The sequence below is a fragment of the Pantoea stewartii subsp. stewartii genome (assembly GCF_008801695.1).
GTDB classification, from domain to species: domain Bacteria; phylum Pseudomonadota; class Gammaproteobacteria; order Enterobacterales; family Enterobacteriaceae; genus Pantoea; species Pantoea stewartii.
Window position 1 is genome coordinate 1 of sequence record NZ_VZPF01000046.1, and the last position, 41,626, is coordinate 41,626.

A 41,626-nucleotide genomic window follows, 5' to 3' on the forward strand; every position below is an offset into this window, starting at 1 on the left:
ATGTCGAACGGTTGTGGCAGGCGCTTCATGAGACAATAACCCGAAATCACCAGTGCAGTTCAATGTGGCAACTGTTGAAAAAGGTCCATCACTTTATGAATACCGTCAGCCCATTCCCCGGGGGAAAACATGGGCTGGCTAAAGTGTAGCGGTATTAGGATCAGTTATTTAGTCTTCAGGCCAGCCTTAGCTGGCCCTGTTCGTGTTACAGCTGTGTCAACTTCGCCAGCATTTGATCGGAGGTGCTGATCGCTTTGCTGTTAATTTCGTAAGCACGCTGCGTCTGGATCATCGTAACCAGTTCTTCCGCGACGTTTACGTTAGAGGTTTCGGTATAACCCTGATACAGCAAACCGGCACCGTTCTGCCCAGGCGTACTGTCCGTCGGCGCACCCGATGCCTGCGTTTCCTTGTAGAGGTTTTCACCCACGCTATCGAGACCCGCATTGTTCATGAAGGTGCTCAGCGTTAACTGTCCGACCTGGGCGGCCTGCGTCTGCCCCTGCTGGGTTACGCTCACCACACCATCACGCGACACGGTGATACTTGTGGCGTTGGCTGGAATGGTAATACCAGGCTGCACAGGGAAACCCGCGTTGGTCACCAGTTGGCCGTTCTGGTCAACCTGAAATGAACCATCACGTGTATACGCAGAAGTTCCATCTGGCATCTGGATTTGGAAAAAACCCTGGCCGTTAATGGCGATATCTTTTGAGTTGTTGGTTTGCGACAGGTTGCCCTGCGTATGCAAACGCTCGGTCGTCACCGGACGTACACCAGTACCGATTTGCAAACCTGACGGCAGCGTCGTCTGCTCAGATGACTGCGTGCCCGGCTGACGCATGGTCTGGTACATCAGATCTTCAAACACGGCACGTGAGCGCTTAAACCCGTTAGTACTGACGTTGGCCAGGTTGTTGGCGATCACGTCCATGTTCATCTGCTGTGCATCAAGACCGGTTTTGGCGATCCATAAAGAACGAATCATGTATTTATCCTCGCGCCTTAGCTGCCGATGCTGAGCAACTGGTTGGCTTTCTGTTCGTTTTGGTCAACGTTGTTAATGACCTTCATCTGCATCTCGAAACGGCGGGCATTGGCGATCATATCGACCATCGTTTCCACCGGCTTCACGTTACTGCCCTCAAGCACACCCGGCATGACCTGCATAGTCGGATCGGCCTGCAGGGCTGCGCCACGTGTCGCCTGCGTCGCGGCGGTGGGACGGAACATGCCATCGTCCCCACGCTCTAACTCTTTACCGGTTGCCTGGACGAGCTTCAGACGGCCCAGTTGTACAGTCGCATTAGGTGAGTCGCCAGCGTTCAGCCCGGTAATAGAGCCATCAGCCGCGATGGTGATCTCAGAACCTTGAGGGATCACAATCGGACCACCTTCGCCCATTACGGGATTGCCCTGCACCGTCAGCGTACCGTCCGAACGAATTTGCATGTTGCCGTTGCAGGTATAGGCTTCGCTGCCGTCGGCGGTGCGTACAGCCAGCCAGCCATCCTGCTGCATTGCCACGTCCAGTGGGCGCTGGGTGTAATCCATGGCCCCCTGACTCATGTCGGCACCCGGCGTGGACGCCGTGACCAACGTGCGCGTGGGCAGTGACCAACCAGTGACCGGTACAGCACGCAACGCGTTCAGCTGCGCCCGGAAACCGGGCGTTGAGGCGTTGGCGAGGTTGCTGGCGGTAACCGCCTGCTGATCCAGTGTCTGACTGGCCGCGCCCATCGCGGTATATATCGCGTGATCCATAGAGCAATCCCGTTAGCGAATTAACGTAAGTTGACCAGAGTGTTAAGGATCTGATCCTGCGTTTTGATGGTCTGCGCGTTCGCCTGGTAGTTGCGTTGCGCGACGATCATATTGACCAGCTCTTTACTCATATCGACGTTCGAAGCTTCCAGTGCGCCTGCGGTCAGTGAACCGAAGGTGCCGGTATTAGCTACGCCGATAGCGGGTTGTCCGGACGCGCTGGTTGCCGACCAAACGTTGTCACCTTTTGACTGCAGACCTTCAGGGTTAGCAAAGCTGGACAGAACGATTTGTCCCAGAAGCTGAGTTTGTCCGTTGGAATAAGCGCCAGTGATGGTGCCGTCATTGTTGATGGCATAGCTGGTCAGATCGCCCGGCGCATAGCCGTTTTGAGTTGGGCTACCAAAAGTTGATGCACCGGTATTTTGCTGCTGGCTACCGACGAAATTCAGTGCAACCGTCGTGCCGTTAGCACCGTTTGCGCCAGTGAGTGGCAACGTTGCAGTACTGTCAGTTGTCGTTCCCGGAACGATGGCACCCGCTGCAGTAATTTGGGAAACGCTGGTCAACTTGCCGTTAGCGTCGAACGACATCTGGTAATTACCTACTGCAGAGCCTACAGTCGAATCCACAGCATGGACGTTCCAGGTATTGTTAGCTGTTTTGACGTAGTACAGGTCGACGTTATGGCTGTTACCCTGCGTGTCGAACATCGAAATTGTGCTCTTCGCGCTACGTGTGGTCTCATCAGAAACGTTGAATTTGGTGTCATCCAGAATCGGTGACGTTGAATTCAGGTTTGCGACTAAATTACTGGTCGTGGTCGCTCTGGCAGCCATTTGTGTCGTAGGAATAGACAGCGACACGGCGTTAGCACCTGCCTGAATGGTCGGAGGAACCCCTGACGCAGGATAACCTGTAACGTTCAGGCCCTGGGCATTGACCAGGTTACGGTTTTCGTCCAGTTTGAACTGCCCGTTACGTGAATAAAACACGGCGCCCGCCGAGTCAGTCAAACGGAAAAAGCCGTTACCGCTCAGCGCTACATCCAGTCCTCGACTGGTCGTTGTCGTTGCACCATCGTTGAAGTTCTGGATCACGGCAGCGACTTTAGTCCCCAGACCCACGTTTGAACCGGCAAACATGTCGGCAAACGCGATGGTGCTGGACTTAAAGCCCGCTGTGGCGGAGTTAGCGATGTTGTTACCGATAACGTCCAGGTTACTTGAGGCAGCGCCGAGACCGCTGACCGCTTGTGAAAATGACATTTAAATCTCTCCTGTCTACAGGTGAATCAGAGAATCTGACGTACGTCGTCAAGGGTGGCGGAGCCCATGGTGCCGAGATCCAGTTTTGCGGTATTACCCGCTGTGCTTACGCCATTGACGTAGGCATAGTTAAGTGGCTGAGCCACCTGTTGACCGCTGCTGTTACTGGCAGCAATCGCAACTTTGTATTTTCCATCTGGCGCGACGCTGCCATCCGGTAATTTGCCGTCCCACGAGAACGTGTGAACGCCGGCGGTCAGTGCGCCCAGGTCCTGGGTGCTGACCACATTGCCCTGTGCATCGGTAATCGTCGCCGTGGCGGTGGTGGCTGCGTTAGTCAGCTCCACGCCAAACGGCGTTGTCGTGCCTTTACCGACCAGAATCTGTGAACCATTCACCATCACGCCATGACCAATCAGCGTCGAACTTTGCAGTGACTGGCTGGTGCTGATCTGACCCGAAATCGATCCCAGTGTGGTGTTCAGTTTTTCAATACCGCTCAGGGTGTTGATCTGTGCCAGCTGTGTTGTCAACTGACTGTTATCCATCGGATTGGTGGGATCCTGGTTTTGCAGCTGCGTCACCAGCATGGTCAGGAACTGGTTTTGCAGATCCTGGGCGCTGTTACTTGTGCCGGTGCTGGATGAGCTAAGGACCGTGGGGTCCAGCTTTTCATTAACGCCTACCGCGATAGTCATTATTTTTCTCCGTTACTGACCCAGGGTCAGCGTTTTCATCATCATCGACTTCACGGTATTCAGCACCTCGACGTTCGCCTGGTAGCTGCGTGATGCCGACATGGTGTTGACCGTTTCCGCTACCACATCCACGTTAGGCATCTTCACGTAGCCTTTGGCATCCGCCATCGGGTTACCCGGGTCATACACCAGTTTCGCGGGCGTAGGATCATCAACGACCTGCGCCACTTTTACGCCACCGGTGGCCGCACCCGGCGCAGCATCGGTCTGAAAAACGACCTGCTTTGCCACATAAGGCTGCCCGTCCGGGCCGGTCACGCTGTCGGCGTTTGCCAGGTTACTGGCACTGACGTTTAATCGCTGTGATTGCGCGGTCATCGCTGAGCCGGCAATGTCAAAAATATTCAGCAATGCCATGATTATTGCCCTTGTAACACGCTCATCATGCCTTTGATTTGGCTACTGATAAGTGTGAGATCGGTTTGATATTTCAGGCTGTTATCCGCGAACTGAGTACGTTCGCGGTCCATATCGACGGTGTTACCGTCCGCAGATGGCTGATCCGGAATGCGATACAGCAAATCCATCGACGGTGCCGTGTTCGTCTGCGCTTCGATGTGACGCGACGAGGTAACTTTGAGCGCCAGGCTACTGCCTTCAGCACGTCCATTCGCCATTGCCCGATTCAGCTCGCTGGCAAAGTCGATATCCCTGGCCTGATAGCCTGGGGTGTCGGCGTTGGCAATGTTGGATGCCAGAATCTCCTGACGTTGAGCTCGCAGGTTGAGGGCTTCGGTACCGAAATGTAGCGCCGCATCGAGTTTGTCGAGCATGCTTCCTCCGCAAATGAGAATTTCGAGCTGGCAGCATAATTGGGAAAAAGCAAGAGCCATCGTCTGAATAACGCCTCAAATCGTCGCTATTTTAACTCTTGAGTTTTTTTTCAAACGCGTACACTCATTGCCATCATCAGTGAGGAAAAGCACATGCGTGGATATCCAGCCCTGTTAGCCAGCCTGCTGGCCCTGTTTGCCTTACCCGTTATGGCAGGCGATTTCAGCGCCCAACTGAACCAGTTTTTTAAAGCCCGTGATCCTGAGCATGCCACGGGCATGAACGTCGTCATTCGCACGCCACAGGCACAGTGGCCCTTATGTGATACGCCGCAATTTACGCTGCCCGACAACAGCCGCCCGTGGGGCAATATGAGCGTGGCAGCCAACTGCGGAGAAAATCGACGTTATATTCAGGTCCAGGTTCAGGTCACTGGCCGTTATCTGGTGGCGAAAAATTTAATCGCCCGCGGCGCAACCGTGAGCAAAGACGACTTCCGTATCTAAGAGGGACGTCTGGATACGCTGCCGCCACGCACCCTGCTTAACGATGAGACCGTTGCCGATTCTGTGGTGCTGCGTGACATTCAGCCGGGACAGCCGGTGAGTCAGTCGATGCTGCGCCAGCCGTGGCGTGTAAAAGCAGGTCAGGATGTCATGGTGGTTGCCAGTGGCGACGGATTTGATGCCAGCGGCGAGGGGAAAGCCTTAAGCAATGGCACTATTGCGCAATGGGTTCGTGTACGTATGGGGAACGGTCAGGTTGTGAGCGGTCGGGTCAGTGATGATGGGAAAATTCTTATAACACTATAAAACATTAAAGAAGCCTGTTTATTTGCCGATAGAAGAATCAGCAAAGCGATTACGCTATTATGATTCAGGTGGCAGACCCCCTGACCTTACAGGAGCCCGAATATGAGCATCGAAAGAACACAACCGTTAAAGCCCGCCAGCACCGTGCAAACACGTGACAGCAGCGAGCCGCAAACTGCGCGTGTGCGCCAGAGTGACAGCGCAACAGCGACCACGCCAGCCGCCGCTCAGGTGAGCCTGAGCAGCGCCCAGGCGCAGCTGATGAAGCCAGGCAGCCAGGACATTAACGTCCAACGCGTTGAACAATTGAAAACCGCTATTCGTAATGGCGAGTTGAAGATGGATACCGGCAAGATCGCCGATGCGCTGATTGCCGACACTAAGGCGTATTTAGAGGGTAAATAATCCCCATGAGTAATTTGCTGACCACATTAGATAAGATGCAGGAAGTGCTGGTGTCTCTGGCGACCGTTCTGGATGAAGAAGAACAACAGTTGTCGTCCGGAATGATTGACAGCAACAATTTGCAGCGCATTACCGAAGATAAAAGCGCGCTGCTGACGACGCTGAACTATCTGGATGAGATGCGCCGTAGCAACGAGAAAAGTCTGGGGACATCTGCACCTTATCGTGGTCAGAGTGACATGGCGCGCCGCTGGGAAGGTATTCAGCAGCATACACGCCGGTTACACCGTGCCAACACGCACAACGGCATCCTGTTACAGCACCAGATTACCTTCACGCATGATGCGTTAGACGTGCTTAAGCCGCATCAGACGCAAGCGTTCTACGGACCGGATGGAAAAGGTCAGGGCCAGGCGACGCTGAGCCGTAAAATCTGATAACGTCAGTCTGCTGATCACGCTGTCCATTTTTGAAGAATCCGTCATCACGCGTGGATGACGGATTTTTTCATGCTGTCGTCACAGGGCGGCGGCTCTGTTATGCAGAATATCTGTTCCCTTCGCCCAACAGATGCAGTGTCCAACGCGCTATACATCCTGCACCTCCGGCATCCCGGATAACGTCTCTGCTCCAGCGCATCCCTGCGCATACTGCCTGTTCTGATAAGAAGCGGACGCCGATTTAGCCTGCCACGATCTGGCAGGCATTCGTCTTAAAACGCTTCCCAGTTGTCATGACCTTTCTTCGGTGCCGCTGCTGCAAAAGCAGGAACGGCGGGAGCAACGACTACAGTGGGGGCGTCAGACGGTGTTAACGGGGCTCGTTCAAGTTTAAAGACGGCCACGGCTTTCGTCAGTTTATCCGCCTGGTCCTCAAGGGAGGCCGCAGCGGCTGAAGCCTCTTCAACCAGTGACGCATTTTGCTGGGTTACTGCATCCATTTCTGTAATCGCGTGGCTGACCTGCTGAATGCCTCGGTTCTGCTCGTCTGAAGAGACGGCAATTTCAGAAATGATGTCATTCACACGCTGGAATGCGTCTACCGTTTTCATCATGGTGGTACCGGCATCGCTGACCAGTTCCGTGCCGTTGTTAACCAGTCCGACAGAAGTGGCGATAAGCCCTTCGATTTCTTTTGCAGCCTGCGCGCTGCGCTGAGCAAGGCTGCGCACTTCGCTGGCGACCACCGCAAATCCGCGCCCCTGCTCCCCTGCCCGCGCGGCTTCGACCGCGGCATTCAATGCCAGAATATTCATCTGAAAGGCGATGCTGTTAATGACGCTGGTAATTTCAGCGATCTTCTTCGAACTGCCGGAGATATCGTCCATGGTTTTGACGACGCGATTAACAATCTCTCCACCCGACTGGGCTTTTTCGGACGCATCGGACGCCAGCTGGCAGGCGTGATGCGCATTGTCGGCATTCTGTTTCACCGTCGCGGTCAGTTGTTCCATACTGGCAGCCGTCTGCTCCAGCGACGCGGCCTGCTGTTCCGTTCGGGAGGAGAGATCGGTGTTGCCGGAGGCAATTTCCCCCGCGCTCTGAAAGATAGCAATGGCCCCATCGCGGACAGCGCCGACAGTTTGGGCAAGCGATGACTGCATACGTTGCAGGTTCGACAGTAACATACCCGGCTCGTTACGACCGCAGGCCGAGGGTGGTACGGTCAAATCGCCGTGGGCAATCAGATCGATACGGTGAAGTGACTGTCTTAAAGGCTTAATTACCACTTTTCTCAGCAGAGCAAAAGCCAGTAGCACAATCACTACGGATGCGATAAAGGCCACTAACATCGTGGTATAGCCTGTTTTAACCTGTTCAACCGCCTGCTGTTTAATGTCCATCGAGCGCTGATTGCGCATCTGAATGGCTTTCATCAACACGTCTTTATACGCTTTGTCGAGTTTGTCAGCCACCGTTTCATCCGCAATGATCTCTTCAAAACTGTTCTGTTTGGCTGCCTCAACCATCGGCATCAACCCTTTTTGCAGGTAATCCTTAAATCGCGCCTGCAATTGTTTATCGAGTTCGATGCCGACTGGCGTCCTGACCGGACGGTTAAGGTAAATATTCAGCCCATTTTCTGCCTTTTTAATGCTGCCCTCTGTGGCGCTGAGGAAAGCGGCGTAGTTATCCGTGTCGGCAATACGTGCCGCTGCGCCGGCCTGAATAATATTGAGCCTGGCAGAGCGCATATGCGTTGAGCTGTCGAGTAATCCCTGCCTTACCGAAATTTCATCCGTTGACACGTCAAGGGAATGTTGCCCCTGCGTCAGAAACCAGGCGGATATCGTGCTACTGCACACGAACAGAAATAAGATTCCGCCAAAAATCAGGCTGAATAAGGGAATAAGATTGAGGTTGTACCAGAAACCTGGCATCGCGTTTTCATGAGCGCGGGTATGCATTTTGATCTTCCTCTCAATGATGGACTAAAGGTACTCATCGGCAGGAAGAGGACAGGATTTACGCCAAAACGGACTTTTGAATCAGTTTCTTACAACATTATGGACTTACCGCCCGAAGCGATGTCAGACGCTAAATAGCAATGAAAAAAACATGAATTTTTTATGACGATACGCTGTAAACAGGCTTTTCGACGCGCCGTATTAACGTCTTGCGCCTGATGAGTCAGTAACGGCGTGCCCCCATCCATTATTGGGTATCGTCTCTTTGGCAACCCGCTGAACGGATTATTCACCTGAAGATGCCTACAGGTCTGCTGCGATAGCTGTTCCCCAGTAAACAGGCCAGCAAAAGGGATGACAGAGGTTCGTGGCATCGCCGGGCGTGATGAAATGACCGGTCTGGCACAGAATCCCTTGTTAGTCCGGCCTGCACTGCGCAGGTTTATGACAAAAAGGCCGTAATGTTATCCATTACGGCCTGGATTACGGCATTAACCGTTGGAGGGTTTTATGGTCAGACGGCGGTACGGCGGGCATAATCCCGCAGTCGGAAGCCCATCATGCCCAGGGCCAGGAAATAAGCGCCGCCGCCTACCGCACAGACAAGAGCCAGCCGCAACAGGCGCCATAGCATGTTGCCCTGCTCCCAGTCCGGCATCCAGTACAGCATGCCTGACAGCGCGGCCGCCATAACGATTACCGCCACCAGTAAGCGAATCAGAAAACCGGCCCAGCCAGGCTGAGGTTGAAAGATTTTCTTTTTACGCAATTGCCAGTAGAGCAACCCAGCATTGAGGCAGGCACCCAGACCAATGGAGAGTGACAGTCCGGCGTGCTTCAGCGGGCCAATAAAGGCCAGATTCATTAGCTGGGTCGCGATCAGCGTAATAATCGCAATTTTTACCGGCGTTTTAATGTCCTGACGGGAATAAAAGCCCGGCGCCAGGACTTTAACGACGATCAGTCCCATCAATCCCACCGAGTAGGCAATCAGCGCACGCTGTGTCATAGCGGCATCAAAGGCAGTAAATTTTCCGTACTGGAACAGCGCGACAGTCAGCGGACCGGACAACATACCCAGCGCCACCGCACTGGGCAACGCCAGTAAAAAGCACAAACGCAGGCCCCAGTCCATTAAGCGCGAGTACTCTTCATGGTGGCCACTGGCGAAACTTTTTGCCAGAGAAGGCAATAAAATCGTGCCCAGCGCCACGCCTAACACGCCGGACGGAAACTCCATCAGGCGGTCAGCGTAATACATCCATGAGACAGAGCCCGAAACCAGGAACGAGGCAAAAATTGTATTGATGATCAGTGAGATCTGACTCACTGAAACCCCAAGAATTGCCGGCCCCATCTGGCGCATCACGCGCCACACGCCAGCATCACGCAGGTTGATCCGCGGCAGGACCAGCATGCCCAGCTTTTTCAGATGCGGTAACTGATAGCCCAGTTGCAGCAGTCCGCCGACCACCACCGCCCACGCCAGCGCCATGATGGGCGGATGGAAGTGCGGTGCGGCGAACAGCGCAAAGCCGATCATGCTGATATTCAGCAGCGTGGGGGCAAACGCCGGCACCGAAAAACGGTTCCAGGTGTTTAATATGGCCCCAGCCAGCGAAGCCAGCGAAATCAGGAGAATGTAGGGGAAAGTGACGCGCAGCAGCGCGCTGGTCAGGGCAAATTTATCGGCTGTATCGGCGAAACCCGGTGCCGTCACCAGGATGACCCAGGGGGCGGCAACCATGCCTGCGACGGTCACGAGCGCCAGCGCCAGGGTCAGCAGACCGGAAACGTAGGACACGAAAAGCCGCGTAGCCTCTTCGCCCTGCTTACTTTTATACTCGGCCAGAATAGGAACAAATGCCTGCGAGAAGGCCCCTTCAGCAAAAATACGCCGCAGAAGATTGGGTAGTTTAAACGCAACAAAGAACGCATCGGTCGCCATGCCGGCACCAAACACCCGTGCCACAATGGCATCCCGGGCAAAACCCAGCACGCGGGAAAACAGGGTCATTGAACTGACCGCTGCCAGCGATTTCAACAAATTCATAATTGACGGGGCATCCTGAAAAGAATCGGCAAAATGAGTGACTTAGCACGGATCCTGTCACACGTCGGGCGATAGTCTACTGCGATCGCGTGAAATGACCAGCACTGAGTGTTACAAGGCGTTATTCCCGTTCCGCGTCACGCCACATGGATTCGACGATACGTTGCGCTAGGAGCGCCTGCTCACCACTCGTTTCCGGCTTTGTCTGATTTTCGATGCAGTGAACAAAATGTTCTGCCACGCCCACAAATCCGCGCTGAGCCAGGTGGCTCTGCCAGGCGGCAGGTGGCGTGAGCACTACGCCTGCACCGCACTCTTCCTGCCAGTCGCGCATGTCATGAATATCAATGCACTTGCCATCACAGATGGCGCTGATACGTTCGCGCTGGCTGCCTGCCCGACGGTGCATACTGGTGGTTACCTGCAATCCACCCGCATTAAAATGGTGCTCGGCGTAAAGCATCTGTCCCTGTTCATTGGTCGCAATATGGCCCTGACGGGGCAGCGCACGGCCTCCTGCCAGCCACAGAGCCGTATCAACGACATGCAGGTAATCATCTAACAGTGTAAAGCGCAGATCCTGTGGACCCACGCTGTCGCTGCGGTGTTTTTCGATACGCAGCGCAGCGGCGGAGTGCATTTGTGTTTTCAGTTGCTGATAGCAGGGCGCGAAACGCCGGTTAAACGCCACCATTAGCTTTCGTTGTTTCTTTTCGGCCAGCGCGACCAGCGCCTCTGCCTGATTCAGGGTTTCTGCCAGCGGTTTGTCGACACAGACATCCTTGCCAGCCTGAAGCAGTGCTTTGACCACGTCGTAATGGCTGGCCGTACTGCTGTGCACAAATACGGCGTCACAGGCGGCAGCCAGAGCGGTCAGTGAAGGGAAGCAGGTGATACGGTAGCGGTCACAGACGATGCGGGCGTTGGCCTGATTCGGCGAAAATGCGCCGACTAACTGCCAGTTATTTGCCTGCGATAACACAGGCAACCAGGCCTTTTGCGCAATACCGCCTAACCCAACAACACCAATGCGAATCGTCATTTATTGTTCTCTTTCCAGTAATTGCGCCAGTTGTTCCTGAAGATCGGCAACCTGTTGCTCAAGCGCCTCAATCCGATCCCGCAGCGCGACATCGTCCGCCGTGGCTGGGTGTTGCTCCAGCGCCCCGAGTTCGACCTCATCAGCAAACATGTGCATAAAACGGCTTTCACGTTTACCCGGCTCCCGCGCCAGTCGCATGACCATGGGCCCCTCAGCGCGCGACATCAACGTGTCAAGCGTCTGTTCAACGTCGCTGACGTCGGCAAACTCATGCAAACGCCCACTCCGGGTCCGCAGTTCACCAGGGGTTTGCGCGCCACGCAGGAACAGCAATGTGAGAACGGCAACTTCTGCGCTACTGAGCTGTAAATTACCGAAGGCGGAATTGCAGAAGCGTTGCTCGTATTTCACCACGCGCTGGCCGAACCCGCTGTTGGCGGTCACCAGATGCTTTTTAATCAGGAGATCGAGCTGATCCTGCACGTCGCTTTCGCTCAGCGTCATCACGGGCTCGCGATTAGATTTTTGATTACAGGCGGTAAGCACGCCATTTAATGAAAGAGGATACTGTTCCGGTGTGGTGATTTGCTTTTCCAGCAAGCAACCCAGCACGCGCAACGCATGCGCCGACAAGGTCATCTTCATTGCGAACTCCTCATTTTACCCACGACGATTGGGTGTCCATTCCTTGCTGGTCAGCGCAGTCAGGACATGATCCTGCCACTGACCGTTAATCATCAGGTAGTTTTTAGCATAGCCCTCTTTTTCGAATCCCAGGCGGGCCAGCAGGTCACCACTGCGCTGGTTATGTGGCATGTAGTTTGCCATGATGCGGTGGATATATTGCTGGCGCTGCATATAGCGAATCGCCGACTGCAGCGCTTCAAACATCAGGCCCTGCCCTTGCCACTTCTCGCCAAGCGAATAGCCAAGATAGCAGGCATGAAAGGCACCGCACAGGACGTTGCTAAAATTCGCCACGCCACGCACTTCCGTTTCATTGCTGTCCATTAAAATAAAATAGAACGCCGAGCCCTGTTTATGCATATCAGCGATCAGGCCCAGCCGGGCTTGCCAGCCAGAGGGATAACAGTGGCTGTCATCACGCACCGGTTCCCAGGGTTTAAGGAAGTCACGGTTTTCCGCGTAATAGTCGGCTAAACGCCATGCATCGCGTTCATGAACCAGTCTTACCACCAGCCGCTCGGTCGTGAGTCGCACCCTTGGTGCGGCAGAACGATAGCCAAACATCATCTCTCCTGAAGTCCATGGCGGGAAGGAAATGCCAGTCATTGATAACTTTCACTATAACCGCCGCCAGGTCTGCGGTAAAACGTTACGCATACCACAACAGCCAGGTCGCTGAATTATCGTCCGGCCCACCGTGCAGCGCAGACGCGTCAAAAGATCTGTTCATATCTCCGATCCAGAAAACTGGTTCGGTAACCACATCGGTTTCTTAACCCTGTGCGGTGCCACTGCCCCGCCGCGTAAGAAGTCGTAGGTGCCGCAAGCCGCCCGTTTTAACAGCGGCAGATCGGGACACTTTCTTCCGGAAGGCATTTTCGGCAAATCCATATCATCCCATTCCTGATGACAGACGGTTTGCATTCAGGCAGGCTATGCCACGAGCGAGTTTTTCAGTTAAACGAGGGAAGTATGAAGACGGTTTTTCACGGGCTGGTTGCCCTGTTTTTAGCGGTTTTACTGAGTGGCTGTAATCAGTTAACGCAATACACAATTAGCGAACAGGAAGTCAATCAGGCCCTGCAAAAACATAATAACTTCGAAAAAGACATTGGCGTATCAGGTCTGGTCAATGCCCATATTGTGTTAACTAACCTGAATAGCCAGATTGGTCGGGACGTGCCAGGCAAAGTCACCTTATCGGGCGATGCCAAAATTAATGTCTCCTCACTCTTTGGTCCGCAACAGGCCGATATGCAGCTCAAAATGCGTGCGCAGCCAGTGTTTGATCAGCAGCAAGGAGCCATATATTTGCGCGATATGGAAATCGTCGATGCGCAGGTTCAGCCCGAGAAAATGGCCTCTATTATGAAAACCCTGACGCCTTATCTGAATCAGTCGTTAAAAAGCTACTTTGATCAGCACCCGGCCTACGTGCTGAGCGCCGATCGCAGTAAAGCGGAATCGCTGGCGAAAAAATTCGCGAAAGGGCTGGAAGTGAAGCCTGGTGAACTGGTCATCCCCTTCACCGACTAACCGCCTGACAGGCAGCTTTACCGTCATCTTATCCGCGCCTTCAGGCGCGGATTTTTTTTAAAAAAGAAAAACAGGTGCAAACGGTTGCCTGAGTCCTTATGCTTATAACCCGGCCTAAACACGCCTTTCGTTTATTCTACTTGCCGGAGCCGCATTCATGACCGCACACCCTCAGCAACTTACTATCCGCCGTCCAGATGACTGGCATATCCATCTTCGTGATGATGATATGCTCAACACTGTGCTGCCCTATACCAGCGCAGTCAATGGTCGTGCTATCGTCATGCCCAATCTGGTTCCGCCGGTAGTCAGCGTCGCGGCGGGCGAAGCTTATCGCAATCGCATTCTGGCTGCCTTACCTGATGGGCACGCTTTTACCCCCCTGATGACCTGCTACCTGACCGACTCGTTAGAGGCCGATGAGCTGGCCCGCGGTTTTCAGTCGGGATTGTTCACGGCAGCCAAACTGTATCCCGCTCATGCCACGACCAATTCAAGCCATGGTGTCACCAATATTGCTTCGATTGCCTCAGTGCTGGAGCGGATGCAAACGCTGGGAATGCCGCTGCTGGTGCACGGTGAAGTGACGGACTCGCACATCGATATTTTTGACCGCGAAGCCCGCTTTATTGAAACGGTGATGGAACCGCTACGCAAACAGTTCCCCGCGCTGAAAGTGGTGATGGAACACATCACGACCAAAGATGCAGCTGACTATGTGGAAAGCGCCAATGAAAACCTGGCGGCAACGATTACGCCGCAGCATCTGATGTTCAACCGCAACCATATGCTGGTCGGGGGTATCCGCCCTCACCTGTACTGTCTGCCGATCCTGAAACGCAATACGCATCAGCAGGCGCTGCGCAGGATTGTCGCCTCCGGTCATCCCCGTTTCTTTCTGGGTACCGACACCGCGCCTCATTTGCGCCATCTGAAAGAGAGCAGCTGCGGCTGTGCGGGTGTGTTCAACGCCCCTACCTCCCTGCCCGCGTACGCCACCGTATTTGAAGAGCTCAATGCCCTGCAGCATTTTGAGGCATTTTGTTCTGAAAATGGTCCGCGTTTCTATGGCCTGCCGCTGAACGAAGGCACCCTTACGCTGGTGCGTGAGCCATGGACGGTAGAAGAAAGCATTGCAATGGGCTCTCATACGCTGGTGCCTTTCCTTGCCGGGGAAACCCTCAACTGGCGTATAAAATAATTTCGCTTGCCTCCGCCATATTTATACTGTAATTATATACAGTATCTTATACGGAGGCTTTTATGCGTGTTGAAATTACCGTTGCCAAAACCCAACCTCTTCCCGCTGGTGCGATGGAAGCCCTGAGCCAGGAGCTGTCGCGCCGGATCGATGAACAATTTCCGCAATTCACCAATCAGGTCAAAGTGCGTTACGCCACGGCGAATCAGCTGAGCGTAATGGGCGGTGACAAAGACACGCGTGAGCAAATCAGTGAAATCCTGCAGCAAACGTGGGAAAGCGCTGACGACTGGTTCATTACCGATTAACCGCCACTGTGCTGTTTTTACCGGGTTTCGCCACCCGGTTTTTTTATCTTCATTTATGCCTGACTAACCGCTCGCCCATCTGGACTCCGAATGACCAATGCCCTATGCTGGCGCTGATCATGCATAAAAGGAGTTTCATCCCATGACTACAGATAAACCCGAAGAAGCCATGACCTTTGGCGAGCTGCTGACGCTCATCGGTGAACAGCAACGCCGCTTGACGGTGCTGGAAAACGCCTTTTCCAGCCTGATTTTCTGTCTTGATGACCGGGCCAGTCAGTTGCTGGTGCATAATCTTTCGCTTGAAGCGCAAAATCAAAACCATGATGAGCAATTGCAGCAGCAGTTTGCGCGCCTTGCAGAGACATTACAAAAACGTAGCGGTTCAGCAGGCGTTGAAACTTCCCCTCTTTAACCCTGTTTAACGACCTTAATAAGCCTTTTTTATTGTTCAATTAGGACAATTGCACGCCCGGTATTCAGGTATTATACCTTCTCAGCCTGACTGTTTTAGAGATAATCATTCTGCATTCAGGCTTTCCATGATACGTTTTAATCAGTGAATCGCCATTTTGCTGTTATAATTGTTTCGCAGTGGAAATTAAAAGCCGCATTGAACCTCATCATGCACTTCGTTTAACGAGTAATAAGGAGGTTATAATGGACAGTCGGAAAGATGTAATTCAGACCCATCCTCTGGTGGGCTGGGATATCAGTACTGTTGACAGCTATGATGCGATGATGATCCGTCTGCACTCCCTTTCGTCGCAGGATCAAACTGAAGAAGACGCGGACGTCGGCCCGACCTACTGGCTGACGACAGATGTAGCCAGGCAATTTATCTCTATTCTCGAAGCGGGTATCGCTAAGATTGAATCTGCCGAGCAAGTAGAACGACTACGAAAGAAGCATTAATACTGCTGCATCAGCGAGGCACCCACCCGGGTGCCTTTTTTCATGGACTTTCTGGTATGCTATTGATTATGTAACCCTTTCAGGAGTTCCATTTTCATGATTTACGATCTCATTGTGGTCGGTAGCGGTTCAGTGGGTGCAGCGGCTGGCTATTATGCGACCCAGGCTGGCCTTTCCGTGCTGATGATTGACAGCGCACATCCTCCCCATCATCAGGGTGCTCATCACGGAGAAAGCCGTTTGATTCGTCATGCCTATGGCGAGGGCGAACGCTATGTACCACTAGTATTGCGTGCGCAAACGTTGTGGGATGAACTGGAACAGCAGGCGGGCGAGCGCATTATGCATCGTTGCGGTGTCCTGAATCTTGCGCCTGTCCAGTCTGAATTTATTCAAAACGTCGTAAGCAGCGCCCAAACCTGGCAGCTCCCTGTCGAGGTGCTGCAGGCGGCTGACGTGCGCAAGCGCTGGCCACAGCTGGCGGTTCCTGACGGATATCTGGGCGTTTTCGAACCAAACTCTGGCTTTTTAAAAAGTGAACAGGCGGTTCGAAGCTGGATACAGCTGGCAGAAAAACAGGGCTGCGCGCAGTTGTTTAACTGCCCGGTTACTCAGATCCGGCGTGACGGCGAATTGCAACAGGTTACCACGCTCGATGGCCTTTACCGCGGGCGCAAACTGTTGGTCAGTACGGGCACCTGGGTGAGTAAACTGGTCCCCGATTTGCCCATCGCCCCTACGCGTAAAGTGTTTGCCTGGTATCAGGCTGATGGCCGCTACAGTGAAAACAATGCGTTTCCTGGCTTCACCTGCGAAATGCCGGATGGCAGTCAGTATTATGGTTTCCCGGCGGACAACAATGCTTTAAAAGTCGGTCGTCATGATGGTGGTCAGCTAATGACAACACCTGAAGACCGCAAGCCGTTCGGCAGCCTTTCCGCCGATGGCAGTGAAGCCTTCCGGTTTCTCCGTCAGTTTTTACCGGGCGTTGGGGTTTGCCTGCACGGTGAAGCCTGTAGCTATGACGTGAGTCCTGATGAGGATTTCATCATTGATACACTGCCGGGCGAACCGAATCGTCTGATCATCACCGGTTTAAGCGGACATGGCTTTAAATTTGCCAGCGTGTTGGGTGAACTCGCCAGTCAGTTTGCACAGAATAAACCGTTCAGTTTCGATCTTACCCCTTTCCGTTTATCGCGTTTTCACGCCTGACCGTACGGCGCGCGTGCAGTGCACCGCGCCGCATTGACACAGATTTACACGCCAGCCCGTTTTACCGCTTTTTCTTCTGCCATCCAGGTGTTTCAGAGATGTTTTCTCCCTCAGTCACATCATGCCGCCGCCAGACAAGGGCGTTTATTCAATAATCCTGCGCTTAGTCAAATCGGTTCACCAAACCCATTGCACCAGCAACAATAAATTTATAGAAAAGTAAGCATCATTGATTTTGTGTTTCATTCTGTAGATTCTTGTTTCCACGTATTCCTTTGGTGCTGTAGCACAATGTCGCTGACAAATTCCTCCACCCGTTACGGTTTACTCACGATTTTTCTGCACTGGTCAATGGCCGTGGTTATTTACGCCATGTTCGCGCTGGGCCTGTGGATGGTTGGCCTGAGTTATTACGACAGCTGGTACCATAACGCGCCTGACATTCATAAAAGCATCGGCGTGTTATTAATGCTGGCGCTGGTCATCCGACTGGTATGGCGTGTGCTTTCGCCGCCCCCTGAACCGTTGCGTAGCTATTCTCCTGCGGTGCGCTTCGCGGCAGTGTTCGTGCACTGGCTGCTTTACAGCCTGCTTATTGCCCTTCTGTTAAGTGGCTATCTGATCTCGACTGCGGATGGCAAACCCGTGTCTGTTTTCGGTTGGTTCTCGTTACCGGCATCATTCAGTGGCGCGGGTGAACAGGCGGATTTAGCAGGAAATATTCATCTGTGGCTGGCGTGGAGCATCGTGGTGCTGTCGGTGTTGCACGGTCTTGCCGCGTTAAAACATCACTTTATTGACCGCGATATCACCCTGAAAAGGATGCTGGGACGGCGCATCCACTCTCCCTCTGAAAAGGAAAAATGATATGTTCAAAAAAACGCTTCTGGCTGTTACCGCTACTGGCCTGCTGCTGGGATCACTGACCGCTAATGCCGCCGATTACAAAATCGATAAAGAAGGCCAGCACGCCTTTGTTCAGTTCCGTATTCAGCATCTGGGCTACAGCTGGCTGTATGGGACGTTTAAAGATTTTGATGGCTCATTTACCTTCGATGCAGACAATCCCACCGCCGATAAAGTCGATGTCACGATTAAAACCAACAGCGTGGATACCAACCACGCCGAGCGTGACAAACATATTCGTGGCCCTGAATTTCTGAACGTGGCGAAACATCCCACCGCGACGTTCAAATCGACTTCCGTGAAAAAAGACGGTGACAAACTGGCGGTCACCGGGGATTTAACGCTGAATGGCGTGACAAAACCGGTGACGCTGGAAGCCAAAATGATGGGCGAAGGAAAAGATCCGTGGGGCGGTTATCGTGCCGGTTTTGAAGCTGAAGGCGAGATTGCGCTGAAAGACTTTAATATCACCCATGACCTGGGCCCTGCCTCGCAGAACGTCGAGTTAATTATCTCTGTTGAAGGCGTCCGTCAGTAACAAAACACCCGCCTGAAGTCGGCCTTCAGGCGGGGTCGGTTATTTCCGCGTCGGTGCCGGAATGGTCATATTCAGCAAGCCACGCGACTTGTTAAAGATTTTATTACCATTCTCACGTCCCGCCCGACGGGCACGCTGTTCTTCAGGCGACAGACGGGCTTCTTCCTGGCACAACGGGCTACAGCAGTGCTCATACTTCTCGGCACAACTTTCGCACTGTATAAACAGTAAGTGACAACCATCATTGACGCAGTTGACGTGCGTATCGCAGGGCTCACCACACTGATGACAATGCGCCAGAACATCATCCGATATACGCTCGCCCATGCGTTCATCAAAAACAAAGTTTTTACCTTTAAAACGCACCGGTAAATTTTGTTCCCGCGCCCGACGTGCATATTCAATAATCCCACCCTCGACATGATAAACATCCTGAAAACCGTTGTGTCGCATCCAGGCGCTGGCTTTTTCACAGCGAATCCCTCCGGTGCAGTACATCACGATTTTTTTGTCTTTCTTGTCTTTGAGCATATCCACGGCCATGGGCAGCTGATCGCGGAAAGTGTCGGCAGGCACCTCTAATGCGTTATCGAAACGCCCGACTTCATACTCATAATGATTGCGCATATCGACAAAGACCGCATCAGGATCGTCGATCATGGCGTTAACTTCGGCCGCTTTCAGGTAGTTGCCGACATTACTGGCATCAAAGGTGTCATCCTCAATCCCGTCAGCCACAATACGATCGCGCACTTTCAGGCGCAGCACCCAAAACGACTTGCCATCATCATCCAGCGCAATATTCATGCGCAGATTGTCCAGCGCGGGATCAAAGCCGTACAAAAAGGCTTTCATAGCCTCGTACTGGCTGGCTGGCACGCTGATCTGCGCATTGATGCCCTCATGGGCAACGTAGATGCGACCAAACACCTTTAATGCGGTTAACCCGACATAGAGCGCATCGCGAAAGGCTTTGGGATCGGCAATGGTGAAGTACTTGTAAAAAGAGACTGTGGTGCGCGGTTCGGTTTCGGCCAACATGCGCGCCTTCAGCTCTTTATTGGAAACAAGGTTGTGTAACACTGGCATGGTGTTCGTTCCTGTTATCAATAGAAGAAATTTAGCGCGCACATGATACCTGAAATGAAAAAAATGCGAAGCGTATAAGAAAAATTGATAGGTAAAACGGTAAATTTCGTTGCGCGATGGTGTTGTGCCCTCATTTTCATCTTCTGCAACACCCGGAGAAATGCTCTAACATTTCAGCCGCGGGGGAAAAAATGGCACAATAACCGCAACTGACGAATAACAGCACCGCAGGTGCACGACGCAGGATAACAGTATTCAAGATGACCCAATTGCCTCAATTTTCACGTGCACTTTTTCATCCCCGCTATTGGTTGACCTGGTTGGGTATCATTTTTCTTTATATTTTGGTCCTGTTACCTTATCCCCTGCTCTACGCGCTGGGTAGCGGTATTGGCCGTATCGCTATGCGGTTTATGAAGCGACGTGTGGCCATTGCTCGCCGCAACCTGGAGCTGAGCTTTCCGGATATGCCGACCAACGATCGTGAAGCCATGATTAAGCATAATTTTGAATCTGTGGGCATGGGTCTGATTGAAACCGGCATGGCGTGGTTCTGGCCCGACTGGCGGATTCATAAATGGCACACACCTTCCGGTCTGGAACATATTCAGCAGGCCCATGATACCCAGCGCGGCGTGTTACTTATCGGTATGCATTTCCTGACGCTGGAAATTGGCGCGCGTATGTTTGGCATTCATAATCCCGGTATTGGCGTTTACCGGCCGAATGACAATAAATTAATCGACTGGTTACAAACCCGCGGTCGTATGCGCTCCAATAAAGGCATGCTGGACCGTAAGGACCTGAAAGGCATGATCCGGGCCTTAAAACGTGGGGATATCATCTGGTATGCGCCCGATCATGATTATGGTCCCCGCAGCAGCGTGTTCGTGCCCTTCTTTGGCGTCGACAAAGCCGCCACCACCGTAGGGACACATATGTTAATGCGTACCGGAAAACCGGCGGTTATCCCGTTTGTGCCGCGCCGTCTGCCGGAAGGACGCGGTTACGAGTTGATCATTTTGCCTGATGTCAGCGCTGATTTTCCGTTGACCAGCGAAGAAGACACCGCCGCGCGCATGAATAAAGTGGTGGAAGAAGGCGTACTGCTGGCGCCTGAGCAGTACATGTGGCTGCATCGCCGCTTTAAAACCCGCCCTGAAGGCGAACCTTCGCGCTATTAAGCTCACCGCTGCCCGACACCGATGCGGGCAGCGCTTTTCCCTTACGGGGTGATAAACCGTTTGTTCTGCGCCCGACGTGGCGGTGCGACCTCGCCCTGCCCCCATTCCACCGTCAGGCATGCCCTTCATGTTAAGCTGGGTGACGCGTTGCGGTTGAACAGGAGAAAACGATGCTCTGGCTGCTTTCAAAATATGCAATAACGGCTCTGATGGTGGTGGTGATCTCGGAAGCGGCAAAACGCAGCGATCGTCTTGGCGGCCTGCTTGCGGCGCTGCCACTGGTCACGATTCTGGTGCTTGTCTGGATGAAACTGGAAGGACAAACGCAGACCAAAATTGCCGCCCACGCCTGGTACACCTTCTGGTATGTGGTGCCGACCTTGCCCATGTTTATCCTGTTTCCTTTTCTGTATCAGCGTACAGGCTTCTGGCTTACCCTGGGACTGAGCTGCGTCCTGACGCTTATCGTATTCGTTCTCTGGGCCGTTCTGCTGAAACGCTGGGGCATCGAACTGCTGTGATGACCTTCTCCGCGAGACAAGCCAGCAGGATGTACCGCCTGATTTCATCACATCATTTTGCCTGCCGAACCGCCAGACATATTCGTCCTCTGACGCACTGACTTTCTCTCCTGCGATTTTGGTCTATCCTTCACTGAAATCACGTTAATCAGGCAAGGAGAGAAGCATGAGTATGTTCACTACACTGGAAGAAGCGATTGACGCTGCGCGTGAAGAGTTTCTCGCCAACCATCCAGACCTTGAGCAAGATGATGCAGCTATCAATCAGTTCGGTCTGCAAAAATATGTTATGCAGGATGGCGATATCATGTGGCAGGCAGAGTTCTTCGAAGACGAAGGGGATTCAGGCGAATGTTTACCGATTCGCAGTGGTGAAGCCGCTCAGGCAATTTTTGACGGTGACTTCGATGAGATTGAGTTGCGTCAGGAGTGGTTAGCGGAAAACACGCTGCATGAATGGGACGATGGCGAATTTCAGCTTGAGCCTCCACTGGACAGTGGAGAAGGTAAGGCTGCCGCCGAAGAGTGGGAAGACGATAACAGCGATTCCGATCGCGGTTACGTGTAAGGTCCATGGCTGGCGTCGACCGGAATAAGCAACGTATCGACGATCAGTGATAACGGCAGGTCGAGAATGGTGATAATCCGCCATGCCCCCTCTCTGACGTCCCACTTTACGCCGGGATAAAACTGGTTACCGTGTCCCTGTCCGGGCACGGTACGGCTGATAATACTGCCACAGCCGCTCAGCGTAACGATAGCGAGGGACAGCAGCGTTAACATAACGAGTTTATTCACAATAGCGACTCAGGTTAGACAGCCGTCATTTTAATCACGACTCAGGTGGCGTTACCATCCTGTTTACGTAAAACTGCAAAATAATGTTGCTGTCTGTCTCGGGCCAGGGGCAAAAAAAAAGCGGCATCTCTGCCGCTTTTTTCATTATGCCTGATGCGGAAGCGCGTCAGGATTGAGCGAAAGTTTTTGATAACTCTCTACCCACTGATGGTATTTCTCGCCACTTTCCCACAAACGGGTGTGAACGCGCGCCAGTACCACCGGATCGCTGATCAACTGCAAACGTTGTTCACGACCCAGCTTCTCGGGCGCATCGCTCAGTGCCTGATCAACCCGCCGATCGCGCGCATGATCTAACAACTGGCTGTGCTTGTGCCGTGAGGTCGCCAGCGCTGTCGCCAGTGCGTTAAACGCCGGGTTAAACAACGCGTGCATAAAGCCGTTTTTCAGGACGCGCTGGCGGTTCAGCTCGACGTAACGGTCAGTATCGATCAGCTCTTTTGGCGGATCATACTCTTCCGGAATCAGGAACAGCTTCGCCTTCTTGGTCTTCAGGCCCAGCCCCGAACGGCTCGACATCACCGAGACAAACGGTGACAGAATCAGTGAGAAGACAATAGGCGCCAGCCACCACAGGAAGTTGAGATCCAGCCAGCCCATTCCGGCTGCCCATACGATACCCAATGCCATCTGCGAACCATGACGTTTAAAGGCCTCGCTCCAGGGCGTTGCATCATCATCACGCTGCGGTGAGTTCCAGACGACTTCCCAGCCCAGGAACGCGCTGACCACAAATACGGTGTGGAACAGCATGCGCACCGGTGCCAGCAGAACCGAGAACAGCATTTCCAGCAGCAGCGACACAAATAGACGCAGTGCACCACCGTAAGGTTTCGCGCCTTTACACCAGATCAGCACCACACTCAGCAGCTTCGGCAGGAACAGCAGCACCAGCGTGGTGGAGAACAGCGCAATCGCCAGTTCAGGACGCCATTGCGGCCAGACCGGGAACAGCTGTCGAGGCTGCAGGAAGTAGGTCGGTTCCATCAGCGTGTGGACCACCTGTAGGGCGGTGGACAGCGCCAGGAACATAAACCACAGCGGAGCTGAAAGGTATGACATCACGCCCGTCAGGAAGACCGCACGGTGAACCGGGTGCATCCCTTTAACGAGGAACAGGCGGAAGTTCATCAGGTTACCATGACACCAGCGGCGATCGCGTTTAAGCTCATCCAGCAGATTCGGCGGCAATTCCTCGTACGAGCCAGGCAGATCATAGGCAATCCATACGCCCCAACCCGCACGGCGCATCAGTGCCGCTTCCACAAAGTCGTGAGACAAAATGGATCCCGCAAAAGACCCTTCACCGGGCAGCGGTGCCAGCGCACAGTGCTCAATAAACGGTTTCACACGGATGATGGCGTTATGGCCCCAGTAATGCGATTCCCCTAACTGCCAGAAATGCAGACCCGCGGTAAACAACGGCCCATAAACACGCGTCGCAAACTGCTGGCAGCGCGCATACAGCGTGTCCATTCCGGACGCTTTTGGTGACGACTGAATGATCCCGGCATTCGGGTTCGCTTCCATCATGCGCACCAGACCGGTCAGACATTCCCCGCTCATGACGCTGTCCGCATCCAGTACGACCATGTAGCTGTAGTTGCTGCCCCAGCGACGGCAGAAGTCGTCAATGTTGCCGCTCTTACGCTTCACACGACGACGGCGACGGCGGTAGAAGATCTTTCCTGCCCCACCGACATCACGCACCAGCTCCATCCAGGCCTTTTGCTCAGCAATAGCGATATCGGCATCGTAGCTGTCACTCAGGATATAGACATCGAAGTGCTCAGCGTTGCCTGTACGCACAACGGATTCCCAGGTGGCGCGCAAGCCTGCGAACACACGGCCCACATCTTCATTACAGATGGGCATGATCAGCGCGGTACGGTGCTCTGGATTCAGCGCTTCATCCCCGACTGTCGAGTAAGAGATGCTGTATTTATCCCGACCGATCAGCAGTTGTAAAAAGCCCATGAGTGCTGTCCAGAAGCCCGCCGACACCCAGCAGAACAGAATCGCAAACAGGAACAAAATTCCCGTCTGCAACACATAAGGCAGAATCTGCATGACAGACTGCTGCCAGTTCTGGTTGATCATGTCCATCGGATCCAGCAGCGTCCAGCCCTGGTAAGGCAGAATGGTCTTCATGTACCACGTGGCCACCACGGTTTGAAACACCGTAAGAATCAGGAGGATATAGCGGCGAACAGAACCGACATGGCGCCATTTTTCTTCTGCGCGCTGCTCTTCCGCCGTGGCATAACGCGGAACCGCCTTATGACCCCGTAATGAGTCCCAGGCACGTGCCAGCGGGTTAGTGCGCCAGGCTTCCGGAAACATCAGTGAACGCTTCACCTTTGGCATCGCTTTCAGGGTGGTACGTTCCAGATAGTCTTTGCCTAGCTGTGCACCACCCGCGAGGGAATCAGGCCAGGCCATTTCAACACGTGATGAAACGGACTTCAGCGGTGCATCGTCAGAACGATCGCTGGCGGCCACATCCTGACCCAGCGATTCGTGCAGTTGATGGAACGTCTGGGCATTCTGTAAAGACGCCGCCAGACGCGCTTTTCCTGCCGCATCCAGCGGCAGGGCTTCTACATAGCGTTGAGGTGTAAAAGTCAGATTATTCATTGGCAGGTAACTGATAGCTCCAGGTTTCCGTCAATGTTTTGTCACCGCTTACCAGCGCGGCACGCATTTCAGTCGCCTGCTTGTTATCTTTAACCCGGATACGCAGAACCAGGCGCCAGCCTTTGGTAACCGGATTGTAGCGAACGCTCTGTTCCACCACTTCCCCGTTTTTACCTACGCTGACCTGAGGCGCAACCTGGCTGTCGGCCGGCATTTCACTCATGTCTTTCCCTACGAAATCGATGGTGAAGGCCACGGTGCCATCCGGCTGACGAACCAGGTTTGACTGCTTCACGTCGCCCGCCGAGCGCAGCGTATCTTTGACCCAGGCAACATCATCTGAATGCAGCTTGTTTTCATTACGGCCAAAGTTCAGACGGTAGTCAAAGTCCATGGCTTTGCCGGGTTCCGGCAGATTTTCCGGTGTCCAGAACGCCACGATGTTATCGTTGGTTTCGTCAGCGGTGGGGATTTCCACCAGCTCAACATGGCCTTTGCCCCACTCGCCTAATGGCTCAACCCAGCCGCTTGGGCGCAGATCGTAACGATCGTCCAGATCCTGATAATTATTGAAATCACGTCCGCGCTGCAGCAGCCCGAAGCCTTTCGGATTTTCAATCGTGTAGGTACTGACCGCCAGATGGCGCGGGTTGTTGAGTGGACGCCAGATCCATTCACCATTGCCGCTGTGGATCGACAAACCGTCCGAATCATGCAGTTCAGGGCGGAAATTCGAGACCGTCGATGGCTGATTGCGGCCAAACAGGAACATGCTGGTTAACGGCGCGATGCCCAGTTTACCGACCTTGTCACGCAAATAGACCTGCGTCTTAACATCGACGGTAGTCTCCTGGCCTGGGTGAATCGTGAAACGGTAGGCACCGGTGGCACGTGGAGAATCCAGCAGCGCATAAATCACTAACTGCTTGTCCTGGGGTTTTGGACGTTCAATCCAGAACTCTTTGAAACGCGGGAACTCTTCACCTGACGGCAGCGCGGTATCGATCGCCAGACCACGGGCAGACAGACCATAAACCTGGCCTGCACCAATCACACGAAAATAACTGGCCCCCAGGAAGCTGGCGATTTCGTCATCTTTCTTATTCTTGCTGTTCAACGGATACAGGACTTTAAAACCGGCAAAGCCAAGGTTTTTAACCGCATCAGCATCGTGCTTCACGTTGCCAAAGTTGAAATAGTCAGGATTATATTTGATCTCACGTACGGTATTGGCGGTGATTTCATTGATCTTCACCGGCAAATCAAAGTACATGCCCTGATGGTAAAACTCGAGCTTAAACGGCGTACGCAGTTTGCCCCAATACGCTTTATCGTGGTTGAACTGAATCTGCTGATAATCAGCAAATTTCATGTCACGAAACTGAGAGGGTAAATTACTTTTTGGCGCTTCAAAGCTTTTTCCGGACAACTCTTTCGCTTGTTTCGCGACATCATCAAAGTTAAACGCCCAACTGTTGTTGGCATACAAAGCCAGCAGGACCGCTGCGCCAATCCAGCGCATTTTCGTCAGCCCCACATTATTTTTTACATTAGTCAGCACATCCCCCCCTTTCGTGTGCTTAATACAAACCCGCTTATCTTAATGGATAATTCGGCTTTCCGACAGCATATGCACAACAATGTTCCCGATAATCATCTACTCGCGAGGTGATTTTAGGACAATTAAACGTTACGGGCTCAACTGAGATTCAACTGATAGTATACTCTGTTATCTCCAGCTAGAATTTCCCTCCAACATAAAACGGTTTCAGGGCGAAACCGCCTAAAACGTACTAACGAACTGGAACTTTATGAGTACAAAAAAACCTGAGCGTGAATATTTTCTCGACTCCATTCGGGCCTGTTTGATGTTGTTAGGCGTGCCGTTTCACGTCTCCCTGATCTATTCGTCTCAGTCATGGGCCGTCAACAGCCACGATGCCTCACTGTGGCTAACTACCCTCAATGATTTTATTCATTCGTTTCGTATGCAGGTGTTCTTTGTTATCTCGGGCTACTTCTCTTATATGCTCTATCTGCGCTATCAGCCTCAGCGCTTTCTGAAAGTCCGCTTAGAGCGCGTCGGGATTCCGATGCTCAACGCGGTTCCGCTGATCACGCTGCCGCAGTTCTTTATGCTGAAAGCCTGGACTCCGAAGCTGTCGAACTGGAACAATTTATCGCTGTATGACAAGTACAATACGCTGATGTGGGAGTTGATCTCGCACCTGTGGTTTTTGCTGGTGCTGGTGCTGCTTACCACACTGGGCATGCTCACCTTCCGCTCGCTACGCGATCAACAGCGCAATATTGACTACCAACGTGTCGGCTGGACAAAGCTGGCTCTGGGGCTGTTGTTGTGGGCCGTACTCTGGGGAGCGGTACGGCGGGCGATTTTTTATGCCCACCCTTCCCTGTTGGGCGATGCGCTGTTTAACTTTGCCGTTATGCAGTGTCTGTTCTTCCTGCCGTTTTTTATGCTGGGCGCCCTCAGCTGGAAACATCAGGCGCTGAAAACGCTGTTTGTCCGGGCAAACCCGCTGCTGTACGTCGGGGCCGTCGTGATGCTGGTCGCCTACATTGCAAACCAACGGCTGAACAGTGGTGAAGGCTGGCTGTATGAAACCGACGCGCTGATCAGCAGCATGATGGGGCTTTGCATGCTGAACGTTTGTTACAGTCTGGGTCATAAATGGCTGAATTCTCACTCTCCTCAGATCATGTACCTGGTCAATGCCTCCCTGTTCATTTACCTGGTGCATCACCCTTTGACCCTGCTGTACGGAATTTTTATGACGCCGCATTTGCACAACAACACGTTTGGCTTTTTTCTGGGCCTCTTAATGGTGTTTGGTGCCTCCTTCATTTTGTATGAGTTGCACCTGCGCATTCCTCTGCTGCGCTTTCTGTTCTCCGGTAAACCGCAAAAGCGTTAAGGTAAAGGCGACCGTCCGGGTCGCCTTTTTTATTACAGTAGCCACTCAATAGGCAGCCGCCAGACCAGCCGGACCTGCAGACGTTGCCACCAGCTACAGCCGGGCTCATGCTTATGCACAACCTGCTGCGCTTCGCCTGGATATTCCAGCCAGTTTACCCGGCCCCACTTATCCAGTTGCAATGTCCAGGCTCTGTCACGCATGGATTCACTAAAGCGCCGGTGGGTTTCCGTGGCCAGGGTTTCACTTTCGATCACCAGTCCCATCTCCGTGTTTAACACGGCGGAACGCGGATCAAAGTTAAACGAGCCAATAAACAGAATGGCTTCGTCTACCGAGAAGGTTTTCGCATTCAGGCTTGAGCCAGAATTCCCGGTTAACCCGCGATCGTGCGGCGCATCGTTTACGCCCGCCTGCGGCTTTAACTCATACAGCGCGATGCCATGACGCAGGAGCTTTTTGCGCCACTTGGCATAACCGGCATGCACAACAGAAACGTCGTTCGCTGCCAGAGAGTTCGTCAGAATCGCAATTTTCACGCCTTTACGCTTTAGCGACAATAACTGCGCCACGCCCGCGCGGGTGGGAACAAAGTAGGCGGAAATGATATCAAACTGACGCTGGGGTGAATCGATAACCTCCAGCATGCGCTGGGGGAGAAGCGATTTGCGACGGGCTTTACCCAGCCCCTTGCGCGGATCGTCACTCAACAGCCGGGCTTTTGCCCAGACAAACGGTAAGCTGTCCTGCGTCAGTTGCTGAATCAGTGGCGAATGGCTCAGTCGTTTCAGATAGTGCTGAACGCCCTCGTTCTCACGCCATTCGGGAGGCAGAACGACTTCAGGATGTGCCGTCACGTCCTGTTCCAGCACATCGTCCAAAGGGGAAACTGGTTTACTGTGCCAGTAGCGTTCAAAATCCTCCGCCACTTCCTTGACCACGGTTCCAATTGCCAGCACGTCGAGATCGGCAAACAGCGGTTCGTTACCTGTCCCAAAGTATTCATAGCCAATGTTGCGCCCACCCACCACCGTGGTGATGCCATCGGCGGTAAAGCTTTTATTGTGCATACGACGATTGAGGCGTGCAAAATCAGTGAGGTAACCCAAGGCGCGCAACGTGCGAAAGGAAAAGGGGTTGAACAGTCTGACGGTAATATTTGGATGATGATTAAGCTGCGCCAGCGTATCGTCCAGCCCTGGCGTATTGTTATCATCGAGCAGGAGCCGGACTTTCACGCCGCGATTGGCTGCATCCAGCATGGCGCTGAACAGGAGCCGACCAGACATGTCGTTTTGCCAGATATAGTATTGAATATCCAGCGTCTTTGTCGCTTTTTCCATCAGCAGGTAACGGGCAGCAAAGGCATCCAGCCCGTCACTCAGCGGATGAATACCGCTTAGCCCCGGATGACGCAGCCCGGGCGGAACAAGCCGTTGCTCAAGCCAACTCTGGTTCGGTGCAGGCTGGGGAAGATTAAACGCTTCGGTCATGGAGAGTCCCTGAATCTTACGGTCATTTATTATTATTCCTTCGCGCGGCACGGGATGCCAGCCGCGGTTGCTCAGCAGCAAGACTGAAAGCAATGTTTTTTAGTCTAGACTTACTCGAACGATCTGTGACCGACATTTGTCCGGCAGGAGAGGAATATGCGCAACCAGCCTATCACTGACGATCACGTACACCATCAACCCCGTCTGTTTCAAAGCTTTTTTCAGGGCAGTTTTCCCTGCTCTACCGCCTGCCGCACGCCAGGTAAGCGCCTGGATATGGTGATCAGCAGTGGCCACGATATGTTGTTCAGAAAAGACTATGCCGCGCTGGTCGATTTGCACCTGTTGACCGCACGTGACGGTGCGCGCTGGCATCTGATTGAGAAAACGCCAGGCCAGTACGACTGGCGTAGCTTTTTACCCATGGTCGATGCGGCGCGGGATCAACAGTTGCAGGTCATCTGGGAGCTGGCCCATTTTGGCTATCCGGACCATCTCACTATCTGGAAAGCCAGCTTTGTCGATCATTTTGAACGTTATGCCCGTGCGATGGCGACATTGCTGCGCGATCGGGGAATCGAACAGCCCTTTTTTACCCCGATTAACCAAATATCGTTCTGGTCCTAGGCGGGTGCGGAGGTGGCCTGGTTTAATCCTCACGTCAGTCAGCGCGGAAAAGAGTTAAAACGGCAACTGGTCCGTGCCTCTCTGGCGGCGATACAGGCGATTCGCGACGTGATTCCCGCGGCGCGATTTGTCCTTACCGATCCGCTGGTACAGATTGCCCATCATCCTGATAACCCCGACAGTAAACCCGGGGCCGATGCCCAACATCAGGCTCAGTTTGAGGCCTGGGATATGCTGGCCGGTCGCCTTGATAAGGAACTGGGCGGGCGCGAAGAGTATCTGGATATTCTGGGTCTGAATTATTACCCCGATAACCACTGGTATTTTCCCGATCAGCCCATGGACAGAGACGATCCCGTACGGGCCCCACTCCACCTGTTACTGGCCCAGTACTGGCAACGCTATCAGCGCCCCATGTTAATCGCTGAGACGGGCGCAGAAGGCGAGGCACGGGCCCCCTGGCTGCAGGAAGTCAGTGAAAATGTTATGGTCGCGCTGGATCAGGGTATCGCGATGGAAGGGATTTCTCTGTACCCGGTGGTTGAGTATCCGGCCTGGGCCGATGACAGACGGTCGCCAGGCTCACTGTTAGGGCTGGCCGATCCGAACGGCAACCGAACGGTACACGAGAATCTGGCACTGGTACTACGAAGCCAGCAGATTAAATTCAGTCAGCGCGTTCAGCGTTGACCGGTAGGCGGTTTAGGATAGCAGGTTTGTGCATCGACATGGTCGACGGGCGTGGTAAGACGGCTGTCGTTAAACCATGTCATCAGAAACAGAAAGGTGACACCAATCAGGCAAGCCGTCAGCAGCCCAATAATCGCAATCAGTTTATCATCGCGCGATTCCATCCCTCACTCCTTTCAGGTCCGGTTGATAAACACTAGCTCATCCAAAGCGTGACGATCAGAACGAAAATTATAAGCGTTACCGACGTCACTGCAAGCACCACAATCGCGAAGTGCGCATCGGCAAGCGGCTGAGCCACGGGTTCCTCATGCTCTTCTGGTGGGTGGGGTAAGAACATGCTCTTCCTGGTCAAAACGGCATAATGGGGCGATAGTGCGCGACAGTGTAAAACAAACCCGTCGCGTTAGCCGTGATTTTACAAAACAGACCGCTGGCAAACTGATGGGCGACGATTACGGCCCCCTGGCGTCAGCCTGATGCCGTGCCCCACTCTGGTTTTCGCCCGACCAGCCCCCGCCGAGTGCACTGTATAAAGCGATTTGGGCCTGCAACAGATTATTCTTTACCGTTACCAGATTTAGCTGCGTGGCAAACAGGGTGCGTTGCGCATCCAGTTCATCCAGATAAGAAGCATAGCCATTTTGATAGCGATTCGTTGCAATACGCAGTGCCTCGGCGACAAACTGCTCTTGCTTCTGGAGCGCTTCACGCTGTGCTTCACCCTGGCGAATGGCATCCAGCGCGTTATTGACTTCGGAGAACGCGTTTCTTACCACTTTCTCATAGGTGTAAAGTGCCTGATTGCGAGAAGCCATAGCGACATCGACCTGGGCGGTCAATGCTTCACGGTTCAGCAACGGTGCCAGAATACTGCCCCCTACGCTCCAGAGGCGGAAGGGATCGTCCACCAGCTGATGCAAAACGGAACGCTGTAACGTGCCCGACGCTGTCAGATTAATTCCCGGCAGTAACTTCGCCTTTGACGCAGCCAGGCTGGCATCGGCGGCCAGCAGCTGGCGCTGCGCCTGGACGATATCCGGGCGACGATTCAGTAAGGCTGACGGCAAAATGCCCGGTATCGTCTGTGGCATCAGGACAGTAAAGGCGCGGTGACGGGCTACCTCCCGAGGGTTCATGCCGACTAAAATACTGAGCGCGTTTTCCTGCTGAGCAATCTGATGCTGTAACTGCGGCACCTGGGCTTGCGCGGACTGATACTCCGATGAGGCCTGCATCCACTCCAGCCGGGACGTATAACCTGTTTCAAACTGACGCTGCGCCAGTCGGAGCGAGTTACGCCGTATGGCCAGCGTCGCTTCGGTCACGCGCAGTTGTTCATCCAGCGCGCAGAGCGTCATATAACCCGATGCAACGGAACTGGCGATGGTCAGTTCTGCGGCCGACGCGGCCGCCTGCTGCGCCTCCAGCGTGGCGCGGGTGGCATCAATCGTATCGGCCCGTGCGCCCCACAAATCGACATTGTAACTGGCCTGAAGCTGCCCCTGAAAAACGGAGGTTTCATAAGGCTGCCCGGTCACAGCCGACAGGGCACGTTGACGCGTTGCCGCAACCCCGCCACTGAGCGTGGGAAAGTTATCGCCCTCAGCGCCACGCAGTTGCGCACGATATTGATCCACCCGCGAACGGGCTATCAAAATATCGGGATTATGCTGTAATGCCTGCTCCACCAGTCGGTTCAGATCCCGATCGCCAAACGCCTGCCACCAGGCCGCCTCTGGCGGCGCGGAAGGCCCAACCTGTTCGCGCCATTGTGACGGAATGGGTAACGAGGCCGGGGCTTTCTCAACCTGGGTGCTGCACCCTGCTAACAGGGCGGCCAGCACGCCTGCCACTAACCGAGCGCCCTTCATGGTGCGGTCTCACTGACTGGTGAGGCCGCCGTATCAATACTGACCTCGACTGACATGACGGGCCGTAACTGTTGCTGCACCTCCGGCGCGACGTCAATGCGTACGGGAATACGCTGGGCGATTTTCACAAAGTTACCGGTCGCGTTATCCGGTGAGATAGCGCTGAATTCTGAGCCTGCCGCTGGCGAGATATCGGCAACGCGACCGTCGAAACGTTTACCATCCAGCGCATCGACACGAATCGTCACCGGCAACCCCACGCGGATATGCGCAAGCTGGGTTTCTTTATAGTTTGCGATGATCCACTTATGTGCAGGCACCACGGAGGTCAGGCGAGTCCCGGCCGTCACATAGGCGCCTTTACGCACCGATAACTGCCCTAACTGACCCGCATCGGGTGATATGATACGGGTGTTTGCCAGGTCGATTTCAGCCAGCTCCAGCGCCGCCTGCGCACTGGCAACGTCCGCCTCCAGCGACGCCCGGTTTACGATCACCGTTTGCAGATTTTGCTGAGCGACTGCAACCTGGGCTTCTGCCTGATGAAGCTGAGCCAGCCCCTGCGCGTTCGCTGCGCGTGCGGCATCCCGCTCACGCACGGAGAGCGAACCATCCGCGGCCAGATTCTCTACCCGCTTCAGATCCAGGCCACTTTTCACCGCCTGCGCTCTGGCGTTTTCCAGAGCGGCTTTGTTGCTCTGGATCGTGGCCTGCGCGCTAAGACGCTGCTGTTGATTGTTGCTCAGAGCGGCCTGCTTCATGGCCAGTTGTGCCTGCGCCTGATGCACTCGCTGGCGATAAATACGATCGTCAATCGTCATCAGCACCTGACCTTTTTTGACCGGCTGCAGATCGGCCACGTTCACAGCAGTCAGATATCCGCTCACCTGCGGGCTGATAAAGGTGACCTGGCCGCGTACATAGGCGTTTTCCGTGCTCTGGACCGGACTGGTAAAAGGCCATAGCTGCCAGGCATACAGAATAACCAGCACACCAATGACCGCAATGCCGCTCCCTAGGGCGATGGAGAGAATACGACGACGATTGGCCCGATCGCGTTCTGCTGCCTGAAGTTCATCCTGCTGACTCATACTTACTCCGTTCGTTCTTGTGCGGCGGCGAGCTGACGCTGCTCTGCCAGATGAAATTTGGCCTGTCGCCAGTCAAGGTAGCGTCGACGTGTTAAACGCCATAACACCCACATCAGCGTAACCAGCGCCAGAGTTGCGGTCAGCAGATAGGTGTCGTTGTAGGCCAGGACGTTCGCCTGCAAGGTGGCGACGGACTGAAGCTGGCTGGTGCTTTGGGCACTCAATAATGCGCTATCGCCAATCTGGCTGCTAAAGAGTCCACCATATTGCGTAAGCCGATCGCTGACGTTGGGATCCAGTAACGATAATTGATCGCCGAGCAGGCTGGAGTGATATTTTTCACGCCAGACCTGAAAGGTTCCCAGAATCGCGGATCCGATTAAACCGCCCAGGTTTTGGCTCATGCCGAACAGGACAACGAAACTGACCAGATTTTTAGGCTGCGTGACGACGCTGCCAATTCCCATCAGCATGGCCGGCGCCATGAAAAAGGCACTGCCGAATCCCAGCAGAAACTGACTCAGGTACATATTGTTCGCGCGCGTGACCGGGCTGGATTGCGCATCCATCAGTGAGGCGATAATCATGACGACCAGCGATGCGACGATCGGCCAGTTAAGATGGGTAGGCTTGATAGTCAGCGCGCTGGCGGCAATGCCCGCCACCACACCGGCCATGATGGCAAGCGCCAGGCCTTGCATTTGATCATTCTGTAATCCAATCTGCTGCAGGAAGCCGACTGCCCCCGTATTCTGCTCTGCCAGTACGATGCGAATCATGATCATCACAATGCCTAAACGCACGATCATTCCACTGCTGAGCCAGCGCGTGTTAATGAGTGGATTGCGGCGATTGTGCTCAATCACAAAGGCACTGACGATCAGCACCAGCGCCAGGGCTGAACAGATCCCCAGCCAGGGCGTACTGAACCACCACTCAATACGGCCTAGCGACAGCACGCCACACAGCAACGCCATGCCCGGAGCCAGCAGGATAAACGTCAGGAAATCCATCTTTTCAAAAGCTTTAATACGATCGCCCGGCGGCAGCTTAACCACCAGCACCGCCCCTAATGCAATCAGCGCTAACCCCAGCTCAAACAGATACAGCCCTCGCCACTCGTCCAGTTGTAGCAACTCACTGGAGAACAGGCGCGCCAGCGGAATAGCGAGCTGTGAGGCGGTGAGACCAATGACCAGCGCTTTTAAGCGATGCCTGGCAGGCCAGGCCTGAATCTGGTAATAAATGCCCAGCGAGCTTAGCGCCGCACTGACCATGCCATGGGCCGTGCGCACGATAATCGCTGAACTCAGATCGTTGGCAAACAGATGGAAAAAGGCGACCAGGACGTACAGCACCAAAAACGCTTCGGTAAATACGCGTAAACCAAACTGCTGGCGAAATTTTACCAACAGCAGGTTGATGGAGATATTCCCCATCACATAAACCGCGGGCAGCCAGGCAATTTCGTTGGCATAAGCCGCAAAGGTGCCTTGCAGATTGGTCAGATTAGCCGTAACCAGCGCATTACTTAACGCGCCGGTCAGCGAGATCAGCAACCCTATCAGCCCAAAGGCAACACGCTTGGGTGGGGAATGGATTGGCGTCGAAGGCGAGCCCGGCAGCATGGGTTTTTCATGAGGCAACCATTCACGCGCAGCGTAGGGATTGCGCCGGGCCATACTTACATACTTCCCATTCGGGTCAGCAGCGTTTGTAAAACGCGCTCTACCAGGGCGATTTCCTGAGGATCAATATCCTCCAGCAGTTGCGTGCGCAGCGCATCGGTCTGCGTCTTTACTTTTGCGAACGCTTCATTGCCCTTCTCGGTCAGCACCAGATGACGCTTGCGGCGATCTTCGGCGGGCTGGACCCGGGATAACAGGTCCTGTTTCACCAGGCGATCCACCAACGGCACCATACTCGCATCTTCCAGGCCCATTAACTGCGCCAGTTCGGTTTGCGTGAGGCGTTGAGGTTCACTGGCGATAAGCCCTATCGCCATCCAGCTACTGGTGCTCAGACCGCTGTCTTTGAGATGGCGGTCAACGGCCAGGCGCCAGGCATGGGCGGTCAGGTGCAGCAGGTGGGTAAAGGTACGGTTAGATGACATTTATAAGTAGCCGCCTAATGATTAGAGTTCTAATTAATTGATTAAGTTATTATACGCAAAGCAAAATGCGAAAGAAAAGCATCTGTACTGTTAAATACTGGATAACAACGTCAAAATGTCCAGTCATGATCCTGCTGTCAACACCTCGGGGAGGACAAAAGCGTGAACACCTCCACCCATAACTGGGTCGATCTGCGCCGCGACGCGCGTAGCGGCATCGAAGCGATACGGGCGCATTTTACCGGACATGCTTACGATCCTCACTGGCATGACAGTTACTTAATTGGCGTGACGGAGCAAGGCGTGCAGCAGTTCCACTCCCGTCAGAAACGTCATCGGAGCCGACCGGGCACGGTCTTTATGTTGGAACCTGAAGAGCTTCACGATGGCGATGCCATTGATGCACAGGGCTTTACCTACCGCATGCTCTATCTGTCACCTCATCATCTGCACCAGCAGTTTGCACCTGGCTGTCTGGACAGTGCGCCCGGCAGTGAACTGCGTTTTGCCACCACGCTTCAGGATGAGAAATGGCTCTCCTGGGCGGTCTGGCACGCCTTCGACGCGCTCTGGCACAATCACCCGCAGTTAATCAAAGATGCGGCGCTGGAGCGGCTATTCCGCCATCTTCGTCACTTGCCTGTCTGGCGCAATACGTGGCCGGATGTGGCACCGACACTGGCCCATCAGGCACGAGACTGGCTTATTGCTTACCATGTCGATAACCCCGGCATTGCCCAGATGGCACAGGCGCTGAACGTGGATCGTTTTCGGCTTTCCCGCCTGTTCCAGCAGCAGTGGGGCCTGCCGCCCCACGCCTGGTTGGTACAGTGGCGACTCAGTCAGGCACGCCGACGGCTGGCTATGGGCCATTTACCCGCTGAGGTGGCTGCCGATCTTGGCTTTGCAGACCAGAGTCATCTGGGGCGCTGGTTTAAACGCGCCTGCCAGCTGACGCCTGCACGTTACCAGCAACTGTGCACAAATCTTCCAGACGCTGACCACTAGCCTTGCCACAATGGCATTTTGTGTCAGGAGAAGATAATGAGCGACTTACGATGTGTCATGATTTTGAACAGTGCGTTACCGGCCGGCAAAGCCACCAATGCTGCCGCCGTTATCGCTCTGACGCTGGGACAACGTCATCCCAGTCTGGTCGGTGAAGATCTGTAAGATGCGACAACGCAGCGCTATCCGGGACTCATCCCCGTTGGCATTCCTGTCCTGGGGGCCGATAGTGCGCAACTCAGCACCGTGTGGCGTCAGAGTGAACAGACAGACTGTGACATTGTGGTCTTTCCCGAGCAGGGTCAGTCAACCACCGACTACCAGGCCTTCAGTGACACGATGAAGACGCTGCCCGCCCCGGAATGGCGCCTGCTTGGGATGGCGATAGTGGGCGACAAAAAAGCGGTTCGCAAACTCACTGCAAAACTCAACCTGTTTAGTTAACCCTCCCGGGAAAGCACGCTGCTTTCCCGTCGGCCTGGCCCGCTTGTACACATTTCCTGTACAGGAAAGCGACAAACAAAATTCTTAACATCCTAATTGTTAAGGATTAGCATTTTATGCTTAATAATCTACTTGTACAAATAAACTTTAATTGTATAACTTTACATACAACGAGTTGTGATCACGACTCTGTAACGAATGATGCATCTGCGTCGCCTCTGAAGGTGTAATGGATTTCCACCCTCAGAGGTTTTTTTTTTGATTTTGATGACCTGCTTGTTGAGTTTGGCGCCATTGTATTTTTATGCGATGGCTTTTAGGTCTGTTTGTCGCGCACTCTACCGGGTAGCCGACTTTTTCAAAGGCTGACACATGCAAAACACACTGCCCCAAACGGATAAAGAGATCGCGGATTACTTAACCGCTGCGGCGACTAAACCCGACAGCGATATGGAGATTCTTGGTCTCGTTGTCGCGGAAATCTTACAGTCAGGTATGGCCGTCAATAATAAAGCCATTATTTCTAAATTGATTCATCGCCTCGAGCTGGAGCGCGACGAAGTCTCACTGGACGTTTATCGTCATCTGCTTGAGATGGTGGTGTATAAAACGCCAGACGACCTGACGGTATAATCCTTTCTCCATGGATGGAGTCATTTCGCTTTTTCTGGCTTCTTCTCTGAGCTGTCGGTAACATTCGCCCTTCACCAAATCCTGTCTTCCTTGCCTTTCGCGCAAGCTTAAAATAAAAGAGCCTGTTTACACTATGAATCAACAACATGATGTCGCCACAACAGCCGTTGTGGAAAACGATGTCAGTGTCGGCCGCGTCTTACGCTCGCCTGCACTGCTGACGCGAGAATGCCTGGCCGGCGTGATCACGGCGCTGGCGCTTATTCCGGAAGTGATCTCGTTTTCGGTTATCGCCGGTGTCGATCCGAAGGTCAGCCTGGTGGCCTCTGTCGTACTCTGCCTGACGCTGTCTTTGCTTGGCGGCCGCCCTGCCATGGTAACCGCCGCAGCGGGTTCGGTTGCGCTGGTGATTGGGCCTATGGTCCATGCGCATGGCGTGGCCTATATTCTTCCTGCCGTTGTAATGGCCGGGATCATTCAGATTCTGTTCGGCGTGACAGGTATGTCACGTGCGATGCGTTATATTCCCCGTTCGGTCATGATCGGCTTTGTGAATGCGCTTGGCGTTTTAATTTTCTTTGCTCAGGTCCCGCATGTCTGGGGTCAATCGCCGCTGGTGTGGGCACTCTTCGCCGTGACGCTGGCCATCGTGCTGCTCCTGCCCCGCGTGCTGAAAAGTGTGCCCTCTCCCTTAGTGGCCATCGTGGCCGTGACCGCCGTGACGCTGGCGATGGGCTATCGCGTCCCGACGGTGGGTGATGAAGGCCCCATGAGCGCAGGTCTGCCAGACTTTACGGCACTGACCGTTCCGCTCAACTGGCAGACCTTATCCATCGTCTGGCCCACCGCGCTGAGCGTGGCGTTTGTAGGACTAATGGAATCGCTACTGACCGCCAAGCTGGTGGATGACCTTACAGATACGCCGTCCAGCAAACGTCGCGAATCCTGGGGGCTGGGTATAGGTAATATTTTGGCCGGTTTTTACGGTGGTATCGCCGGATGCGCCATGATCGGACAGACCATTGTCAACGTGGAACTGGGTAAAGCACGTAGCCGGGTTTCAACGGTTGCCGCCGCCCTCGTGCTGTTACTGCTGGTGACGGGCCTGAGCCACATCATGGCGCAGATCCCGATGGTGGTCCTGGCCGGCATCATGATGATTGTCGCCGTCAAGACGGTCAACTGGCACAGTTTGCAGCCCGCGACGCTGAAACGGATGCCCTGGTCAGAAACGCTGGTCATGCTGTTAACGGTAGGTATTACCGTATTAACCAGTAATCTGGCGCTGGGGGTGCTGGCGGGTGTGGTGGTGGCAATGATGTTGTTTGCCCGGCGCGTCGCGCATGTGATTCATGCGGAAAGAACGTTGAGTGAGGACGGACAGTCTGTGCGCTACGATGTTCGCGGACCGCTGTTTTTTGCCAGCAGCAACGATCTGTTTGAGCACTTCGATTACGCACATGACCCTAAATCTGTCACCATTGATTTAACGCACGCGCAGATATGGGATGCCTCCACCGTCGCTGCACTGGATGGTATCGAATACCGTTATCAGCGTCATGGTGCCAGCGTCACCATTGAAGGGCTGGATATGCGCAGCAGCGATTTTCATCGCCGCCTGAGCGGTAATCTGAGCTGAGACACTGGCCTGCTGCGGCACGCAGCAGGCCCCTCTTACGCCTGCTGTCGCCGTGCCCGATAGCGCGCGACCATCGTTATTAATGCCTGGTATAACAGGCCAGCATAAAGACTCATCAAAACAGCCAGGCCAATTTCTTTGCCCTGCGCCTGCCATGACATAAACCACATGAAGACGCCCCATAACACTGAAAAAATCAGCCAGCCGCGGACGAATTTCAAAATGCCATTCATAAACGCCACTCCTCTTTTGTGATGCGCTACTTTAGCTGGCGTTGAGACAAAAAACCGGATTAAACGCGCGAGATGAGAAGTATCTCAAAAAACGGATAGAGGGCGGAATCGCTTCGCTTTTCTGCTTTACCCCCGTTATGTTTAGTAACAGCTAACTACAATTAGCTTACTGTTAATTTCACAAGGGAAATAGCATGAATCGTCGTCTGACTTTTTTCGCTGCTGTTGTCGCTGCCTCAACATTGACCGCGTGCCACCGCCGCCACCGGGCCCCGGCTGTGCGCCACCCCCACCGCCACACGATCATCGCCCGCCTCCGCCACCGGGTCAGGCACTGGCCCCACCACCGGCAGGCACCGTTGCACCACCGCCGCCTGCAACCGGGCAGCAACCGCCACCACCGCCCGCCCGCACCTGGTGATCTCCTGAAATCGCCTCACCTTTCATTTAGCCTGCCTGAGTCGTTCATATATCAGGCAGGCTGAATGCGTTTATCTGTCCGTGATACAGGGGTAAAGGACTACTGAGGTTTTTGTGGATGTTGATCGATGCGCTTTACGTGTACCAGTTCTGCCAGGGTGATTGCCGGGCGAAGTAATAACTGAAGGCTCCCCACGACAAATAACCATGTTCCACCTGTCATCAGCGAGTCGAAGAAAAACAGGATGCTGCCCGTCAGGAACCATACTGCGATAAAGAGATCGTTGAGCGCGCCAAGAGCGCGGTAACGTCGAGCGATGATGATATGATCTGAACCCACAGTGATTCCTGCTTTGTTTCCCGGCACGGCTTGCCCTTCTCTGAATAATGAAATGACTGCAGACAAGATTAGTACACAGAGAAGAAAGGTAACCTGCTGGCCTCAGCCTGTCCGCCACAGTAACCCCGCCGCGCGGGAAAAAAGTCGTATCCGAGCGTAAGAACATATCGTTTAACGCCTGCCAAAACATCTCCACGCCATTTTTATGTTGATTGTCAGGGAACACACTGCCATTGCTCAAACGACGGATAAGCGCTTAACGGCACCATTAAGTCTTAGGGACACCTGGTCTGAATCTGACTCTGCCGCTTCTGCCAGCACGATTAATCTTGCAAAAGAATAGCGACACGCTGTAAAAGTCAGTCACGGGATAAGAACAGAGCACGTTGCCCGCCTTTCGCACCGAAGGCTGTCGGCAATATGAAAGGTTTATTTTTTACGGCGGCTAAAGCCTGGCGCGGGATTGCCGATAGTAAGGAAGTAATTGTTAGAACCTTACATTAATAGCCAATTTTGCTATGCCCACATCCGAGTGGGCTTTTTTATGCCTGCAACATACACATCGTGCCTTTTACTGATCAAAAGTTATTCACTTGTATCTAAAAACCCCATTCACTGTATGCTTGCCGGGTCAGCGCATGCTGACAACTGGATTTTCCCTTGTAACGATTTCTGCCTGTGTAACGCAGGCTTTTTTAATGAACGGATTGAGCCATTTAAAATCCGCAGCCTTCTCAATCTGCCCACTTTTCCTCGCGTTTATTTTGGCCCTGAATGTATTGATCAAAGGTAATCCATTCCGTTTTGATTGAGAAACGGCAATGATGCGTGACAGGACTGCCCGTAGCAAAAGGCGAAAATACCAGATAATGCCGACTGTCACCGTCATGTCTGTCAAAACGGGGATAGAGAGCATAGTCAAAACTGTTACTGGTTTTGATACTGTCACCCACATTCAGGATGAGCGTTTTCGGTAATCGATATCATGCTGCCTTTACCCGTAAAGCCTCTCTTTCTGAGTCTACCGGGCTTGTTTCCACTCATCGTGCAGACGTCATCTTGATGCCTTTGCTGGATTGCTGTAAGCGTCACATTTAAACCGTCTGTGCAGCGGGCTCCGGTTCCGGGAAAATAGTGTCCATCATTTTTTAATGGACACTATCGCGTGAAACACCGGACATGGCTCCTTGAGGCGCTTCGCCTCCAT

At 53.7% G+C, this 41,626-nt stretch carries 42 protein-coding genes and 4 pseudogenes; 21 read left to right on the forward strand and 25 right to left on the reverse strand.

All coding sequences use genetic code 11. The annotated features are described in order from the left end of the window. Positions 1 to 149, forward strand: a pseudogene (locus F7Q90_RS14595) (IS630 family transposase); the annotation flags it as partial. Positions 150 to 205: 56 nt separating this feature from the next. Here the strand turns inward: F7Q90_RS14595 and flgG are convergent. From flgG to flgB, 6 genes are read right to left on the reverse strand one after another with little or no spacing between them, the layout of a single operon-like run. Beyond that, entirely contained in the window at positions 206 to 988 is a 783-nt protein-coding gene (flgG, locus tag F7Q90_RS14600) for a flagellar basal-body rod protein FlgG (RefSeq protein WP_006118820.1), read from the reverse strand. Positions 989 to 1,005: 17 nt separating this feature from the next. Beyond that, the gene (locus F7Q90_RS14605; RefSeq protein ID WP_151161023.1) at positions 1,006 to 1,764 is read right to left on the reverse strand and encodes a flagellar basal body rod protein FlgF; all 759 of its coding nucleotides are present in this window, start codon (positions 1,762 to 1,764) and stop codon (positions 1,006 to 1,008) included. Positions 1,765 to 1,784: 20 nt separating this feature from the next. Continuing rightward, positions 1,785 to 3,032, reverse strand: a complete 1,248-nt coding sequence (flgE, locus tag F7Q90_RS14610) for a flagellar hook protein FlgE (RefSeq protein ID WP_006118818.1) — start codon at positions 3,030 to 3,032, stop codon at positions 1,785 to 1,787. Between the two features lie 26 nt (positions 3,033 to 3,058). After that, positions 3,059 to 3,730 carry a flagellar hook assembly protein FlgD gene (gene flgD, locus F7Q90_RS14615; RefSeq protein WP_006118817.1) on the reverse strand — a complete coding sequence of 224 codons (672 nt, stop codon included), beginning with the start codon at positions 3,728 to 3,730 and terminating at the stop codon, positions 3,059 to 3,061. Positions 3,731 to 3,742: 12 nt separating this feature from the next. After that, positions 3,743 to 4,147: a flagellar basal body rod protein FlgC gene (gene flgC, locus F7Q90_RS14620; RefSeq protein WP_006118816.1), complete on the reverse strand. Its 405-nt coding sequence runs from the start codon at positions 4,145 to 4,147 to the stop codon at positions 3,743 to 3,745. Between the two features lie 2 nt (positions 4,148 to 4,149). Beyond that, positions 4,150 to 4,563, reverse strand: a complete 414-nt coding sequence (gene flgB / locus F7Q90_RS14625; RefSeq protein WP_006118815.1) for a flagellar basal body rod protein FlgB — start codon at positions 4,561 to 4,563, stop codon at positions 4,150 to 4,152. Positions 4,564 to 4,716: 153 nt separating this feature from the next. On the opposite strand from flgB, the pseudogene flgA reads away from it, so the two are divergent. The 3 genes and pseudogenes from flgA to F7Q90_RS14640 all read left to right on the forward strand — a co-directional run bounded on the left by flgA (position 4,717) and on the right by F7Q90_RS14640 (position 6,218). After that, positions 4,717 to 5,376 (forward strand): annotated as a pseudogene (gene flgA, locus F7Q90_RS14630) (flagellar basal body P-ring formation chaperone FlgA). Between the two features lie 102 nt (positions 5,377 to 5,478). Beyond that, positions 5,479 to 5,781 (forward strand): flagellar biosynthesis anti-sigma factor FlgM, encoded by a 303-nt coding sequence (gene flgM / locus F7Q90_RS14635; RefSeq protein WP_006118814.1) that lies wholly within the window; start codon positions 5,479 to 5,481, stop codon positions 5,779 to 5,781. Positions 5,782 to 5,786: 5 nt separating this feature from the next. After that, complete coding sequence (locus F7Q90_RS14640) at positions 5,787 to 6,218, forward strand: flagella synthesis protein FlgN (protein ID WP_006118813.1); 432 nt, start codon at positions 5,787 to 5,789, stop codon at positions 6,216 to 6,218. A gap of 275 nt (positions 6,219 to 6,493) precedes the next feature. On the opposite strand, the gene F7Q90_RS14645 is transcribed toward F7Q90_RS14640, so the two are convergent. The 5 genes from F7Q90_RS14645 to rimJ form a co-directional block, all read right to left on the reverse strand. Further along, positions 6,494 to 8,188, reverse strand: a complete 1,695-nt coding sequence (locus F7Q90_RS14645; protein WP_044241860.1) for a methyl-accepting chemotaxis protein — start codon at positions 8,186 to 8,188, stop codon at positions 6,494 to 6,496. 514 nt (positions 8,189 to 8,702) lie between these two features. Next, positions 8,703 to 10,241 (reverse strand): murein biosynthesis integral membrane protein MurJ, encoded by a 1,539-nt coding sequence (gene murJ / locus F7Q90_RS14650; protein WP_006118811.1) that lies wholly within the window; start codon positions 10,239 to 10,241, stop codon positions 8,703 to 8,705. Between the two features lie 121 nt (positions 10,242 to 10,362). Beyond that, complete coding sequence (locus tag F7Q90_RS14655) at positions 10,363 to 11,283, reverse strand: Gfo/Idh/MocA family protein (RefSeq protein WP_006118810.1); 921 nt, start codon at positions 11,281 to 11,283, stop codon at positions 10,363 to 10,365. Then, on the reverse strand, positions 11,284 to 11,928 hold the full coding sequence (locus F7Q90_RS14660; protein ID WP_006118809.1) for a YceH family protein: 645 nt from the start codon (positions 11,926 to 11,928) through the stop codon (positions 11,284 to 11,286). A gap of 15 nt (positions 11,929 to 11,943) precedes the next feature. Next, a complete protein-coding gene (gene rimJ, locus F7Q90_RS14665) occupies positions 11,944 to 12,534 on the reverse strand; it encodes a ribosomal protein S5-alanine N-acetyltransferase (protein ID WP_006118808.1) in 591 nt (196 codons plus the stop codon). Positions 12,535 to 12,942: 408 nt separating this feature from the next. Between rimJ and F7Q90_RS14670 the strand changes: the two genes are divergently transcribed. From F7Q90_RS14670 to F7Q90_RS14705, 8 genes are all read left to right on the forward strand, one after another. Next, positions 12,943 to 13,506, forward strand: coding sequence for a lipoprotein (locus F7Q90_RS14670; RefSeq protein ID WP_006118807.1), 564 nt, complete (start codon positions 12,943 to 12,945; stop codon positions 13,504 to 13,506). 157 nt (positions 13,507 to 13,663) lie between these two features. After that, on the forward strand, positions 13,664 to 14,707 hold the full coding sequence (gene pyrC / locus F7Q90_RS14675; protein ID WP_006118806.1) for a dihydroorotase: 1,044 nt from the start codon (positions 13,664 to 13,666) through the stop codon (positions 14,705 to 14,707). 62 nt (positions 14,708 to 14,769) lie between these two features. Then, entirely contained in the window at positions 14,770 to 15,015 is a 246-nt protein-coding gene (gene dinI, locus F7Q90_RS14680) for a DNA damage-inducible protein I (protein ID WP_006118805.1), read from the forward strand. Positions 15,016 to 15,157: 142 nt separating this feature from the next. Beyond that, entirely contained in the window at positions 15,158 to 15,430 is a 273-nt protein-coding gene (locus F7Q90_RS14685) for a hypothetical protein (protein ID WP_006118803.1), read from the forward strand. Between the two features lie 245 nt (positions 15,431 to 15,675). Next, positions 15,676 to 15,930, forward strand: coding sequence for a biofilm formation regulator BssS (bssS, locus tag F7Q90_RS14690; protein WP_006118802.1), 255 nt, complete (start codon positions 15,676 to 15,678; stop codon positions 15,928 to 15,930). A gap of 96 nt (positions 15,931 to 16,026) precedes the next feature. Next, complete coding sequence (gene solA / locus F7Q90_RS14695) at positions 16,027 to 17,145, forward strand: N-methyl-L-tryptophan oxidase (RefSeq protein ID WP_006118801.1); 1,119 nt, start codon at positions 16,027 to 16,029, stop codon at positions 17,143 to 17,145. A 291-nt stretch (positions 17,146 to 17,436) separates the two neighbouring features. Next, positions 17,437 to 18,012 (forward strand): cytochrome b, encoded by a 576-nt coding sequence (locus F7Q90_RS14700; RefSeq protein ID WP_006118800.1) that lies wholly within the window; start codon positions 17,437 to 17,439, stop codon positions 18,010 to 18,012. 1 nt (position 18,013) lies between these two features. After that, on the forward strand, positions 18,014 to 18,589 hold the full coding sequence (locus F7Q90_RS14705) for a YceI family protein (RefSeq protein WP_006118799.1): 576 nt from the start codon (positions 18,014 to 18,016) through the stop codon (positions 18,587 to 18,589). Between the two features lie 39 nt (positions 18,590 to 18,628). Here the strand turns inward: F7Q90_RS14705 and trhO are convergent, their stop codons facing one another. Next, positions 18,629 to 19,678 (reverse strand): oxygen-dependent tRNA uridine(34) hydroxylase TrhO, encoded by a 1,050-nt coding sequence (gene trhO, locus F7Q90_RS14710; RefSeq protein ID WP_006118798.1) that lies wholly within the window; start codon positions 19,676 to 19,678, stop codon positions 18,629 to 18,631. A 260-nt stretch (positions 19,679 to 19,938) separates the two neighbouring features. Between trhO and F7Q90_RS14715 the strand changes: the two genes are divergently transcribed. From F7Q90_RS14715 to F7Q90_RS14725, 3 genes are all read left to right on the forward strand, one after another. Beyond that, positions 19,939 to 20,862 (forward strand): Kdo(2)-lipid IV(A) acyltransferase, encoded by a 924-nt coding sequence (locus F7Q90_RS14715; protein ID WP_006118797.1) that lies wholly within the window; start codon positions 19,939 to 19,941, stop codon positions 20,860 to 20,862. A gap of 170 nt (positions 20,863 to 21,032) precedes the next feature. Then, positions 21,033 to 21,383, forward strand: coding sequence for a DUF3147 family protein (locus F7Q90_RS14720; protein ID WP_006118796.1), 351 nt, complete (start codon positions 21,033 to 21,035; stop codon positions 21,381 to 21,383). A 166-nt stretch (positions 21,384 to 21,549) separates the two neighbouring features. Further along, positions 21,550 to 21,951: a MysB family protein gene (locus tag F7Q90_RS14725; RefSeq protein ID WP_006118795.1), complete on the forward strand. Its 402-nt coding sequence runs from the start codon at positions 21,550 to 21,552 to the stop codon at positions 21,949 to 21,951. Here F7Q90_RS14725 and F7Q90_RS14730 read toward each other — a convergent pair. The 3 genes from F7Q90_RS14730 to F7Q90_RS14740 form a co-directional block, all read right to left on the reverse strand. After that, the gene (locus F7Q90_RS14730; RefSeq protein ID WP_044241856.1) at positions 21,942 to 22,166 is read right to left on the reverse strand and encodes a YceK/YidQ family lipoprotein; all 225 of its coding nucleotides are present in this window, start codon (positions 22,164 to 22,166) and stop codon (positions 21,942 to 21,944) included. The genes F7Q90_RS14725 and F7Q90_RS14730 overlap by 10 nt on opposite strands. A gap of 159 nt (positions 22,167 to 22,325) precedes the next feature. Further along, entirely contained in the window at positions 22,326 to 24,878 is a 2,553-nt protein-coding gene (gene mdoH, locus F7Q90_RS14735) for a glucans biosynthesis glucosyltransferase MdoH (RefSeq protein WP_006118793.1), read from the reverse strand. Then, positions 24,871 to 26,409: a glucan biosynthesis protein G gene (locus F7Q90_RS14740; RefSeq protein WP_170317967.1), complete on the reverse strand. Its 1,539-nt coding sequence runs from the start codon at positions 26,407 to 26,409 to the stop codon at positions 24,871 to 24,873. Before F7Q90_RS14740 ends, mdoH begins: the two co-directional genes overlap by 8 nt. 280 nt (positions 26,410 to 26,689) lie before the next feature. Between F7Q90_RS14740 and mdoC the strand changes: the two genes are divergently transcribed. Further along, entirely contained in the window at positions 26,690 to 27,814 is a 1,125-nt protein-coding gene (gene mdoC / locus F7Q90_RS14745) for a glucans biosynthesis protein MdoC (protein WP_006118791.1), read from the forward strand. Between the two features lie 32 nt (positions 27,815 to 27,846). On the opposite strand, the gene F7Q90_RS14750 is transcribed toward mdoC, so the two are convergent. Beyond that, entirely contained in the window at positions 27,847 to 29,307 is a 1,461-nt protein-coding gene (locus tag F7Q90_RS14750; protein ID WP_006118790.1) for a phospholipase D family protein, read from the reverse strand. 156 nt (positions 29,308 to 29,463) lie between these two features. Between F7Q90_RS14750 and F7Q90_RS14755 the strand changes: the two are divergent. Continuing rightward, a pseudogene (locus tag F7Q90_RS14755) lies at positions 29,464 to 30,624 on the forward strand (beta-glucosidase). Here the strand turns inward: F7Q90_RS14755 and F7Q90_RS26710 are convergent. The 6 genes from F7Q90_RS26710 to F7Q90_RS14775 form a co-directional block, all read right to left on the reverse strand. After that, complete coding sequence (locus F7Q90_RS26710; RefSeq protein WP_006118789.1) at positions 30,615 to 30,788, reverse strand: hypothetical protein; 174 nt, start codon at positions 30,786 to 30,788, stop codon at positions 30,615 to 30,617. The pseudogene F7Q90_RS14755 and the gene F7Q90_RS26710 sit on opposite strands and share 10 nt — an antisense overlap. A gap of 32 nt (positions 30,789 to 30,820) precedes the next feature. Then, a complete protein-coding gene (locus F7Q90_RS26715) occupies positions 30,821 to 30,964 on the reverse strand; it encodes a hypothetical protein (RefSeq protein WP_006118788.1) in 144 nt (47 codons plus the stop codon). Between the two features lie 115 nt (positions 30,965 to 31,079). Then, a complete protein-coding gene (locus F7Q90_RS14760; protein WP_006118787.1) occupies positions 31,080 to 32,498 on the reverse strand; it encodes an efflux transporter outer membrane subunit in 1,419 nt (472 codons plus the stop codon). After that, positions 32,495 to 33,589: an HlyD family secretion protein gene (locus tag F7Q90_RS14765; RefSeq protein WP_006118786.1), complete on the reverse strand. Its 1,095-nt coding sequence runs from the start codon at positions 33,587 to 33,589 to the stop codon at positions 32,495 to 32,497. The genes F7Q90_RS14760 and F7Q90_RS14765 overlap by 4 nt, the downstream gene beginning before the upstream one ends. A 2-nt stretch (positions 33,590 to 33,591) precedes the next feature. Next, positions 33,592 to 35,271, reverse strand: a complete 1,680-nt coding sequence (locus tag F7Q90_RS14770) for an MFS transporter (protein ID WP_006118785.1) — start codon at positions 35,269 to 35,271, stop codon at positions 33,592 to 33,594. Positions 35,272 to 35,273: 2 nt separating this feature from the next. Next, positions 35,274 to 35,702, reverse strand: a complete 429-nt coding sequence (locus F7Q90_RS14775; protein ID WP_006118784.1) for a MarR family winged helix-turn-helix transcriptional regulator — start codon at positions 35,700 to 35,702, stop codon at positions 35,274 to 35,276. A 162-nt stretch (positions 35,703 to 35,864) separates the two neighbouring features. Between F7Q90_RS14775 and F7Q90_RS14780 the strand changes: the two genes are divergently transcribed. The 4 genes and pseudogenes from F7Q90_RS14780 to F7Q90_RS14795 all read left to right on the forward strand — a co-directional run bounded on the left by F7Q90_RS14780 (position 35,865) and on the right by F7Q90_RS14795 (position 39,426). After that, entirely contained in the window at positions 35,865 to 36,710 is an 846-nt protein-coding gene (locus F7Q90_RS14780) for an AraC family transcriptional regulator (protein WP_006118783.1), read from the forward strand. Positions 36,711 to 36,746: 36 nt separating this feature from the next. After that, positions 36,747 to 37,154, forward strand: a pseudogene (locus tag F7Q90_RS14785) (DUF2000 family protein). Between the two features lie 372 nt (positions 37,155 to 37,526). After that, the gene (locus F7Q90_RS14790; protein WP_006118782.1) at positions 37,527 to 37,787 is read left to right on the forward strand and encodes a biofilm/acid-resistance regulator YmgB/AriR; all 261 of its coding nucleotides are present in this window, start codon (positions 37,527 to 37,529) and stop codon (positions 37,785 to 37,787) included. 133 nt (positions 37,788 to 37,920) lie between these two features. Continuing rightward, on the forward strand, positions 37,921 to 39,426 hold the full coding sequence (locus F7Q90_RS14795) for a SulP family inorganic anion transporter (RefSeq protein ID WP_006118781.1): 1,506 nt from the start codon (positions 37,921 to 37,923) through the stop codon (positions 39,424 to 39,426). Positions 39,427 to 39,461: 35 nt separating this feature from the next. Here the strand turns inward: F7Q90_RS14795 and F7Q90_RS14800 are convergent, their stop codons facing one another. The 3 genes from F7Q90_RS14800 to F7Q90_RS14815 form a co-directional block, all read right to left on the reverse strand. Next, positions 39,462 to 39,659 (reverse strand): DUF6404 family protein, encoded by a 198-nt coding sequence (locus tag F7Q90_RS14800; RefSeq protein WP_006118780.1) that lies wholly within the window; start codon positions 39,657 to 39,659, stop codon positions 39,462 to 39,464. Between the two features lie 520 nt (positions 39,660 to 40,179). Beyond that, positions 40,180 to 40,419 carry a YrhK family protein gene (locus F7Q90_RS14810; protein ID WP_237166121.1) on the reverse strand — a complete coding sequence of 80 codons (240 nt, stop codon included), beginning with the start codon at positions 40,417 to 40,419 and terminating at the stop codon, positions 40,180 to 40,182. A 631-nt stretch (positions 40,420 to 41,050) separates the two neighbouring features. Then, complete coding sequence (locus F7Q90_RS14815; protein WP_141119368.1) at positions 41,051 to 41,368, reverse strand: hypothetical protein; 318 nt, start codon at positions 41,366 to 41,368, stop codon at positions 41,051 to 41,053. Positions 41,369 to 41,626 lie beyond the last annotated feature (258 nt).

What these genes read in the sequence shown, in the direction of transcription:
- flgM (WP_006118814.1), top strand. Translation starts at nt 5,479, where the DNA reads ATGAGCATCGAAAGAACACAACCGTTAAAGCCCGCCAGCACCGTGCAA.
- F7Q90_RS14730 (WP_044241856.1), bottom strand. Translation starts at nt 22,166, where the DNA reads ATGTTAACGCTGCTGTCCCTCGCTATCGTTACGCTGAGCGGCTGTGGC.
- F7Q90_RS14655 (WP_006118810.1), bottom strand. Translation starts at nt 11,283, where the DNA reads ATGACGATTCGCATTGGTGTTGTTGGGTTAGGCGGTATTGCGCAAAAG.
- dinI (WP_006118805.1), top strand. Translation starts at nt 14,770, where the DNA reads ATGCGTGTTGAAATTACCGTTGCCAAAACCCAACCTCTTCCCGCTGGT.
- F7Q90_RS14720 (WP_006118796.1), top strand. Translation starts at nt 21,033, where the DNA reads ATGCTCTGGCTGCTTTCAAAATATGCAATAACGGCTCTGATGGTGGTG.
- F7Q90_RS14760 (WP_006118787.1), bottom strand. Translation starts at nt 32,498, where the DNA reads ATGAAGGGCGCTCGGTTAGTGGCAGGCGTGCTGGCCGCCCTGTTAGCA.
- mdoH (WP_006118793.1), bottom strand. Translation starts at nt 24,878, where the DNA reads ATGAATAATCTGACTTTTACACCTCAACGCTATGTAGAAGCCCTGCCG.
- F7Q90_RS14795 (WP_006118781.1), top strand. Translation starts at nt 37,921, where the DNA reads ATGAATCAACAACATGATGTCGCCACAACAGCCGTTGTGGAAAACGAT.
- flgB (WP_006118815.1), bottom strand. Translation starts at nt 4,563, where the DNA reads ATGCTCGACAAACTCGATGCGGCGCTACATTTCGGTACCGAAGCCCTC.
- F7Q90_RS26715 (WP_006118788.1), bottom strand. Translation starts at nt 30,964, where the DNA reads ATGTTCTTACCCCACCCACCAGAAGAGCATGAGGAACCCGTGGCTCAG.
- pyrC (WP_006118806.1), top strand. Translation starts at nt 13,664, where the DNA reads ATGACCGCACACCCTCAGCAACTTACTATCCGCCGTCCAGATGACTGG.
- F7Q90_RS14770 (WP_006118785.1), bottom strand. Translation starts at nt 35,271, where the DNA reads ATGGCCCGGCGCAATCCCTACGCTGCGCGTGAATGGTTGCCTCATGAA.
- mdoC (WP_006118791.1), top strand. Translation starts at nt 26,690, where the DNA reads ATGAGTACAAAAAAACCTGAGCGTGAATATTTTCTCGACTCCATTCGG.
- F7Q90_RS14790 (WP_006118782.1), top strand. Translation starts at nt 37,527, where the DNA reads ATGCAAAACACACTGCCCCAAACGGATAAAGAGATCGCGGATTACTTA.
- F7Q90_RS14705 (WP_006118799.1), top strand. Translation starts at nt 18,014, where the DNA reads ATGTTCAAAAAAACGCTTCTGGCTGTTACCGCTACTGGCCTGCTGCTG.
- F7Q90_RS14640 (WP_006118813.1), top strand. Translation starts at nt 5,787, where the DNA reads ATGAGTAATTTGCTGACCACATTAGATAAGATGCAGGAAGTGCTGGTG.
- F7Q90_RS14700 (WP_006118800.1), top strand. Translation starts at nt 17,437, where the DNA reads ATGTCGCTGACAAATTCCTCCACCCGTTACGGTTTACTCACGATTTTT.
- F7Q90_RS14750 (WP_006118790.1), bottom strand. Translation starts at nt 29,307, where the DNA reads ATGACCGAAGCGTTTAATCTTCCCCAGCCTGCACCGAACCAGAGTTGG.
- F7Q90_RS14765 (WP_006118786.1), bottom strand. Translation starts at nt 33,589, where the DNA reads ATGAGTCAGCAGGATGAACTTCAGGCAGCAGAACGCGATCGGGCCAAT.
- F7Q90_RS14605 (WP_151161023.1), bottom strand. Translation starts at nt 1,764, where the DNA reads ATGGATCACGCGATATATACCGCGATGGGCGCGGCCAGTCAGACACTG.
- F7Q90_RS14775 (WP_006118784.1), bottom strand. Translation starts at nt 35,702, where the DNA reads ATGTCATCTAACCGTACCTTTACCCACCTGCTGCACCTGACCGCCCAT.
- bssS (WP_006118802.1), top strand. Translation starts at nt 15,676, where the DNA reads ATGGACAGTCGGAAAGATGTAATTCAGACCCATCCTCTGGTGGGCTGG.
- F7Q90_RS14670 (WP_006118807.1), top strand. Translation starts at nt 12,943, where the DNA reads ATGAAGACGGTTTTTCACGGGCTGGTTGCCCTGTTTTTAGCGGTTTTA.
- solA (WP_006118801.1), top strand. Translation starts at nt 16,027, where the DNA reads ATGATTTACGATCTCATTGTGGTCGGTAGCGGTTCAGTGGGTGCAGCG.
- flgG (WP_006118820.1), bottom strand. Translation starts at nt 988, where the DNA reads ATGATTCGTTCTTTATGGATCGCCAAAACCGGTCTTGATGCACAGCAG.
- trhO (WP_006118798.1), bottom strand. Translation starts at nt 19,678, where the DNA reads ATGCCAGTGTTACACAACCTTGTTTCCAATAAAGAGCTGAAGGCGCGC.
- murJ (WP_006118811.1), bottom strand. Translation starts at nt 10,241, where the DNA reads ATGAATTTGTTGAAATCGCTGGCAGCGGTCAGTTCAATGACCCTGTTT.
- rimJ (WP_006118808.1), bottom strand. Translation starts at nt 12,534, where the DNA reads ATGTTTGGCTATCGTTCTGCCGCACCAAGGGTGCGACTCACGACCGAG.
- F7Q90_RS14685 (WP_006118803.1), top strand. Translation starts at nt 15,158, where the DNA reads ATGACTACAGATAAACCCGAAGAAGCCATGACCTTTGGCGAGCTGCTG.
- F7Q90_RS14725 (WP_006118795.1), top strand. Translation starts at nt 21,550, where the DNA reads ATGAGTATGTTCACTACACTGGAAGAAGCGATTGACGCTGCGCGTGAA.
- flgC (WP_006118816.1), bottom strand. Translation starts at nt 4,147, where the DNA reads ATGGCATTGCTGAATATTTTTGACATTGCCGGCTCAGCGATGACCGCG.
- flgD (WP_006118817.1), bottom strand. Translation starts at nt 3,730, where the DNA reads ATGACTATCGCGGTAGGCGTTAATGAAAAGCTGGACCCCACGGTCCTT.
- flgE (WP_006118818.1), bottom strand. Translation starts at nt 3,032, where the DNA reads ATGTCATTTTCACAAGCGGTCAGCGGTCTCGGCGCTGCCTCAAGTAAC.
- F7Q90_RS26710 (WP_006118789.1), bottom strand. Translation starts at nt 30,788, where the DNA reads ATGGAATCGCGCGATGATAAACTGATTGCGATTATTGGGCTGCTGACG.
- F7Q90_RS14645 (WP_044241860.1), bottom strand. Translation starts at nt 8,188, where the DNA reads ATGCATACCCGCGCTCATGAAAACGCGATGCCAGGTTTCTGGTACAAC.
- F7Q90_RS14660 (WP_006118809.1), bottom strand. Translation starts at nt 11,928, where the DNA reads ATGAAGATGACCTTGTCGGCGCATGCGTTGCGCGTGCTGGGTTGCTTG.
- F7Q90_RS14715 (WP_006118797.1), top strand. Translation starts at nt 19,939, where the DNA reads ATGACCCAATTGCCTCAATTTTCACGTGCACTTTTTCATCCCCGCTAT.
- F7Q90_RS14800 (WP_006118780.1), bottom strand. Translation starts at nt 39,659, where the DNA reads ATGAATGGCATTTTGAAATTCGTCCGCGGCTGGCTGATTTTTTCAGTG.